The organism is Bradyrhizobium sp. 76 (genome assembly GCF_023073025.1).
GTDB lineage: Bacteria > Pseudomonadota > Alphaproteobacteria > Rhizobiales > Xanthobacteraceae > Bradyrhizobium.
Genome location: NZ_JADPIS010000102.1, coordinates 477,501 through 522,236, shown reverse-complemented (window position 1 = coordinate 522,236; position 44,736 = coordinate 477,501). Strand labels below are relative to the sequence as shown.

Genomic DNA, 44,736 nt, shown 5'->3' with positions numbered 1-44,736 from the left:
CAATGCGTCGCTCAAGGATGCGACCAACAAGGCCCTGACCGCGGCGGCCGCGCTCGGCGCGGACGTCGAGGTTCTGGTGGCCGGCGAGAACGCCAAGGCTGCAGCGGACGCGGCCGCAAAGCTTGCCGGTGTGAAGAAGGTGCTGCTCGCCGACGGCGCGCTCTACGCGCACGATCTGGCCGAGCCGCTGGCCGCGCTGATCGTCTCGCTGGCACCGTCCTATGACGCCATCGTCGCGCCCGCGACCTCGCGCTTCAAGAACGTGATGCCGCGCGTCGCGGCCCTGCTCGACGTCATGCAGGTCTCGGAAATCACCAAGGTGGTCGCTCCCGACACCTATGAGCGTCCGATCTACGCCGGCAACGCCATCCAGACGGTGAAGTCGAAGGACGCCAAGAAGGTCATCACGGTGCGCACCTCCACCTTCGCCGCAGCAGGTGAAGGCGGCAGCGCGTCGGTCGAGAGCGTCGCGGCGGCGGCCGATCCGGGCCTGTCGTCCTTTGTCGGCGAGGAAGTCGCAAAGAGCGACCGTCCCGAACTGACCTCGGCCAAGATCATCGTGTCTGGTGGCCGCGCCATGCAGAGCCGCGAGAATTTCGCAAAGTACATCGAGCCGCTCGCCGACAAGCTTGGCGCCGGCGTCGGCGCTTCGCGGGCGGCGGTGGATGCGGGCTATGCGCCGAACGACTGGCAGGTCGGCCAGACCGGCAAGGTCGTGGCCCCCGAGCTCTATGTCGCAGTCGGCATTTCCGGCGCGATCCAGCATCTGGCCGGCATGAAGGACTCCAAGGTGATCGTCGCGATCAACAAGGACGAGGACGCGCCGATCTTCCAGGTCGCTGATTACGGCCTGGTCGCCGACCTCTACCAGGCGGTTCCGGAGCTGACGGCCGAACTCGGCAAGCTCGGCAAGTAAAACGCGCTAAAACACCGGCCGGAGCTATAAACTCCGGCCGGTGTTGCTTTTTGAGGCGTTTTCTTGGCGCGGGACACGCCTTCGAAGCGATCCAATCTAGGTTTCGAGGCCGGGTTCTGATTAAATCAGACCTCCCGGCTCAGGGGGATAGGCAGGCGCGGTTGATAGCGCGCCGTTCCGGTGGATGACATTATGGCGGCAGTAATCAAGAAGGTCGGCGTGATCGGCGCGGGGCAGATGGGCAATGGCATCGCACATGTCGCTGCGCTGGCCGGCTTCGACGTGGTGCTCAACGACATTTCGACCGACCGCCTCAAGTCAGGCATGGCTACGATCAACGGCAACCTGACGCGCCAGGTCTCCAAGAAGGCCGTTAGCGAGGACGACAAAGCCAAGGCGATGGCGCGTATCGTGGCCGGCGAGAAGCTGGACGACCTCGCGGACTGCGATCTCGTGATCGAGACCGCGGTCGAGAAGGAAGAGGTCAAGCGCAAGATTTTCCACGATCTCTGCGCGGTGTTGAAGCCGGAGGCGATCGTTGCCTCCGATACCTCCTCGATCTCGATCACGCGGCTCGCCGCCGCCACCGACCGGCCCGAACGCTTCATCGGCATTCACTTCATGAATCCGGTGCCGTTGATGGAGCTGGTGGAGCTGATCCGCGGCATCGCCACCGACGACCAGACCTTCGAGGCGTCAAAGGAATTCGTCGGCAAGCTCGGCAAGCAGGTCGCGGTCTCCGAGGATTTCCCGGCCTTCATCGTCAACCGCATCCTGCTGCCGATGATCAACGAGGCGATTTACACGCTGTATGAAGGCGTGGGCAATGTCGAGGCGATCGACGCGGCGATGAAGCTCGGGGCGCACCATCCGATGGGCCCGCTGGAGCTCGCCGATTTCATCGGCCTCGATACCTGCCTGTCGATCATGCAAGTGCTGCATGAGGGCCTCGCCGACTCCAAGTACCGCCCGTGCCCGCTGCTGGTGAAATACGTCGAGGCGGGCTGGCTCGGTCGCAAGACCCAGCGCGGTTTTTACGACTACCGCGGCGCCAAGCCGGTTCCGACGAGATAAGCCGGTCTCGCGCCCCGGCTCTGCGTCGCGTCATTGCATGGCGCGCCGCGTCCGGAACACGGACAAAGCCCCACCTAGGGCGTTTCGTGGCAATTCATGTCCCGTTAACCGCTCGCGTCTAGGTTACGGCCGGTACGAGGGTTTGCGTAATGGACATGATGGCGATGGTCAGCAGCATGCTGGCCTCTCAGCAAGGCGCGCTGCAGTCGAATATCTCGGCGACGCTGATGAAGCAGAACGCGGACGCGGAGAAATCCACAGTCCTGACGCTGCTCGGCGCCGGACAGCCCTCGCTTGCCAATGTCGGCGCCGGCGTCGGCAGCAGCCTCAACGTCACCGCCTAACATCATCGCTTAGAACGACGCGGCGGCTTTGCCCGCCGCAGCCCGGATCAGCTTGAGCGCATCTTCGCTCGCCCATTCCGCCGGCCCCGCGATCGTCGCGATCTCGCAGCCTTGGGGATCGACCAGCACCGAGGTGGGCATGCCTAACGCCCGTCCTATCGCCTTAAGATCTTGAAAAACTTTGGCTTTCTGATCATTGAAATAACCGAGCCTGATAAGATTGGCCTCTTTCAGGAACGTCTTGGGCTTCTCGGGGTCGCGGGTGTCGATATTGATCGCCACCACCTCGAAATTCGGGCCCGAAAGCTTGCCCTGGAGCTCGTCCAGCGCCGGCATTTCCTTGCGGCAGGGCACGCACCAAGTGGCCCAGAGATTCACCAGCAGCGTCTTGCCGCGGAAATCCGACAGCTTCTTCGGCCTGCCGTCGGCGTCCTCGAAGGCCAGGTCCGGCAGCTTCAGCGGTGCGGTCGCCATGGTCAGCGCCGCCACCTCGCCATGGGCGAGCGGGGCGATCTTCTGTGCCGTGTTCACCGCCGCCCGGCAGGCGGGATCGCCGGATGGGGACCGGCCCAGACCGAGCCCGTACAGCGCGGCAAAGCCAGCCAGGCCCCCGACCACGACGGTAGCGATGACGACGGGGATGCGGCGCGTGGCCGACCGTGCTTTCGTTTGGTCGAGCCTGTCGTTGGGGTCGAGCATATCGTTTGTCATCCGGTCGCAGATATGGCTATCAGAGGCCTCTTAATACGGCTGGCAGCCGTCAGCAAACGTGCGGCGGCGACAGGCAAGGCGTGAGCAGGGGATCATGAGCAACAAGATGTGGGGCGGCCGGTTCTCGGAACGCCCCGACGAGATCATGGAAGAGATCAACGTCTCCATCGACGTCGATCGTCACCTCTTTGCCCAGGACATTGCCGCGTCCAAGGCCCACGCCGCGATGCTGGCCGCACAGGGCATCATCACGGCCTCTGATGCGAAAAATATCGGCAGGGGTCTAGACACGATTTTGTCAGAGATCGGCAAGGGCGGCTTCGAATTCAAGCGCGCGCTCGAGGACATTCACATGAATGTCGAGAGCCGCCTGTCCGAGCTGATTGGCCCTGCCGCCGGCCGCTTGCACACCGCGCGCTCGCGCAACGACCAGGTCGCGACCGATTTTCGTCTCTACGTCCGCGATGTCCTCGATGAGACCGACGCCGCGCTCGCCGCATTCCAGCGGGCGCTGGTCGAGCGCGCGCTGGAGCATGCCGGGACGGTCATGCCCGGCTTCACGCACCTGCAGACCGCGCAGCCGGTGACCTTCGGCCACCATCTGCTCGCCTATGTCGAGATGGCCGCGCGCGATCGCGGCCGTTTCCAGGACGCGCGCAAGCGGCTGAACGAATCCCCGCTCGGAGCTGCAGCGCTCGCCGGTACCTCGTTCCCGATCGATCGTCACGCCACGGCGAAGGCGCTCGGTTTTGATCGTCCGATGGCCAACTCGCTCGATGCGGTTTCCGATCGCGACTTCGTGCTGGAGACGCTGTCGGCGGCCTCGATCTGCGCCGTGCACATGTCGCGCTTCGCCGAGGAGATCGTGATCTGGACCTCCCCGCTGGTCGGCATGATCCGCCTCAGCGACAAGTTCACCACGGGATCCTCGATCATGCCGCAGAAGCGCAATCCTGACGCCGCCGAGCTGGTGCGCGCCAAGACCGGCCGCGTGATCGGCGCGCTCAATGGGTTGCTAATCGTGATGAAGGGCCTGCCGCTCGCCTATCAAAAGGACATGCAGGAAGACAAGCAGGGCGCGATGGAAGGCTTCGCCGCGCTGTCGCTCGCGATCCGCGCCATGACCGGCATGGTCCGGGATCTCGTACCTGATGAAGCGAAGATGAAGCTTGCTGCAGGCGAGGGCTACGCCACCGCGACCGATCTTGCCGACTGGCTGGTGCGGACGTTAAAGATGCCGTTCCGCGAGGCCCATCACGTCACCGGCCGCATCGTCGCGAAAGCGGCCGAGGGCGGCGTGGCGCTGCACGAGCTCCCGCTCAAGGAGATGCAGGCGATCGAGCCGAAGGTTACGAAAGACGTGCTTGGCGTGCTCTCGGTCGAATCGTCGGTCAAGAGCCGGACCAGCTTCGGCGGCACCGCGCCGAAGAACGTGGCGGCGCAGGCCAAGGCCTGGCTGAGGCGGCTGGAAAAAGAGCGAAAATTGGGCTGAGGGCAAAATTTCGCTTATGTTTCATGATCATCCGGGTCTCGCCAGAGCGCGCCAATCTCTGTATGGTGCGCCGCGCGTAGTGGGGATTTCGTCGTGACGTCAAAGTTTCGCCCGGCCGGCTCGGGGTGGGCCATCATTGTCTTGAGCCTGACGGCGCTCGCGCTTGCCGGCTGTGGCCGCAAGGGCCCGCTGGATCTGCCGCCGACTGCTTCGAGCGCGTCCACAGCCAACGTCGCACCGCCGACCGACACCGAGGCCGAAGCCCAGAGGACGCCGAGCGTGTTCAATCCCACCTATGGCGCGGACGCCGCACCGGCGGCGACCAAGGGCAGGAAGAAACCGTTTATCCTCGACCCGCTGCTGGACGAAAGACCCAGCCGATAGGCTGGGGCAACTGAGCCAACGCCATGAACCATTTTGACTATCGCAACGGCGTGCTGCACGCCGAGGCAGTGAACCTGTCCGAGCTGGCTGCAACCGTCGGCACGCCGTTCTATTGCTATTCGACCGCAACGCTCGAGCGGCACTATCGCGTTTTCACCGACGCTTTCGCCGGCGAGAAGGTGCTGGTCTGCTACGCCATGAAGGCGAATTCCAACCAGTCGGTGCTGCGCACGCTGGCCAGGCTCGGGGCCGGCGCGGACGTGGTCTCCGGCGGCGAATTGAAGCGCGCGCTGGCCGCCGGCATTCCGGCAAACAAGATCCTGTTCTCCGGCGTCGGCAAGACGGAAGACGAGCTGCGAGCGGCGCTGGCCGCCGACATTCTCTGCCTCAACGTCGAATCCGAGCCCGAGCTCGAGTTGCTGTCGCGCCTTGCGACCGAGACGGGCAAGACCGCGCGGATCTCGATCCGTGTCAATCCCGACGTCGATGCCGGCACCCACGCAAAGATCTCGACCGGCAAGTCCGAGAACAAGTTCGGCATCCCGATCGCGCATGCCCGCGAGGTCTATGCCCGGGCCGCGAAGCTGCCGGGCATCGAGGTCACAGGCACCGACGTGCATATCGGCAGCCAGATCACCGACCTGTCCAAGATGGAGATCGCGTTCCGCATCCTCTCCGAATTCGTGCAGACGCTGCGTGCCGACGGCCACAACATCTCGCATGTCGATTTCGGCGGCGGCCTCGGCATTCCCTATTACATGGACCGCGAGGCGCCGCCTGCGCCAGACGCCTATGCCGCGATGGTCAAGCGCGTCAGCCACAATCTCGGCTGCACGCTGATGTTCGAGCCGGGGCGCATGATCGTCGGCAATGCCGGCATCCTGGTCGCCAAGGTGATCTATGTGAAGCACGGTGACGGCAAGAATTTCGTCATCATCGACGCCGCCATGAACGATCTGATCCGTCCGACGCTGTACGAGGCCCATCACGACATTCTGCCGGTGACACAGCCTGCGAAGGGGGCCGCGACCATGATGGCCGACGTCGTCGGCCCGGTCTGCGAGACCGGCGACTACCTCGCGCTGGATCGCACGCTGCCGACGCCAAAGCCCGGCGACCTCATCGCCATCATGACCGCCGGCGCCTATGGCGCAGTGCAGGCCGGCACCTACAATACGAGGCCGCTGGTGCCCGAAGTGCTGGTGAAGGGCGACCAGTACGCCGTCGTGCGTCCGCGCATCGAGGTCGAGCAATTGATCGCGATGGATACGCCGGCGCCGTGGCTGTGAGGCTGTGATTGTTCACGATGAGCGCAGCTACCGCTGCGCCCATCGCTGCATTGACCCCTACTTCTTGAACCGGTCCTTGATTGCGGCGAGGCCGGAATCATAGACGCCGCCGAGGGCATCGACCGCTTCCTTCTCTCGCCCCGGGTCGGGCGTGTAGATGCCGGTCCATGTCACCACCGACGCGCCTTCACCCTTTGCCGTGACCTTGATGGTCGACTTATACTGGCTCACCGGCAGTGGGCTCGACAGGAACGCGTAGGAATAGCTGTAGTCTTTGTCGTTCCGCGCAGTCTGCGTCTCCACGAACGAAGCCTTGCCGTCCCTGGTGACGAGCGTGCGGGTTGGCGGCGACTTGCCGTCCACAATGCACTGCCCCACCGGCGGCAGCCAATCCTTGATCGCGCAGAACGGCCCGATAACGGACCACACCTCGGCCGCAGCGCTGCTGACCTCGATGCTCCTCGTCAGATTGGCAGCGGACGCCGGCATGACGCCGACGCCCAGGCCGAGGGTGCAAATCGCGGCGCTGCGAACCGAAACGAGCAATCTGGAAGCCGCTGAATCGTATTTCTTCATGGTAATCTCCTGTGTCCGGCGGGCCATGATTGCGGCGGCCGGCTTGCCAATGCCGGTCGAATAGACGCTCACCACGGTCCGCGGCCAGTTCAGAGAATGAATCGCTGCTGATACAGAAACTGAACTAGGAAGCCGCGCGCCGCGGCCCTAAGGTTGCGCCTTCGCTTGTCACGGAGGCCCGCATGACCATTGGCAGCTACAGGCAGTTCTGTCCGGTCGCGATGGCGGCCGAGATATTATGCACGCGCTGGACCGTCGTGCTCCTTCGCGAACTCATTGCCGGATCGACGCGCTTCAACGAGCTGCGCCGCGGCGTTCCGCGGATGTCGCCTGCCTTGCTCTCGCAACGTCTCAAGGAGCTCGAAGCCGCCGGCATCGTTACGCGGCGGGCATCGGCTTCCGAGCGCGGTATCACCGAATATCTGCTGACCACAGCCGGACGCGAACTCGGCCCAATCGTGGAGGCGTTCGGCATCTGGGGCCAGCGCCGTATCGAGTCGGATCTGTCGCTTCAGCATCTCGATGTCCAGCTGTTGATGTGGGACATGCGGCGGAATTTGAACACGACGCCGATGCCGACCCGCCGCAGTGTGCTGCAGTTCGCGTATCCGGAATTGCCTTCGACGCAGCGATTGTGGTGGCTGATCGTCGATCCCGACGACAGTGTCGACCTCTGCTCGATTGATCCCGGTTTCGATGTTGACCTTTACGTGTCGGTTGATCTGCGCACCATGACGGCGATCTGGATGGGACTCGATACCGTGCGCGCGGCCGTCGCAAGCCGGCGGATGCTGCTCACCGGCGACCGGCAGCTTGCCGCGGCCATGCAAAGCTGGCTGGGCCTCAGCCCGTTCGCCAAGGAACGCAAGCTGGCGAGCTGATCCAGGGCGGCGCAATTCAGTATTTGTATCGCCCCGCTACAGTTCCCGTACTGGCGAGCCCCGGCCGTGTTCTGGCACCCAAGTGATGCCCGCCCCTATCAACGCGGAGCTGAACTCGAGCCAGGAGACGCGGCATGACAGCCTATCTGATCGCAGACATCAAAGTGACCGACGGAAAATGGGTGCCGGACTATGCGGCCTCCGTTCACGACCTCGTGCACAAGCACGGCGGCAAGTACCTCTCGCGCAGCGGCAACGTGAAGACGCTGGAAGGTGCCCCTCTCGACACCTCGCTGATCGCGATCATGTCGTTTCCGACGGTGAAGGCAGCAGAGTCCTTCGTCACTGATCCCGCCTACAGCCGCTTCGCGGCAGCGCGCAGGGGCGGCAGCGAGAGCCGCTTCCAGTTGATCGACGATACCGACTTGGCCGGCACGATCCCCTATCTCGCCAAGGCTTGAACTGCGTCTTCGTCAAAAACTCGGCGCGCAGGCGCAGACCTGCCCGGCCAACACAGGAGATTGGAATGAACGATTCACTCGCCGGCGCCGGCTTGCTTCGCATGCTTTTCGTAGCTTGCAGCGTAGCCTTCCTCCTCGGACTTTCCGGCGTCGCGTCGGCCCGGGTCACACGGTGCGACATTACGTGGGTCAGCTGCAACAACACCTCTGCGAAATGCTCGAGCGAGAGACGATGCATGCGCAGGTGCGACGAGAAGTATATCAAATGCAGCGGGGGCTCGGCCTCCTTGCAACTGGAGCAGCCGATCGACCTTCTGGAACTTGGCAGACGCCGCTCGTAGCAGATCGATCCAAGGAGGACAGCGTAGCGCCGGTCGCCGGCGCTGCGCTTTCGTGTTGGGGCTAGCTGGGTGGCCTGCCGCCAACCACAACGCCCGCCTTCTTCTCGATCGGCTTGATCGCCACGGTGAAATCGGACTCGGCGCCTTCCGCGCTGATGACCGTCTCCCACAACCGGCCGACCGCATCCGCGACCTCCATCGACAGGCCGAGCTGCTTCATTTCCTCCAGCGCCAGCCGCACGTCCTTCACCATCAGTCCCGTGGCGAAGCCGAAGTCGAAGCTGCGCGGCAGCACCGAGCGCGGAAACTTGTCGCGGCTCGCGGTGTTCATGCCGGAGCCGGCATTGATGACGTCGATCATCACGGCGGGATCGAGCCCGGCTTTGACGCCCATCACCACCGCTTCCGAGGTCGCCACGATCGCGGTGGCCGACAAGAAGTTGTTTGCGAGCTTCATGGTCTGCGCCGCGCCGGGCTTCTCGCCGATGAAGAACACTTTTCCGATGATGTCGAGCGCGGGCTTGAGCAGCTCGAACTCGGTCTTTGGCCCCGAGACCATCACCGCCAGCGTGCCCTTCTCCGCGCCGCCGACGCCGCCGGAGACGGGGCAGTCGATCTGCACGATGTCATGCTTGGCGAGCAGGCTGTGAATCTTAACCGCCATCGCGGAGCCGACCGTGGAGAGGTCGATGAAGCGCTTGACGCGGCTCCCCTCGATCACGCCGTTCGGCCCCGTCGCAACCGCGAGCGAAGCCTGCAGCGAGGGCAGGCTCGCCATGACCGTCTCGACCTGGTCGGCGACCTCCTTCGGCGACGTCGCTGCAGTGGCGCCGCGCGCCACCAGCTTGTCGACGACCTCCCGGCGCGTGTCGAACACGACGAGCCGGTTGCCGGCCTCGATCAGCCGCCGCGCCATCGGGAAACCCATGTTTCCGAGGCCGATGAATCCGATGTCCATGGTGTTTCCTTGTGTTTGTTATTCGTCGTTGTACCGCGACCCACGGGCCACACACTCGCTGTCGTCCTGGCGAAGGCCCGGACCCATTACCCCGGCTGCGGTCGCTACGCGTAACCTTTGCATCACATCCAACGGTGGCTATGGGTCCTGGCTTTCGCCAGGACGACGGTGGGGAGGGACGATGCGCCCCTCCTCACTTCGATGCCGCCCCCTCACGCCTTGCCGTCGATCTCCGCGAACACCTCGCGCGCGATCCGAAAACTGTCGACCGCGGCCGGCATGCCACCATAGATTGCGACCTGCATCAGGATCTCGCGGATCTCGTCGCGGCTGACGCCGTTGGTGAGTGCGCCCTTCAGATGCGCGCGGAATTCGTGCTGACGATTGAGGATCGCGATCATCGCGATGTTGAGCATGCTGCGGGTCTTGCGCGGCAGCTCCTCGCGGCCCCACACCGTGCCCCAGCAATATTCGTTGAGCATCTCCTGGAACGGACGGTTGAAATCGTCGACGCTCTTCAGAGCGTTGTTGACATAGGCCTCGCCGAGCACCGCTTTGCGGACTTCCAGGCCCTTGTCGTGCATCTTCTTGTCCATGGCGTTTCCTTCTTTTTCCTTGGATGGCGGCGCGGAAATTACGGGGTTGCGGCGGGCCAGTCACGTCCTCGTGTTATGCGGGAAAAGGGGTGTCTCCCGTACAGGAACGGATGCCTCAGTGCTGCCGTTGTGGTACGCTTCTCTACCGGGCAACCTGGAGAGTTGATTGAACGGCGTCACCCCCGACCCGTCAGACCCGATCCGCGATGGCGACGCTCTGTCGCGGCTGAAGCTGGCGCAAGCCCTGCAACGGGCCACTTATGCCATCGCGTGGGAGCGTGCCTGGCCAAATTTGGCGCGGCTTCTTACCGTCGTCGGTCTGTTCCTGGTGGTGTCCTGGGCCGGCCTCTGGCTGGCGCTGCCGTCCATTGCCCGCGCCATCGGTCTTGTCGTTTTCGCCGGCGTTGCGATTGCCGTCCTGTTCCCATTGAGTCGCTTCCGCTGGCCGAGCCGCGAGGAGGCTCTGGCTCGGCTCGACCGCGGCTCTGGCATCCGTCATCGGCCGGCCACCACGCTGACGGACACGCTGAGCTCACAGGACCCGGTTGCGCAGGCCTTGTGGCGGGCGCAGCGCGAGCGCACGCTGGCTTCCATCAAGCGCATCCGCGCCGGTCTGCCGCAGCCCCGGCTCGCTCTGCATGACCCCTGGGCGTTGCGCGCGCTGGTCATGGTGATGCTGGTTGCGACCTTCTTCGCCGCTGGCGACGAGCGCGCGATGCGGCTCGGGGCTGCCTTCCACTGGAACGGCGTGCTGGCGCCGACGAATGTTCGCGTCGATGCCTGGGTCACGCCACCGCTCTACACCGGCAAGCCGCCAATCATCCTGTCGGCGGCGAACAAGGAGGCCGCGGCGCTGCCGGCCAGCGGGCCGCTTGCCGTTCCCGCAGGCTCGACCCTGATCGTGCGCTCGTCCGGCGGCAGCCTTGATGTTGTCGTCTCCGGCGGCCTCAAGGAAGTCGCGCCCACCGAAGCCGCGCCCAAGGGTACCAACGAGAAGCATTTTGCCATCAGCGGCGACGGCACCGCGCATGTCCGCGCTCCCTCCGGCCAGCCGCAATGGGTGTTTGCGGCAACGCCAGACCGTGCGCCGACGATCGCACTGGCCAAGGATCCCGAGCGCCAGGCCCGTGGCGGACTCCAGCTCACTTACAAGGTCGAGGACGATTACGGCGTCACTGGAGCCGACGCGCAAATCGGCCTGCGTACCGTCGATGCCAAGGATGGCGTCAAGGATGGCGTCAAGGAGGCCGCCGCGCGGCCGCTATTCCAGCCTCCGCAATTCCCGCTCGTGCTGCCGAATGCGCGTACCCGAAACGGCGTCGGTCAGACGGTGAAGGACCTCAGCGAGGATCCCTATGCCGGCGCCGACGTCACGCTGACCCTCACCGCCAAGGACGAGGCGGGCAACGAGGCCAGGAGCGAGCCCTTCAACATGCGTTTGCCCGAGCGACTGTTCACCAACTCGCTCGCGCGCGCGCTGGTCGAGCAGCGCCGCATCCTCGCGCTCGACGCCAACAAGAACTCGGATGTCTACGCCGCGCTCGACGCGCTGATGATCGCACCCGAATTGTTCACGCCGGATGCGGGCTGCTATCTCGGCCTGCGCAGCCTGGCGCTGCAGCTGGAAGCCGCCCGCACCGACGACGCGATGCGCGATGTGGTGAAAAGCATGTGGGCGTTCGCGGTCACCATCGAGGACGACGGTGTCGCCGGCAGCGTCAACACCGCGCTGCGTTCGGCCCAGGACGCGCTCAAGCGGGCGCTGGAACGCGGCGCCAGCGAGGACGAGATCAAGGCGCTGACGCAAAAGCTTCGCGAGGCGATGGCCGGCAAGGTGCGCGATCTCGCCCGGCGCGCCGAGCAGAATCCGCTTGGACCCCGGCAGCCTTTCCCGGCAGAGGTTCAGCTCATCCTCGACAAGTCAGTCGAGCTGAAACAAAAGACCCAGAACGCCACGCCCGAGCAGCTCGAAGAGCTGGCGAAGCAGCAGGACGCATTGCGCGAGCAGCTTCAGGCCTATCGCAAGTCGGCGAACAACCGGGCGAAGGCGGGTAACGACGGGGCCAACCAGTCGACGCGAGACCGTAAATGCGGAAGCTAGCACGCGTGCCAGTCTTGAAGGCGATCTCGATCGCTTGCCTCGCCTTCCTGTTGGGAGGCGTCTCGCCCGTGGCTGCCCAGCAGGATCAGGATGTTGATGCTCTGCTCGATGGCGCTGAAAAGGCGATGCAGGATTCCGGCGACAGTCTCAGGCAGAAGGAATCCGGCAAGAGCCTGAACAATCAATCCGATGCGATTCAGAAGCTCGAGGACTACAAGCGCGCGACGGAAAAGAGCCAATCCTCCAATCGCGATCGTTCCGTCATCACGCAGCGCGACCTGGACGAATTGCTGAAGCAAATCGAGAAGGCCGCGCGCGAAGGCAATAAAGAAGCGGCCCAGCGCATGCTCGAGCAGCTCGCGCAGATCATGGAAAATCTCCAGATGGCGCAGCCCGGGCAATCCGGCGACAGCGACATGGAGCAGGCGCTCAACGAGCTCAGCGACATGATCCGCAAGCAGCAGCAATTGCGCGACAAGACTTTCAAGCAGGGGCAGGATTCCCGGCGTGAGCGCTCGCGCGGCAAGCAGCAGGGCGACCAGTCGATGTCGGACCTCCAGCAGGATCAGCAGTCGCTGCGCGACCGGCTGAAGAAGCTCCAGGACGAACTCGCCAAGCGCGGCCTCACCCAGAAGGGGCAAAAGGGCCAGAAGAGCCAGGGCCAGAAGGGGCAAAAGGGTCAGCAGGGCGAGCAGGGACAGCCGGGCCAGGATGGCGATCAGGACGGTGACCAGGGCGATGACGACGGCAGTCTGGACGCCGCCGACGGGGCCATGGGCGATGCCGGCTCGCAGCTCGGCGAAGGCAATTCGGACGGTGCCGTGGACGCGCAAGGGAAAGCGCTCGAGGCCTTGCGCAAGGGCGCGCAGAAGATGGCCGAGGCGATGCAGCAGGGCGATGGCGACGGGCAGGGCGATGGTCCCGGCAACCGGCCCGGCCGTCAGCAGAGCGGCGGCAATCAGACCGATCCGCTCGGTCGCCCCCTTCACGGCCGCGATCTGAGCGACGACTACACGGTCAAGATCCCCGGCGAGATCGACGCCCAGCGCGTCCGCCGCATCCTCGAGGAGCTCCGCCGCCGCTTGGGGGACAGCTCGCGCCCGCAGATCGAGCTCGACTACATCGAGCGGCTGCTGAAGGATTTTTGAGTTCTCTGTCATCGCCCGGCTTGACCGGCGATCCAGTACTCCGAGACGGTTGTGATTCAATCGAGAGGCCGCGGCGTACTGGATGCCCCGGTCAAGCCGGGGCATGACAGCGGAATACGTGGCGCCCCGACGCCGCTATCCCTTCTTCGCCGCCAGCGCATCCGCCACTGCCGTGCGGATGTCGGCGACCGAGAACGGCTTGGTCACGACGTCATGCACCAGCGCATTGAGGTTCGAGGCGCGCTCGCGCTGGTCGGCAAAGCCGGTCATCAGCAAAATGGTCAAATCGGGGAAATCGCGTGCGACGGAAAGCGCCAGCGCGATGCCGTCCATCACCGGCATCTGGATGTCGGTGAGCAGCAGGTCGAACCCGCCGTCCGCGCGCGTGAGGATTTCCAGCGCCTCGGCGCCGTCTTGCGCAGTGACGGTCTCGTGGCCGTCCATGGCGATGGCGCGCGCCACCAGCTGGCGCATCGAATCCTCGTCGTCGGCAATCAGGATTTTGGACATGAGACCAACCTTGGGATCAATCTCGCGACCAACTTTGCCTGCGAGACCTGCGAAATCGATTATACGCTGCCACCGGCGATGTCGCGCCGGTTGAAGAAGCGAACGTCGATATTGCGGCCCTCCGGCGGCGGCGAGGCCAAACGCGAGCGGAAGAAGGCGCGCTCGCCGGGCTGTAGCACGGTCTGTTCTAGGACGGCGTTCCAAGCGTAGATTTCCGCGCCTTGCGCGTCGCGCACCGCGAAGCGCAGCCGGGGAATGTCGAGCGGCTTCTTGCCCTGGCCCACGATCACGCCCTCGATCACCAGCACCTGCTTACCGTCCACGGTCTCGCTGGAGAGCTTGACGTCCTTGAAGGCCAGTGCGCGCAGGTTAACTTCGAGGCCGACCATCCTGTAGAAGGCGGCCGTCTGCGGCAGCAGCCGCACCATATCGCCGCGCCAGATCACCAACGCCAGCACCAGCGCGCCCATGGCGGCGCAGGCGGTCGGCAGGCCGAAATGGGATTTTCGCGGGGCCGCCGTGGCCACCGGGCGGCGCACTCGGGCGCCGCGGCGACTGCCGAACAGGCCACGGAACCAGGACTGGTGCTGCTCGCCGACGACTTCCTCCTCGACGGACCGGGCGGCCGCGGACCATTCGTCCTCGGTGTCGGTGGCTTCCTGGTCCGGCCAGTCGCTGGCGATCGAGGGGCTGTCAACGACAGGCGCGTCATCGGCGCCGTCGTCCTGGGCATAGGAGTTCCACTGCTCGGCGAGATCGGACTGGTCGTCGGCCCGGCTGGCCGCGGCCATGGCCGGGACAGATGCCTCCTCGATGGCATCCTCGGCATGGGCGACCCAGGTTTCCTTGCAACGGGAACAGCGCACGGTCCGGCCATTCGCCCCAAGGCTCGCGGGCTTGATGGCGTAGGATGTCGTACAATGAGGGCAAACGATATGCATGGACGAGCCTTGATGCATGGCCAAGTCGTGACGGTGACACGGTCGCGGAGAACCGAGCGGGAAAGATGCTACCAATTATGCTACAGGACGACCGTTAACGAACCGGAAACCATAACGGCCGCAAAACCCGCTGATCGCGTGTGGCGGAGCACAGCCGTGCGGCCCGCGGCCTCTCTCGAACGGAGCTGAGCTTGGTTCGGTTCGAAAATGTCGGATTGCGTTACGGCCTGGGGCCCGAGGTCCTGCGCGACCTCAACTTCCAGATTCCGGCGCATTCCTTCCAATTTCTCACCGGCCCGTCCGGCGCCGGTAAGACCTCATTGCTGCGCCTGTTGTTCCTGTCGCATCGCCCGACGCGCGGCCTCGTCAATTTGTTCGGTCACGACATCTCGCAACTGGGTAAGGACGAGATCGCAGACTTGCGCAAGCGCATCGGCATCGTGCTCCAGGATTTCCGCCTGCTTGACCACATGACCACCTATGAGAACGTCGCGCTGCCGTTCCGCGTCATGGGCCGCAGCGAATCGAGCTACCGCAAGGAGGTCATCGATCTGCTGAAATGGGTCGGGCTCGGCGAACGCATAGACGCGCTGCCGCCGATCCTGTCCGGCGGCGAGAAGCAGCGCGCGGCAATCGCGCGCGCGGTGATCTCGCGGCCGCAGCTGCTACTGGCCGACGAGCCGACCGGCAGCGTCGATCCGACGCTTGGCCGCCGCCTGCTGCGGCTGTTCATCGAGCTCAACAAGTCAGGCACCGCCGTCATCATCGCCACCCACGATATCGCCCTGATGGACCAGTACGAGGCGCGACGCTTCGTGCTGCACCAGGGACGGCTGCACGTCTATGAGTAGGCCCGACGAGCGCGGCGTGCTGGTCGATCTCGGGCAGGAGGGGCCGCCGCTTCCGGCCCGGGCGCGCAACATGTCGCCGATCGTGCCGCGCGCCTCGATCCACGGCCGCGCGCTCGTCGCCGTCGTCGCCATCATGACCTTCCTGGCCTCGATGACGACCGGCACGGTGCTGCTGGTGAGCGCCTCCGCCGCCGAATGGCAGTCGGATGTCGCGAGCGAGATCACCATCCAGGTCCGCCCGCAGACGGGCCGCGATCTCGAACGCGACACCGCGGCGGTGACCGAGGCCATGCGCGCGCAAGCCGGCATCGTCGAGGTCAAGCCGTTCACGAAGGACGAGAGCGGCAAGCTGCTCGAGCCCTGGCTCGGCACCGGGCTGTCGATGGACGATCTGCCGGTGCCGCGCATGATCATCGCGCGCGTGCAGCCCGGCACGGCGCTTGATCTCGGCGCTCTGCGCGCCCGCGTGACCCAGGTGGCGCCAAGCGCCAGCGTCGACGATCACCGCGCCTGGATCGAGCGCATGCGCTCGATGACCAACGCCACCGTGCTCGCCGGGCTCGGTATTCTCGCGCTTGTCATCGTCGCCACCATCATCTCGGTGTCGTTCGCGACCCGGGGCGCCATGGCGGCGAACCGTCCGATCGTCGAGGTGCTGCATTTCGTCGGCGCCGGCGACCGCTATATCGCCAACCGCTTCCTGCGTCATTTCCTCAGGCTGGGGTTGGAGGGCGGCGTGATCGGCGGCGGCGCCGCCATGCTGGTGTTCGGCTTCTCCGAGTCGATTGCAGGCTGGTTTTCCGGCACCCCCGTCGGCGACCAGTTCGCCGCGCTGCTCGGCACCTTCTCGCTGCGGCCGTCCGGCTACATCGTGCTCGCGGTGCAGGCCGTGCTGATCGGCGCCATCACCGCGGTCGCCTCGCGCCAGACGCTGTTCGCGACGCTGAATGATGTCGATTGAGGCCGACAAACCGGACTCCACTTCGCCTCAAAACGTCCTAAAATCAACTCTGGGAAGGGATCACCGACATCACATGACCGCGCCGACCGACGATCGATCGCCGAAACTGCCGCGCGGCTGGCTGCGCGCGGCCGTGATGTCGGCGATTGCGCTCGCCTTCGTCGGCGTGGCGGTGGGCTTCATCGCGTTTCTGTCGCAATTGCGCGGCGCCGAGATCGCGCCGGACCGCAAGGCGGACGGCATCGTGGTGCTGACCGGCGGCTCCTCGCGGGTGTCGGATGCGATGGAGCTGCTCGCTGCCGGCTACGGCAGGAGGCTCCTGATCTCCGGCGTGCACCCGACCTCGACGGCGAGCGACATCTCCCGGACGTTGCCGGAGAACCAGTCCTTCATGCGTTGCTGCGTCGATCTCGACCGCACCGCGGTCTCGACCCGCGGCAATGCCGCGGAGGCGCGGCGCTGGGCCGCGGGACGCGGCTTCAAATCGCTGATCGTGGTCACCTCGAACTATCACATGCCGCGCGCGCTGGTGGAATTCTCGCATGCGATGCCGGAGACGACACTGATCCCGTTCGTGGTGGTCGGCGACAAATGGCGCGAGGAGCCGTGGTGGACCTCGTCGTCCACCTTGCGGCTGCTGCTGTCGGAATATGTCAAGTACATCGCGGCCGAGCTCAGGGTGCGGCTGGAGGATTTCGGGATTGACCTTTCGCCCGAGATGTCGGAGCAGCCTTCCGGGCTGCAGCCGAAGCGGCCCGCCACCGCACAGGCCAATTGATCGGCAACTGATCGGCATTGATCGGATCCTCGATGTTCTTGATTTTCCTGCGATCGCTCGTCTTCAACGTGCTGTTCTACACCGTGCTGGTGTGCCTCGCGATCGTGGCGCTGCCGACCTTCGCGTTGCCGCCGCGCGCCATGCTCACGGTCGCGCAATGGTGGGCGAAGGCGACGCTGTTCCTGATGCGGGCGGTCTGCAACATCAAGGTGGAATTCCGCGGCCTCGACAAGATTCCGACGGGACCATTGGTCGTCGTGGCGAAGCACCAGTCATTCTGGGAGACGTTCGTCTTGCCGGGCTTCTTCGACCGTCCGATTTTCATCCTCAAGCGTCAACTCATGCAGATCCCGGTGTTCGGTCAGTTCCTGGTCAAGACCGGGATGATCGCGATCGACCGCAATGCCGGCGTCAAAGCGCTTTTGGACATGACGCGGCGGGCGCGGGAGGCGGTGCGCAGCGGCGGGCAGCTCGTGATCTTTCCCGAAGGCACGCGCCGCGCCCCGGGCGCGCCACCGGACTACAAAAGCGGCTTCGCGCAGATCTATTCGTCCTGCGGCGCGCCGTGCCTGCCGATCGCGCTCAATTCCGGCCTGTTCTGGCCGCGCCGCACCTTCATGCGCTATCCCGGCACGCTGGTGGTGGAGTTCCTCGATCCGCTGCCGCCGGGCTTGCCCAAGGACGAGTTTCTCTCCCGCGTGCAAACGGCGATCGAAGACGCGACCGGCCGCTTGGTCGAAGCGGGTCGCAAGGAGCAGGAGCAGCTGATCGGCTCGGCGCCGAGCTATGCGCCGTTGGAGAACTAGCGGTTTTCCCGATTGTCCACCGGAGCCGGGGCGTGCGGAGAATGCGCATCCCCATGCAGCATCATGGCAAGCAGATGCAGCTGCGCGTCGCGAAAGCCTTCGGCCTCGATCGCCTTCACCGTCGCGGTCACGTAGTCGCGGTTGGCGCCGGACTGGCCGTGGCCCTGGAGCACGTGGCGATGCTGGTCGGTGAGCGACAGCCGGCCGGCATATTGCACATGGCCGCGATCGACGACATAGGCGAGCGCGGAGACGCGCTGCCGCGCATCGTTCTCCAGCCACACCGAGCGCATGACTTCGCGATAGACCGACGTCACCTGCTCGCGCGCGCGCAAATAGGCCACGACGTCGGCGCGGTTCTTTTCGGCGACGCGGAAGGCGATGCCGCGGCAGGCGCCGCCGCGGTCGAGGCCGAGCACCAGACCCGGCTTCTCCGGCGTGCCACGGTGCACGAAGGAATAGACGCAGAGTGCGCGGTGCTCGCCGACCAGCCGCGCGGGGACGCGCTCCTCGAATTCGAAACCCGGCCGCCACATCAGCGAGCCGTAGCCGAACACCCAGAGGTCGCCTTTGGCTGTGGTGACGGAGGGGAGGGTGATTTCCGACATTTCGGGCACGGCTACCAGAACCGCGCTCCCAAGCGAAGCGAATTCTCCGCCTTTCGAAGCACGCCAACCTCGCTTACATTTGACAAAATCAGGGGTCAAAGGGTCGCCGCATGTCCGATATGACCATTGCCGCACGCCGGCGCTCCCGCTGGGGCCTTTTCATCGCCCCTGTCATCCTCCTGATCCTCGCGGTGGCGTGGAGCGGCTTCTGGTTCTATGCGGCGTCGCAGGCCGAAATCGCCGCCGATGCCTGGCGCGCGCAGGAGGCCAAATCCGGCCGCGTCTATGATTGCGCCAAGCGCTCGATCGCGGGCTTCCCCTTCCGCTTCGAGGTCCAGTGTTCGGGCGCCAGCGTCGCCCTGGTGTCGCAGAACGCCAGCAAGACGCCGTTCACGGCGAAGCTCGACAACATCCTGGTCGTCGCCCAGGTCTACGATCCCAAGCGCGTCATCGCCGAATTCACCGCACCCGCGACGGTCACTGACGGCGTCACGCAGAGCACCTTCGTGGTGAACTGGAGCAAGGGGCGCAGCAGCGTGGTCGGCCTGCCCGCCGTGCCGGAGCGCGCCTCCATCGTGTTCGAGGAGCCGACGGTCAATCGTGTCGACGGCAGCGTGCAGGTGCCGCTCGCGCGCGCGAAACAGGTCGAGCTGCATGGACGCCTCGCGGATGGATCGCCGTCCGATCATCCCGTGATCGAGACCGTGCTCCAGATCGCGCAGGGCAGTATCCAGGGCGTTCATCCGCTGCTCGCCGAGCCGTTCGAGGCCGACACGCGGGCGAAGATCACCGGACTGTCCGACCTCACGCCAAAGCCGTGGCCGCAGCGCTTCCGCGAGATCCAGGCCGCCGGCGGCCATATCGAGATCGTACAGTCCCGGATCCAGCGGGGCGAGATGATCGCGGTTGCGGCCGGCACGCTCGGGCTCTCGGCCAACGGCCGTCTCGATGGCGAATTGCAGATGACGGTGACGGGCCTCGAGCGCGTGATCCCCGCGCTCGGCATCGAGAAGATGCTGGAGGAGGGGGTGCCTCAGGCGACCCTCGATCGCGTCGCGCCGGGCGTGAAGTCGCAGGACCTCAACAATCTGTTCGGTGCGCTCGACCGCGCCGTTCCCGGCCTCGGCAAGGTCATCAAGCAGAACGCCAATGCCGGCGTGGCCGCCGGCATCAATTCGATCGGCACCGAGAGCGCGCTGGAAGGCAAGAAAGCTCGCAGCTTCCCGCTGAAGTTCGTCGACGGCGCCGTGCTGCTCGGCCCGGTCAAGGTCGGCCAGATCCCGCCGCTGTATTAGGTCGTGAATTCATAAATCTGCCGGGCGGACAGCTTGGTCCGCCTGACGCGTTTGAAGCTGTGAACAGATGGCTTCCGAGGAGCTTCTTGTTAGCGCTGGTGATGCAACCCGCGAGGTCCTCTCCGGCGTCGGGCGAGGAGTGTGTCAGTTGCGGCTGGACAGGTAGCGTTCTGCCGCCCTATTGAAGGCCAACTGACGGCTCTAAAGTCGCGCCCAAATTATCTGGGGTTCGGGGGAAACAATGCACGCGTTGAATTGTCTCGTCGCAGCATCGCTGCTCGTCGCCTCGCTTCAGACCGCAACCGCCAGGGATAACGAACATTGGGTGGTGTCCTGGACGGGCGCGGTTCAGGGCCCATACCCCGTCGGCAATCCGTCTGCCCAGCCGGAACAGAAATTCGCGTTTCCCGAGCCTGCGGCCGGTGCGCGGGACCAGACCTTTCGCCTGATCGTTCGGCCGGATATCTGGGGTCGTCAGGCCCGCATTCGGCTCAGCAACGCCTTTGGCACCAAACCCGTCACGTTTGACGGCGTTTACGTCGGCCTGCAATCGGGTAGTGCCGCGTTGATCCGCGGCTCCAACACTCCCATTACGTTCGCCGGCACGCCTTCCGTTACGGTGTCGCCGGGAAATTCGGTCTGGAGCGATGCGATCGCGCTGCCGTTTGCAAAGCGGCCCGATGACCTCGCCGGCCGCCGGCTTGCGGTCAGTTTTCATGTTGCCGGCCAGAGCGGTCCGATGACCTGGCACGCCAAAGCGCTGACCACTTCCTATGTCAGTGCGCCGGGCGCCGGCGCGAAGGGCGCCCTCGAAGACGAGGCTTCCTTCCCCTATGCGACTGCGTCGTGGTTCTTTCTCGATGCGATCGAGATGACTGCGCCTGCCGATGCCTTCGCCATCATGGCGTTTGGGGATTCGATTACCGACGGGACCGCCTCAACCATGAACGGCGACGATCGCTGGCCCAACGTGCTGTCGCGTCGCCTGAAGGCGGTCTACGGCAACAAGGTCGCCGTCGTGAATGGCGGCATCGGTGGCAACCAAATCGCAGGCCCCGCCGAATATGGTCCCGACAAACCGTACGCGGGTGGCCCCGCTTCGGGCCAGCGGCTCGATCGCGACGTGCTGACGCTGTCCGGCACATCCAGCCTGATCTGGCTGGAAGGCATCAACGATTTCAGCAAGAACGGAAATTTCACGGCCGACCAGGTCATTGCCGCGATGAAGGACGGCGTCGCGAGGCTACGTGCGAAATGGCCGCAAGCCCGGATCATTGGCGCCACCGTCGTTTCGGCATTAGGCAGCAGCAGCGCGGCACATGGTTTTCCCGAGCAGGATGACAAGCGCAAGGCGCTCAACGTATTCATCCGTAGCTCGGGGACATTCGACGGTGTGGTCGATTTCGATCGGGCAACGCTCGATCCGGCCTCGGGTGGCCTCAAGCCGGAGTTCGTTCCCGAAAGCACGACGGGCGGCGCCGGCGACAAGCTTCATCCCAACCGCACCGGATATCTGGCGATGGGACAGGCCATCGACCTCGATCTGTTCAAGCCGGGAAAGATTGGTCGCAGCGCGAAGCAGTAGGGTGAATTCAGAGTCGCCTCTCTCCGTTCGTCGCCCTCAGCTGTCGTAACTCCCTCCATGCGGTTACGAGCTGAACTCACGACCGCTTCGCCGGATCGTGATGACCCGCCGGGAATGCGAAGCCGCAAACTCCGCTCTCTCTCCATGTCGGCCGCACGATGATGCGGTCGCCCCAGGCAGGAGAGATAATCATGATCAAGTCCAAACTGTTCGTTGCCGTCGTCGCCATCTCGGCCGCGATCGCGACGCCCGCCTTCGCGCAGTGGCAATGGCAGTCGCAGGAGCCGGCCGCATACGCCTCGATGTATCCGAATGGTGATCGCAACATCTCGAATCCCACGACGCGGGAGACGATGGCATTCGTCCCCTCGCCGAAATCACCGCGCCCAACGGTGATGCGCGCGACCAAGGGCAAATAGCCGCCGTCCCACCACTTGCCCGTCGCGAACTGGGCCCGGTCATGTCCCGGCCGGGCCCAATGCGCGTTGCCTTGAACGTGGCTTTAGACAATCGCGCGTGCGGATCGGCAGCCAACGAAAAATATTCCGAACAGGATCGTCAGGAAAACGTGATGCAGAAGATGCACGGCGCCGCGAATAATCGCAGCCGCATTCAAATCACTCCACACCAGGGAAGCATGCATGCGCCGGAGACGGCGCGCGGAATCCAATCCACTTCCCAAATGGAGGAAGCTTCAAGTGCGGATCATCAATTGCGGACTGATGCTGGGTATTCTCGCTGCCTGTTCCGGGCAGGCGCGTGCCGACGACAATGTCACAACCGAAATCCAGTCGCTGAAGGCCAAGCTGAAGGAGCTGCAGCAACGCGTGGACTCGGAGGCGCGCAAGACGCGGCAGGTTGAAGCGCAAGCGAAGGCCGTTCAGTTGCCGGCAAGTTACAAGGCGCTCGCCGCCGATCCATGTGCGGCCGGCAAGGTCTGCTACAAGGGCGTGACGTTGACCTTCGGTGGCTGGGTCGATCTCACCGGCATCTACCGCTCACGCAATCTCGCCTCCGATACCGGCTCGGTCTACAACTTCATCCCCTATCAGCAGAGCCGCAACTTCAACATTCCGGAAACACGCTTCTCCGCGCGGCAGAGCAGGTTCTCGGTGCTGGCCGAGGGCAATGCCGATGCCGACACGCACCTCGCGGGCTATGGCGAGATCGATTTCGAAGGTGCGGCTCAGACGGCGAGTTCGGTTGCGACCAACTCGTTCAATCCGCGCATGCGGCAGCTCAGCCTCGAGGTCGACCGCAGCGATCTCGGTCTACATTTCCTCGCCGGGCAATCCTGGTCGCTGAACGCGCCGACCAAGTCGGGCATCGATCCTCGTGGCGTCGACGCGCCCGGCGTGATCGACTTCGAATCCGTTCCGGGATTTCTTGCGGCACGGCAGCCCGGACTGCGCGTCTGGCAGGACATCGGACCGGAGTTCAAGCTGGCTGCCTCGGTCGAGAATGCCCAGACCGCGTTCTTCGGCGGGAATGTCCCGGCCGTCGGCACACCCGCCATCGGACCACAGGGCGTGCTGAACCCGAACCTTCAGGTCAACCTGACCGGTCCCGGCGGCAGCTTCTTCAACAACCTCAACAATGTCAGTCTGAATCAGGTGCCCGACATCACCGTCAAGGCAGCGTGGGACCCACGGCTCGGGCCCACCAAGCTGCATGTCGAGGCGTGGGCGCTCTACCGCCAGCTGTTCGATCGCTTCAACAACGCCAACCACACCTACGACACCGGAAGCTTCGGTGGACACATCTTCGCCGAGCTGATTCCGAAAACCCTCGATCTTCAGCTCTATGGCTCGCACGGCGTGCTCGGCCGTTTCACGGCAACGCCGTTCCCCGACGCGGCGGTGGCGCAGGACGGCACCATCCTCCCGCTGACGATCACGGCGGCCGCCGTCGGCCTGATCTGGCACGCGACGCCCAGCCTCGATGTCTACTCCTATGCAGGCCTCGAAAAGGCCAAGGCGAATTTCGCCAATGTTGGAACGGTGCCGTTCGGCTACGGCAATCCGCTCTACAACAACACCGGCTGCTTCACCGAAAACTCGCCGGCCGCGACCTGCAACGGCAACACCAGGGAGGTCCGGCAGATCACGACCGGGATCTACGACACCATCTACCAGGGCAGTTTCGGTACGCTGAAAGCCGGCCTGCAGTATTCCCACACGCAACGGTTCGCGTTCGCGGGCGTCGGCGGCGCTCCGAGGACGGACGACAACGTCGTCATGACGCAGATCCGGTACTATCCGTTCTAATCACGGAGCCACGCGGGCTCGTAGCCTGGATGGAGCGAAGCGCAATCCGGGAATCCTGTCTCAAGCGACGGAGGTCCCGGATTACGCTTGCGCTCCATCCGGGCTACTTCAGTGCTACGGCTTGTTGCCGAGCTGCGCGTGCGGCCGGCCGAAGTCGGGCGCGGCCGAGTCCTGGCCGATTTCGACGATGCCGCGGCGGATGGCGCGGGTGCGGGTGAAGTGGTCGAACAGTGCCTCGCCGTCGCCGCGGCGGATCGCGCGGGTGAGCTTTGCCAGATCCTCGGTGAAGGTGCCGAGCATCTCCAGCACGGCTTCCTTGTTGGCGAGGAAGACGTCGCGCCACATCGTCGGATCGGATGCCGCGATGCGCGTGAAGTCGCGAAAGCCGCCGGCGGAGAACTTGATGACCTCGGACTCCGTCACCTGCGCCAGCTCGTCGGCGGTGCCGACGATGGTGTAGGCGATCAGATGCGGCAGATGGCTGGTGATCGCGAGCACGAGATCATGATGATCCGGCGTCATGATTTCGACCTTGGCGCCCATCGCCGCCCAGAACGCACGCAGGCGATCGGTGGCAGCCGCATCAACGCCCTCCGGCGGGGTGAGGATGCACCAGCGGTTGATGAAGAGCTCGGCGAAGCCGGAATCGGGGCCCGAATGCTCGGTGCCTGCGACGGGATGCGCTGGCACGAAATGGATGCCTTTCGGTAGATGCGGCGCCATATCCCTGACGATGGCGCCCTTGACCGAGCCGACGTCGGAGATGATCGCGCCGGGCTTGAGATGCGGGGCGATCTCCTGCGCCACCGGGCCGCAGGCGCCGACGGGAATGCAGAGGATAACGAGATCGGCGTCCTTCACGGCTTCTGCATTGGTCGCCACGACCTGATCGACGATGCCGAGCTCCATCACGCGTGCGCGCGTCTTCTCCGAGCGCGCGGTGGTGACGATCTCGGAAGCCAGGCCCTGGAGCTTCGCGGCGCGCGCGATCGAGCCGCCGATCAGGCCGAAGCCGATCAGCGCGACGCGCTGGAAGTGCGGGGTCGCGCTCATCGTCCGGCCATGAAGTCGCGCAGGCCCTCGAAGACGAGGCGGTTGGCCTCCTCGGTGCCAATGGTCATGCGCAGCGAATGCGGCAGGCCGTAGTTCTTCAAGCCGCGCAGCACCAGCCCGCGCCTGGTGAGGAAGGCGTCGGCTGCGTCCGAGGTCTTGCCCTCGGTGGGGAAGTGGATCAGCACGAAATTGGCGACGCTCGGCGTCACCTTCAGCCCGAGCTTGCCGATCTCCTCGGTCAGCCAGTTGCGCCAGGTCTCGGTGAACTGCTTCGACATCGCCTGGTGCGCGGTGTCCTCGATCGCGGCAACGGCGGCGTACATGGCCGGCGTCGATACGTTGAAGGGACCGCGGATGCGGTTGACCGCATCGATGATGTGCTCGGGGCCGAACATCCAGCCGATGCGCAGCGCGGCGAGGCCGTGGATCTTGGAGAAGGTGTGCGTCACCACCGTGTTCTCGGTGGTCGCGACCAGCTCGATCCCCATCTCGTAATCGTTGCGCGAGACGTAGTCGCAATAGGCTGCGTCCAGCACCAGCAGCACGTGCGAGGGCAGGCCAGCGCGCAAGCGCTTGACCTCGTCGAACGGCACATAGGTGCCGGTCGGGTTGTTGGGGTTGGCGAGCCAGACCAGCTTTGTCTTCGGCGTCACCGCCTTGAGGATAGCGTCGACATCGCAGGTGAGGTTCTTCTCGGCCGCGATGACATTCTTTGCGCCGACCGCCATGGTCGCGATCGGGTAGACCAGGAAGCCGTGCGTGGTCGAGATCGCCTCGTCACCGTGGCTGAGATAGGTGTGGGCGAGCAGGTTGAGGATCTCGTCCGAGCCGGCGCCGCAGATGATGCGGTTGGGATCGAGCCCGAAGGTGCGCCCGATCGCTTCGCGCAGCACGCGCGAAGTCCCTTCCGGATAGTCTTCCAGATGATCCGCCACGTTCTTGAACGCCTCGATCGCCTTCGGCGAGGGCCCGAACGGCGTCTCGTTGGCCGAGAGCTTGAACACCTTGCGGCCGGGCTCCGCCACTGGAGTCTTGCCGGGCGTGTAGGGCGCAATATCGAGAATGCCGGGATTCGGCACGGGGCGGGACATCTTCAACTCCGGACTGGCTTAAGCGGTTCGCGACTTACGATTTCGACCCGGTCGGGGGCACCGTATAGCGCGTTGCGTGGCTGCCGACGAGGGCCGTGGAGCGCACCGAGGCCCCCGCTTCGATCAGGGCAGCCTTGATCTTGTCGATGCTGCTTGTCGCGGTGACCGAGACCAGCAGCGCGGCACCGTCGAAGGCGGTGTCGGGCACCGCCACGATTTCGGCGAGCGGCGACAGGGCGCGCGCGACCTCCGCATTCCACCCAGAGACGCGGACGCTGAAGGTCTCGACCTCCGTCACCAGGGCGCTGTCGGCGACGCGCGAGACCGCGAACACGGGCAACGCCGCCGGATGGTCGGCGCGCTCGACAAAGGGCAGCCGCGCGATGATCTTTGGCGCGCCGGCTTCTTCCAGCGACAGCCACCACGGCGTGCGGCTCGAAGTCGCCGAGACCAGCGCCAGATCGCCCTTGGACTTCGCGACGGCCTCGACCGCCGCCTGCGCGCTGAAATGCGCGACGTAAGGCACCGTGAAGCCGAAATGGAATCGCGCGGAATCGCGCATGGCCGGCTCGCTTGCCGAGATGTCGGCGTGCACCGAGAACGGGGCCTGGACATAAGTGAACGTCGCGATGATGACGCGCCAGATGCTCTCGACCGTATCGAGCGGCAGGATGCCGCGATGACGCTGCACGAGGTCGCGCATCATGGAGGCCTCGCGTGCCGGGCGGAACGCCGAGCCGACCTCCTGGGTCTGCTTCACCTGGATCAGGCGGTCGATGATGTCGCCGCGTTGCATCAGCAGGCGATGCATGCCTTCGTCGATCGCGTCGATCTCCTTGCGCAATTCCTGGAGCGATGGTGGCGCGGGCGGACGATGGGACATGTCTGACAGGTGCTGTTGAGAGGCGTTCCAATGCGGATCAGTCGAGCCGTCACCGCTGTGATGGATATCCTGATTAGGCAGTCGGGGCTGCGAAAGCAAAGAGAAATGCAAAGGGAAATCGGGCCCTTTCCGCCCGTGGCGCGACAGGCGAATTTGGCTGATCCGGGCCGTGACTTGACGAAAACCGTCCAAGACGGTAGTTTTTACCCGTTCCGTGGTCATTTGAGCCGGCCGGCTTGCAGCCACGTTAAAAAACTCGCTAAACAGGCCGGGGACGCTTTCGATCCCGGCCGAACCTATCGTTCAGGCCGGGTTTTTCATGGCCTGATGTCAATGCGGTCACCACGACGACCGCAAAAGAGGTCGATGGTCAGATGGTTGGCGTCCAGTCAATTCCGAGTCCCGCGATCACCGCCGACGAGCGGTCGCACGAGGTGGATCATCCGAGTTCGCACGTCGCGCAGTTTGGCTTGGAACAGCCGCTGCGGCTCGATTGCGGTGTCGATCTCAGCCCGTTCCAGATCGCCTACCAGACCTATGGCGAGCTGAATGCCGATCGCTCCAACGCGATCCTGATCTGCCATGCGCTGACCGGCGACCAGCACGTCGCCAATGTGCACCCTGTCACCGGCAAACCCGGCTGGTGGGAGACTTTGGTCGGCTCGGGCCGACCGCTCGATCCCAGCGAGTATTTTATCATCTGCTCAAACGTGATCGGCGGCTGCATGGGCTCGACCGGTCCGGCTTCGATCAATCCGGCGACCGGCAAGGTTTGGGGCCTCGATTTCCCCGTCATCACCATCCCCGACATGGTGCGCGCGCAGGCGATGCTGATCGACCGGCTCGGCATCGACACGCTGTTCGCAGTCGTCGGCGGCTCGATGGGCGGCATGCAAGTGCTGCAATGGACGGCGGCGTATCCGAGCCGGGTGTTCTCCGCGCTGGCGATCGCCTGCTCGACACGACATTCGGCGCAGAACATCGCGTTCCACGAGCTTGGCCGCCAGGCGGTGATGGCCGATCCCGACTGGCACCATGGCGGCTATGCCGATCAAGGTATCCATCCGCATCGTGGGCTCGCTGTCGCCCGGATGGCGGCGCACATCACCTATCTCTCCGACGCCGCGCTGCATCGCAAATTCGGACGGCGGATGCAGGACCGCGAGCTGCCGACCTTCTCGTTCGACGCCGACTTCCAGGTCGAGTCCTACCTGCGCTACCAGGGCTCGTCCTTTGTCGAACGCTTCGATGCCAACTCCTATCTCTATCTGACCCGCGCGATGGATTATTTCGACATCGCCGGCGACCATGGCGGCGTGCTGGCGAAGGCGTTCGCGGGAATCCAGACCCGGTTCTGCGTGGTCTCCTTCACCAGCGACTGGCTGTTCCCGACCTCGGAATCGCGCGCACTGGTGCACGCGTTGAATGCGTCAAGCGCGCGGGTGTCGTTCGCCGAGATCGAGACCGATCGCGGTCACGACGCGTTCCTCCTCGACGTGCCCGAGTTCTTCGACATCGGCCGTGCGTTCCTGCAGTCGGCAGGCAAGGCGCGCGGGCTCACCGCCAAGAAAGCTTAAAGGACGGCTAGTCATGTCTGTACAGGAAGCGCTGCCGCTGGGCGGCCTTGCGACCGGGCAGCCCGGTGATTTTCGCGCCGACCATGTGCTGGTGGCCGAGATGGTCAAGCCGGGCTCCAAAGTGCTCGACGTCGGGTGTGGCGAGGGCGACCTGCTCCAGCTGCTGGAAACCCGCGGCATCGACGGCCGCGGCATCGAGCTGTCGCGCGAGGGCGTCAACCGCTGCGTCGCCAAGGGTCTTGCGGTGGTGCAGGGCGATGCCGACACCGACCTCGTGAATTATCCGGATGACGCCTTTGACTACGTGATCCTGTCGCAAACCTTGCAGGCGACGCGGCAGCCCAAGGTCGTGCTCGAGAATCTCTTGCGCATCGGCCGCCGCGCCATCGTGTCGTTCCCGAATTTCGGCTTCTGGAAGATGCGGCTCCAGCTCCTGATCGGCGGCCACATGCCGCGCACGGAGAACCTGCCGGCAAGCTGGTATGACACCGCCAACATCCATTTCTGCACCATCAAGGATTTCGTCGAGCTCTGCGATGCGATCGACGTCAAGATGGAACGTGCCGAGGCGCTCGACCTCTACGGCCGTCCGCTACGGCTGCGGATGCCCTGGTGGGTGTGGAATCTGTTCGGCGAGCAGGGCGTGTTCTTGCTGACTAGGGGCGGCAGGAAGTAGGCCCCGCCCGTAGCGTGTGGTGACGCCTTCGCGCTAATGAGCCGCCAGCGACCTAGGATCGCGCGCCGCCCATCGCCCCGCTTCCACCAGCGTGACGAACCGTTCCACCGTTTCGTTGAACAGCGCAGGCTCTTCGAGATTGAGCACGTGGCCTGACTTCGGAAACATGGCGAGCCCTGCCGCAGGCAGATGCTTCTTCAGGAACAGGCTTGCGCCCACGCACGGATCGTCCTCGTCGCCGCAGATGATGAGTGCCGGCGTCGTGGCCGCTCTGATCGCGTCCGTCATCGTAAAGATCGAGGGACGGCCGGCCTGGAAGCCGCGCATCGTCCGCGCCGATCCCTTGGCGTCGTGCCGCGCCAGGGCGGCGTAGAAATCGGCGTGGCCGCGCGGGTCCTTCACCAGGAAGGGGAATCCGGCTCGGCGCCTCGCGCGTGACTTTTGCGACTTCGGCTGAGCCGAGCATCTCGAACTGCTCCGCGTTGGTGCGGCACTGCTTGCGCCAGGCGTCGAGGTTGTCGATCTCCGAGCCCGAGCCGACGCCGACGAGGGTCATCGACAGTGCACGTTGGGGCGCGTCGAGCCCGATCTGGAGAGACGAATAGGCACCCATCGAGAGGCCGACGAAGTGCGCGCGATCGATCTTCAGATGATCGAGCACCGCGAGCGCATCGGTGTAGAAATGCGTGTAGCCGTAGACGTCGCCATCAGGCACGTCCGATGGCGTGTAGCCGCGCGCCGAATAGGTGATGCAGCGATGGCCGCGCGAAAAGTAGCGCATCTGCGGCTCCCAATTGGTGTAGTCGGCCGCGAATTCGTGCAGAAAAATAATCGGCGTGCCGGTGCCTGCTTCTTCGAAATAGAGGCGACAATTGTCCTTCGTGAGGGCGTGAGGCATCCGGTTTTCTCCCTGAGGTGGCTGCGGCATTGGAATGCCGTCCTGCGGTGAGCGCATACGACCCTAACACTTATTAATCATCGTCGAAAATCTCCGCGACCGCGTCTTGTTCTCGCCACATCAGGATACTGATACAGCCCGCGGATGTCGGCCACCGCACGGGCCGATTGGGAAGTGGGGGTGTCAACGAAGGATGAAGAATGTTCGAGTTGTTTGCGTCTCGCCTGTCGCGCTGTGTCGTCGCGCTGGCTGTTTTCTTCGCGGCGGTCGCCGCCTTCACTTCCCCGGCGTCAGCACGACCTCATCGTCATAGCGCAGAGCGCCACGCTTACGCGCATCACGCCAGCAGACATCATCATTACCGGCATGCACGCAGCTCGCGCTTCGATCGCGGCGCGGCGCAATTGCAGGCGAGCGGCTTCAGCAACACCTTCGCCAGCTATGACCCGAACGCCAATATCGGCGGCATCGCCATGAGCGGCAGCGGTGGAATGGCCATGAGGGGCAACGCAGGAATGGTTACCAGCGATAGCGGTGGGATGATCACGCGCGCCAGCCGTCGAATCGCCACGAGGCGTGGCGGTGGGATGGCCACTAACGCGAATGACGGCGGCGTGGCCCATAGCGCCACGGGCAGCGGCGGCTTCGGTGGCGGATCGGGCCTCGTGTCCGAGGCGCGCCGCTATGTCGGCGGCAATCCGACCGGCCGCGGCAGCCTGTGGTGCGCGCGGTTCATGAACATGGTGCTTGAGAAGACCGGTCACCGTGGCACCGGCTCCGATATGGCGAATTCGTTCGCCCATTACGGGACGCGCGTCTCCGGTCCGCAGGTCGGCGCCATCGCAGTGATGTCGCGCGGCGGCCGGGGCGGCCATGTCGGCATCATCACCGGCGTCGACGCGCAGGGTAATCCGATCATGATCTCCGGCAACAACGGCAACCGCGTTCGCGAAGCACCGGTCTCGCGCGGCCGGATCTATGCGTATGTGATGCCGAACTGACGGCCGTCATTGCGAGGAGCGGAGCGACAAAGCAATCCAGACCGTCTCCGCGGGCGCATGCCTGGATTGTGTCGCTTCGCTCGCAATGACGGGCGGCGCCAGCGCGCCGCGTCACACCAGCTTCGGCTCTTCCAACGCAACCGCGTCGCCCACGCCGATGTCGCCGTCGGCGATCACCTCGGCATAGATGCCGCAGTCCATGTGGCCGAGATTGCTCGAGAGCGTGGTCGGGATTTCGAGATCGCGCCTGGCGGTCTCGGGGTCGACATTGGTGGCCGGGCAGCGCTTGATGCGCTTGACCACTTGCAGCCGGGCCTGTCCGATCGCGAGCGTCTGGCCGACAAGGTCGAGCTCGGACCAGGCCGGCCAGCCCTTCACGTAGAGATTGGCGCGGAAGCGCAGCGGGTGGACGGCGGCGCCGCCGAGCATGGTCTCGAGCGCGCGGACGCTGTCGAGATTGATGATGGACACGACCTTGCGGGCGACGTCGGAAAAGCTGTGGTTGCGGCCGGACAGGATCTTGGGCGGACCTTTCAGCTCCGGCTGAAAGTTCTGGCCGAAGTAGTCCTCGATGGCGGCGCGCCCGGCGGCGGTCTCGAGATCGCCGCTGGCGACGATCTGGCCGTCCTTGCGGATGGTCAGGCGGTTGGTCGCGTCCTCGAACCGGCTGTCGAGCGAAGCCAGCCGCTCATTGCGCGCCAGCATCAGGAACTGGATCTTCGGCTTCCACTGCGGCTGCTCCGGATCGAAGCCGCTGGGGCCGTTCTCGATGGCGTAGCGGCGGTCGGCGGGCAGGGTCTGGCCGGCTCGCAGGGAGACGCGGGGCAGGGGCTCCGGCGTCAAGCCCTTGATCGGATAACGGTAGAGGCCGGTGATCTCGGCGGTCTGGCTGGCTGTCATTGCGCTAGGGGTCATGCCGCTACTTAGGGGATTCGGCCCATCGGCGCCAAGCGGGTGGATCCGCGCACGAAATTGTGAACTCGCCTCTTCCGGTCGGAGGCCTCGCTTCCCACATCTGGGTCAGGCCGGCGCCAGCGCCGGCTGATAACGACCGTTGCCGGTTGAGAAACGTCAATGCGGTCATCGGAAACCCAATGAAGATGCCGTTTGGAGTGCCTTAGAGGGCTCCAGGGGCAGGCCGAGGGAAAGACCACGATATGAATATCGAAAAATATACCGAACGCTCCAGGGGCTTCGTCCAGTCCGCGCAGTCGCTTGCGGTGCGCGAAGGGCACCAGCAGTTTTCGACCCTGCACGTCCTGAAAGTGCTGCTGGACGACAATGAAGGCCTCGCTGCCGGCCTGATCGACCGTGCCGGCGGCAATTCCCGCGCAATCCTGAAAGCGACCGAGGACGCCCTGAACAAGGTACCGAAGGTCTCCGGCGGCGGCGCCGGCCAGATCTATCTGGCGCCTGAGCTCGCCCGCACCTTCGACGCCGCCGAAAAGGCCGGCGAGAAGGCCGGCGACAGCTTTGTCACGGTCGAGCGGCTGCTGCTCGGCCTCGCGCTGGAGAAGACCAGCGAGGCGGGCGCGATCCTGGCCAAGGGCGGCGTCACCCCGCAAAACCTCAACGCGGCGATCGAGGCGCTGCGCAAGGGCAGGACCGCGGACTCCGCCACGGCAGAGAACGCGTATGACGCGCTGAAGAAATATGCCCGCGACCTCACGCAGGCGGCGCGCGATGGCAAGCTCGATCCGGTCATCGGCCGCGACGAGGAGATCCGCCGCACGATCCAGGTGCTGTCGCGTCGGACCAAGAACAATCCCGTCCTGATCGGCGAACCCGGCGTTGGCAAGACCGCCATCGCCGAGGGCCTGGCGCTGCGCATCGTCAACGGCGACGTGCCGGAGAGCCTGAAGGACAAGAAGCTGCTGTCGCTCGACCTCGGCTCGCTGATTGCAGGTGCAAAATATCGCGGCGAGTTCGAGGAGCGGCTGAAGGCCGTGCTGCAGGAGGTGACCGGGAGCGAGGGCAATTTCGTCTTGTTCATCGATGAGATGCACACGCTGATCGGCGCCGGCAAGGGCGATGGCGCAATGGACGCGTCCAACCTGCTCAAGCCTGCGCTCGCCCGCGGCGAGTTGCACTGCATCGGCGCCACCACGCTCGACGAGTACCAGAAGCACGTCGAAAAGGACGCGGCGCTGGCGCGGCGTTTCCAGCCGATCTTCGTCAGCGAGCCCTCGGTCGAGGACACGATCTCGATCCTGCGCGGGCTGAAGGACAAGTACGAGCAGCACCATGGCGTGCGGATCACCGATTCCGCGCTGGTCGCCGCCACGACGCTGTCCAACCGCTACATCACCGACCGCTTCCTGCCGGACAAGGCCATCGACCTCATGGACGAGGCGGCCGCGCGGCTCAAGATGCAGGTCGACTCCAAGCCGGAAGAGCTGGATTCGATGGATCGGGAAATCATCCGGCTGAAGATCGAACAAGAAGCATTGAAGAAAGAGAGCGATGCCGGTTCGAAGAGCCGCCTGCAGACCCTGGAGAAGGAGCTGGCCGATCTCGAGGAGAAGTCCGCGGCGCTCACCGCACGCTGGAGCGCGGAGAAGAACAAGCTCTCCGACGCCCAGAAGCTGAAGGCCGAGCTCGACGGCTTACGGGTCGAACTCGCCAACGCGCAGCGGCGCGGTGAATTCCAGAAGGCCGGCGAGCTGGCCTATGGCCGGATCCCCGAACTCGAAAAGCAGCTTGCAGACATCGAGGCCAAGGAGAACTCCGGCGAGATGATGGAGGAGGCGGTCACCGCCAACCACATCGCGCAGGTGGTCTCGCGCTGGACCGGCGTGCCCGTCGACAAGATGCTGGAAGGCGAGAAGGACAAGCTCCTGCGGATGGAGGACTCGCTCGGCAAGCGCGTCGTCGGCCAGGCCGAAGCCGTGCATGCGGTCGCGACCGCCGTGCGCCGTTCGCGCGCAGGGCTGCAGGACCCGAACCGGCCGACCGGCTCGTTCATGTTCCTGGGGCCCACCGGTGTCGGCAAGACCGAGCTGACGAAAGCGCTCGCCGAGTATCTGTTCAACGACGAGACCGCGATGGTTCGCCTCGACATGTCCGAGTACATGGAGAAGCACTCGGTCTCGCGGCTGATCGGCGCGCCTCCGGGCTATGTCGGTTATGACGAGGGCGGTGCGCTCACCGAAGCGGTGCGGCGCCGGCCCTACCAGGTCGTGCTGTTCGACGAGATCGAGAAGGCGCATCCCGACGTGTTCAACGTGCTGTTGCAGGTGCTCGACGACGGCCGCCTCACCGACGGCCAGGGCCGCACCGTCGACTTCCGCAACACGCTGATCATCATGACCTCGAACCTCGGTTCGGAGTTCCTGGTGAACCAGCCGGAGGGCGAGGACACCTCGGCCGTGCGCGAGCAGGTGATGGGAATGGTGCGGTCGCACTTCAGGCCAGAGTTCTTGAACCGCGTCGACGAGATCATCCTGTTCCACCGCTTGCAGCGGAGCGAGATGGGCTGGATCGTCGAATTCCAGTTCGCGCGGCTGCAGAAGCTTTTGACGGATCGCAAGATCGTGCTGACACTCGATGTTGCCGGCCGCGACTGGCTCGCCGCCAAGGGCTGGGATCCGGCCTACGGCGCACGGCCGCTCAAGCGCGTGATCCAGCGTCACGTCCAGGATCCGCTCGCCGAGATGATCCTGGCCGGCGACGTCAAGGACGGCGACAGCGTTGCGATCTCCTCCGAGGGCAACGTGCTGACCTTCAACGGCAAGGCACCGCAGACCGCGGAGATCGCCCAGTTTGAGGCGCCGGTGTCGAAACGCAAGCTGAACTGAGCGTAAGGAAAGGCTCCGAATCTGACAAAACCTCCCCGCGATGCGGGGAGGTTTTTTTGTACCGGTAATGCGCGGAATTTGCTTCGGGCGACGAGCAATCAAGGGGCGCGCCGTGTGCGTGACAAATATCACAATCTCTGGCTGCGTCGTTGCGGCGCACGCAGGGGCCGTGTGTTATAAATGGGACACGCTCTACGCTTTCTCTGAGAGCGTGTATGAATCCTCTTGAACAATTTGATCGAGACTCGCCACAATCCCCCAGCAGATATTTAATGGGATTATGGCGAAGCACGGCGTACGCCGGATATTGCTCGCGCGAGAGTGTGCTTTGGTTCAAGGGCAGCTCGTCGCCATAGCCCGAAAGAAATGTTTTGGGGGCGTGCGATGCGAATTGGCTTGCTGCGATTGATCATATGCGCCTTCGCGGGGTTGGTTGTGTCGGCTTGCGATCCTGTTACCGAACGGGGCTACATAACCGAGGGGGCCGGCGCCAATCTCTATTCGCCTGATGCAGCGAGGCAGGCACAGCTACTAAATGAATAGATTCAGTTCATCTGCAGTCAGGCCGGCCAGAATTGTGGAGGCGACTGGAGAGGTTTCGTCCAAGCTGGCATGAATGACATCGATCAGCGGTGCGATGGATTTTTGTTGTGGATCGACGCGAAACGCCGCGATCGCGAGCCGGTGCTGGCTGAAATATCGGCGATCAACACCGCTGTGCATGCGGTCATGACGGTGACAGGATCGAATCCTGGCGCGCTTAATATCGTAACTGCCGCTTTCGGGCTTGCGAGCGCAAGCTACGCAAATTGGAATTCACGGCTGCTGATCGCGGTAAACCAGTCGACGATCCAGCAAGTGGTCTATGATTCCCAGGGCGAGTATCGGAAGAAGATTCAGGGCTGGACGGTGCCGGATCAGCCGACGGCGATCTATTTGCTGCGCAATTATCTCCGCCTGTGCATGCCCACCACTATCGAGGCAACCATCAACATCACGACGACGCTCGTTCACAGCGACGCCCCGGCGGCGGCGCAGAAGGGAGTTGTCGTTAGCAACATGACAGCGCCGAGCGCGACTGTCCCGAAAGCAACCCGAATTTCCTCGACTTTCGTGACCGATAGCGCGTCCGTTATTCTTCAGAAGTTCATCGATCCCAACGGAACGGGCGATCGTGATCCCGATCGAGTGAACCAGCTTGCGCCGTTGTTGGCGCAAATCACCGACCCTGCGACTGGTCAGCCGTTGCGTACGCCACGCGATCTCACGCGGTTCTTGCAGAGCAAGGAATTGGCCACTCAACGGCAGAACGTCGTTGGGCAGCTCAAGGCGGCCGGGAAGTTGTAGGTCACATTTCGAGGGCAATGAAATGAGTTTAGAAATTCAGGTTATGAACGAGGTTCCAGAAGACAGCCTCAAGGCAATCGTCAAGAGTTTTGCACAAGACGGTGCCAAGATCGTTACGGCTATCAATGATTCCAAAGGCAAGTTTTCGGTCGAAGCCACCTTCATTGATCCCGGTCCGCAAACGAGCATCATCATAAGCGGCAAGATGTCGACCTTCGGAGGTCCGCAGGATATGGGGGTTGGCGCGAACGAGGGGCTGGCAATTTACGATGCCTCGAACGCTGGCACGGCACCTGCAGGACTTTTCCTCGACGCGCAACCGCAGGGCACGACCGGACTCGCGCGGCGCCTCAACCCGGCCTTCAACTATCTTGCATGCCGCTGGGATTATTCAACTACTCCGCAAGACTTCCTGCGCGGGGCTACGGTCACAGTGTCTGCAAACGGGAAGTCGGTCACGGCAAGTCCGGCGGATTGGGGACCCAACGTTGCAACAGGCCGCATTGCTGATCTTTCGCCCGGCCTGGCGCACGCGCTCCACCTGGACACGGATGACAACTGCACGCTGCGAATTCCGATGCCGGCGGGAGCACAAATAGCGGCGCCCGCGACGTCGCCGGCACTTCCAATCGACATCAGAGCCGTCAGTGCTGCAATCCTGCCCGCGAACATGGCTCACAGCCTAGCCGTTGTGACCGCCTATGGAGATACGCTATATTGGGTGATCAACCTTGTCGGTTCAGACGATGGGGGTCAAAGCCTGTTGCGGAGCGTTGGCGGAGCGGCTGCCCAAGCGATCCTCAACAATACCGTCGTTCTTCCGGTCCAGTCGGGACCCGATATTCCGGATGCTGTGGCGGGCGAACTGAACAAGGCCGTGCGTAAGGATCCGTCAATTATCTCGGGGCCTCCGGGTACGGCGCCTGCGACCAGTAGCGAAGCACGGGCTAAAATGTTCGCGGCGACGCGGGCGTTCGTCGGCCACAGCACGCGCAATGTGCCGGGCACGCAGAATGGCAATCTGGCCTGTGCCTGGGCTGTGAATGAGGTTGCACGTATTGCTCTCGGCAAGCCCATTTCCACCGAACGACATGGTGACAACGGGTTGGGCACCGATGGGTTGTTCGAAGCGCTGAAAGCTGGCCATACCCGGCTGAAGTCAAAAAAAGACGCTCGGGCAGGGGATGTGATCATCGCTCCCACCATCGGCGTAAACCACGGACATACCGGCATCGTCGGCGAGACGAATGGCAGTGTCGATGCCACACAGATATTTTCGAACAGCTCAGGTCACGCCGCGTTCGCACAGAACTTCAGCATTGGATCGTTTCAGCAGCACTACGAGGCAAACGGATTGGAAGTGCTGTTCTTCTCGTTGAAGCCCGCGGCTTTCGTTTGATCTTGGATGACACCTTTGTTGATGTCGTTTGCGACGGTGCCCGTCATCAGCTCGGCTGGCGTGCCTGATGGCGTCTTGCTCCCAGGACCGTTGCCAGCTTCACTCTGCTGGCTTGACGAAGGCGATCGACGCCAGCCTGGGATGCATCTCGTGGGCGCGGCCAGGTCGGCTCGAGAGAGCCGACCGCCCCTCAAGAAATTACCGGTTCGTCACTTGCACGGACCACCCCTTGCGTCCGTCATCCGGCCGATGGCGCCGGCGCGGCCGCCCATCATACCCTCGAGCCGGTTGTGCTCCTTCTCGAATATGGCGACCATTGGGGCTTTCAACGTTGACGACCTTATCGCGTGAGAGGCGACCTCTTGAGTTGTCCTCCGCCGATCGGCTTCCCGTCACCGGGAAGCCGCGTACCGGTCCATCGCGTCGCTAGGTCTGCCGGCGGCCGCTACTTCTTCACCACCTTGTAGATCGCATTCTCGACATCCGAGCTGAAGTAGATCACGCCGCTCGCCCCGACCGCGACGCCCGTCGGAATATGGGTCGGCAGTCCTCCCGGCGCACCCACGAGGCCGATCGGGAGATTGGCCGCGATCTCGGTGATCGTGCCATTCTCCGGCGCGATCTCAATCAGCCGCTTCGCTCCGACTTCCGCCACGATCAGCTTGCCGTCGCTGGCGCGTGCGATGCCTTCGGGCACTTTGAGGTCCTTGGCGATGACCGTCTTTTCGCCGTTGCTCTCGATCATCGAGACGACGCCGGAAAAGGCTTCGGTGACATAGACCTCGCTGCGCGATCCTGCGACGAGCCCGACCGGGCCCTCCAGGCCGCCGATCAGTGTGGTGCGGTCCTTGCCGTGCTCGCCGCTGACGCGGACCAGTGATTTGGTGCCGAGCTCGGCGACCAGAATGCTGCCGTCCGCGAGCACGAGCGCGTCGTGCGGCGCCTTGAAGCCGTGCAGCATGTCGCGGGTGGCGCCGGTCTTGCCGTCGATCACCTGCACCGTGCCGGTGAACCAGCTCGACAGGACCACGTCGTTGCCCTTCGCCGTCGCGCTCATCGGATATTCGAGCGTGACGCCGGCGGCGTGCATGCGCGCCTTCTCGGTGACCTCGCCGGTCGCACCGTCCACCGTGCGATAGGCGAACACGTCGGCGACGTGGATCGTGTCCTTGCCGTTCTCCGACGTGACGCCGATGCCGCCGGGCAAAGCGAGCTTGCCGATGATGACCTGCCGCGCCTGGCCGGTCGCCGGATCGACCTCCTGGATGCCGTTGTCGGCCATGTTGGAGACGTAGATGCGGTCCTTGTCGTCGATCGCGAGATTGTCCAGCGATGGCTTCGATTGCGCGACCATGGTCTTGGCGCCCGACTTGGTATCGACCCGAACGAGCTGGCCGAGCGCGGTGTCGACCACCCAGAGATTGCCCTTGAAATCGAAGTTCACCGCGGCCGGGACCTTGAAGCCATCGGCGACGACTGTCAGCTCGGCCTTGTCGACGTCGATCTTTGCGACCTGTCCCTTGAACCAGAGCGGACCGTAGAGCTTGTCGTCGGGACCGAACTCGAAGCCGTTGAGGCCGCCCATCTTCTCCATGATCTGGCGCGGCGGTTTGACGCCCTCGACGTCGATCTCATAGAGCGTGTCGCCGAGGAAGACGGTGGTGGCGTACAGCCTGCCGTCCTTGCGGAAGGCGAGCGAGTTGATGCCGGGAAGGCCGGAAGCGAGCTTCTTGATCGGGCCGTCGCCCTTGCGCGAGTAGAGATCGCCGGCCAGGAAGCCGGTCCAGGCCATGGTGCCGTCGGGCGCGAATGCGATGTCGTCGGCCATTCCGACCGGAGCTGGGATTGCAACCTTGGCGGTACCGCCGGCGATGTCGACCTCGTAGAGCGCCGCGCCCGCGACGCTGCCGGCAAACAGATGGCCGGCCTTGTCGATCGCAAGCCCGTGCACGCCGTGGAACGCCGAGCCGGGGACGAGCTTGGTGACCTCCCAGTTTTCGGCCGAAACACTGGTGGCGGAGACAATCGCAGCAACGAAGGCTGCGCAGGCGAGCCTGTTCTTCATGGCGAGACCTCCCGTTCTTTGGAAAGTATTCGCTCCTCATGCCGCTTTGGCAAACGAAACTTGACGTTGTGATGCCGCCAGGCGAGCTCGGCGCGACAACGTCAAAACCGGATCGTGTTTGAAGATGATCGGCCGATCTCGGCCGGTCGCCGGCTTTTACCTGTTGGTGACCTGCAACGGACCGCCGGTTGCGTCCGACATCCGGGCGATGGCGCCGGCGCGGCCGCTCATCATGCCGTCGAGCCGGTCGCGCTCCTTCTCGAAGCCGGCCAGCATCGGGCCTTCCAGCGAGCGGCCGCGCGGCAGTTTCACACGGAGCGGATCGACGAAGCGGCCGTTGACCAGGATTTCGTAGTGGACGTGCGGGCCGGTCGACGCGCCGGTCGAACCGACGAAGCCGATCACCTGGCCCTGCCGCACCTTCTTGCCGGGCTCCATGCCCTTGGCGAAGGCCGACATATGGCCATAGGCGGTCTCGTAGCCGTTGTTATGCTTGATGCGGATGTATTTACCGTAGCCGCCTTCGGGGCCGGCCTTCTCGATCACGCCGTTGCCGGAGGCGAAGATCGGCGTGCCATAGGAGGTCGCCCAGTCGACGCCGGTATGCATCTTCACGTAGCCGAGGATGGGGTGACGTCGGCCGCCGAAGCCGGAGCGCATGATGGCGTTGTTGACAGGCTTGCGCACCAGGAACTTCTTCGCGCTCTTGCCGGTCTCGTCATAGTAGTCGACGACGCCGTCGTCGGGGCTCTGGTATCGGTAGTATTTCTTGGTCTCGCCGCCGAGCGTCAGCGAAGCGAACAGCACGTCGTTCTTTTCGCTCGCGGTCACGCCTTCGTCTTCGCCGGCGTAGAACACGTCGAATGAATCGCCCGGCGCCACCTTGCGCTGGAAATCGACGTCGTAGGAATAGATCTTGATCATGTCGTCGATGACGGGCATCGGCACTTTGTTGCGCATCGCGGTCTCGTAGATGCTCTGGTAGAGCCGCACGCCCGTGCCGTCGTCGTCGTCATCGTCGTCGCTGTTGGCGTTCGCCGCCGCGTCGGCGACGGTGTTCATGCTGGAGACGTCGACCGCGACGTATTTGCCGAGATCGGACAGCGCCGCGATCGCCTCGACCATGGTCTCGTTGGCGATGACGACGCGGTAGGGCTGCAGACGGGCGCCGGGGCTTGCGGGCGCCATCAGGATGCGCAGCTTCTCGCCTTCCTTCAGGCCGCCGTCGCGGCCACGCGGACCGAGCGTCGCGGTGATCGCCTTGATCTCCTCGGCCGTGGCGCCGAGATCGCGCAGCACGCCGGCGACGCTGTCGCCCTTCTTGACCACGTGGACGCGTTCGCCGTTGGGATTGCCGCCGGTGATCTGTTCCTTGGTCTTCGGCAGCAGCGTGACATTTTCCGGCACCACGCGCGTCTCGAAGCCGGCATAGGGATCGGACGGCGACACTTCGGTGGCGTAGGCGCTTCTGATGTCGGACGGGCCGGTCGCGCCGGAGACGTCGGCCGCAGCATTGGAGAGTGCGGCGTAGCGCACCCCGCCATTGCCGCGCCAGTTCGCGGCATCACGGACCCGCATCAGGATGTCGTCGAGCGCCACCACTGCGGAAATCTTGGCTTTCGGCAGCACCTGGGAGAGGTCCTTGGTGACGAACGAGACCTCGGCGTCGGGTTCGACGGCTTCCGGATTGTTGGGATCCTCGGATGCCGCCTTCGGATCGGAGCCGACATCGGTGAGAAGGCGCTGGGCGTTGAATGGCGGGATCTTCGCCGACAGGTCGCTCGTCGTCATCGACAGATTGCCGGCAATCCTGATGAAGGGACGCACCCGCATCACGTCGCGGTTGCCGACGCGGGCGACGGTCGAGACGCGCACGATGTTGCGCGAGGCCGTGGATTCGTTCGGCGGCGGCAGGCGGTCGCTCTTGTGCAGCGTGGCGGCGCGGTCGGCTGCGCCGAATGCGCCGCGCAGCGCGCCTTCGACGCGCTCCGGCACCTTGGCGAAGGTCATCTCACCGTCGAGCGAAGCGAAAACGGCGCCGCCGATCAGGGCTGCGCCGCAAAGTCCGGTTAGAATCGTCCCGCTGAACCATTGCACCGAGACGCGGCGGCGATCGATGACGGCGGCTTCGGAACCATCGACGGACAGCGGCGGCTCGTGGCCGAGATCGATGATCCCGGTCTCACGCCCGTAAGCGCCGCGTGACGTCCTGTGGTTCAACCCAAGTCCCCCAATCAACGACCCGAGAGCCCGATTTCGAGCAGCCCCGTTCTGAGCAGCCCTAGTTTCGAGCCCCTCCTTACGCCGCCCCCTTCGGGGCGTCTCCGGAAAAGGCAAGCCGCATAGGCGTCCGCGGTCAGAAGGCCCAGATGACGGACCGGCCGAAATTACGAACAGCTAAGCGGAAAAAGATCTCTCGATGTGTCTCGAATGTCTGAAGAAGGCCGCTTCATCGGATGATCGCCTTCCTCTGACCCCACACAAACCGCCGGCAGCCCCCACTGGCATCCCTGCGATTCAAGCTTTGTCTGTACCAGAACGCCGGGGGATTGTGGCTCAAGTACGGCGCCTAATATGGAAAAGTTTCCCGAACGACTGGGCGCCGAGGGCCTTCCAGGGGCGGGGGCTCCCAGCCGCGTTCAAGGCGCCTCCATGCCGCCTCCGGACCCCCCTCGGGCCCAAACTTTTTTTGAGTTTTTTCTCCGCGCTGGCCCGATCCGGCCGCTCGGCGACTTTCTAACCTGCTGTAAATACGTGGATTTTTCGAACAATCCACCGTGCGACGATTTTCTGACAATGGTCGTTGACAACCCCGATGGGTGGGGCCTATAACCCGACCACTGAGCGCGGCGCCGCCGGGTCACTGACCAAGGCGAGCGAACGCGCCACTGATGCTCCTCACCTTGTTGAGTGACACAACAGTCGACGTAAGTCGATTGGAGTTCATCCATCGTCGGTAAGGGTGTCGGAACCCTTCCTCTCTGGAAGGTTGGGGCCTCCTGGTCCCGGGCTGTTTGACAAGTGAAGATGAAGAAAGAGAAACGTGGACGGCGGAGTCCTTGCGCCTCTCGGATACTGAAGAGCTTCGGCTTTTGAGTTCTGAGAGGGGACGAAAGACTTCGGCGGTACACGTTTTAAGGTTACACCATCGTTGCCAGCGATGTGAATCGCGGGCAGCTCATCGACTTCGGTCGATGGAAAAATGGTGGGACCTCGTCAAAACGTTGTGATCAGCCGGTTCAAAGTTCAAGTCCAACTTGAGAGTTTGATCCTGGCTCAGAGCGAACGCTGGCGGCAGGCTTAACACATGCAAGTCGAGCGGGCGTAGCAATACGTCAGCGGCAGACGGGTGAGTAACGCGTGGGAACATACCTTTTGGTTCGGAACAACACAGGGAAACTTGTGCTAATACCGGATAAGCCCTTACGGGGAAAGATTTATCGCCGAAAGATTGGCCCGCGTCTGATTAGCTAGTTGGTGAGGTAATGGCTCACCAAGGCGACGATCAGTAGCTGGTCTGAGAGGATGATCAGCCACATTGGGACTGAGACACGGCCCAAACTCCTACGGGAGGCAGCAGTGGGGAATATTGGACAATGGGCGCAAGCCTGATCCAGCCATGCCGCGTGAGTGATGAAGGCCCTAGGGTTGTAAAGCTCTTTTGTGCGGGAAGATAATGACGGTACCGCAAGAATAAGCCCCGGCTAACTTCGTGCCAGCAGCCGCGGTAATACGAAGGGGGCTAGCGTTGCTCGGAATCACTGGGCGTAAAGGGTGCGTAGGCGGGTCTTTAAGTCAGGGGTGAAATCCTGGAGCTCAACTCCAGAACTGCCTTTGATACTGAGGATCTTGAGTTCGGGAGAGGTGAGTGGAACTGCGAGTGTAGAGGTGAAATTCGTAGATATTCGCAAGAACACCAGTGGCGAAGGCGGCTCACTGGCCCGATACTGACGCTGAGGCACGAAAGCGTGGGGAGCAAACAGGATTAGATACCCTGGTAGTCCACGCCGTAAACGATGAATGCCAGCCGTTAGTGGGTTTACTCACTAGTGGCGCAGCTAACGCTTTAAGCATTCCGCCTGGGGAGTACGGTCGCAAGATTAAAACTCAAAGGAATTGACGGGGGCCCGCACAAGCGGTGGAGCATGTGGTTTAATTCGACGCAACGCGCAGAACCTTACCAGCCCTTGACATGTCCAGGACCGGTCGCAGAGATGTGACCTTCTCTTCGGAGCCTGGAACACAGGTGCTGCATGGCTGTCGTCAGCTCGTGTCGTGAGATGTTGGGTTAAGTCCCGCAACGAGCGCAACCCCCGTCCTTAGTTGCTACCATTTAGTTGAGCACTCTAAGGAGACTGCCGGTGATAAGCCGCGAGGAAGGTGGGGATGACGTCAAGTCCTCATGGCCCTTACGGGCTGGGCTACACACGTGCTACAATGGCGGTGACAATGGGACGCTAAGGGGCAACCCTTCGCAAATCTCAAAAAGCCGTCTCAGTTCGGATTGGGCTCTGCAACTCGAGCCCATGAAGTTGGAATCGCTAGTAATCGTGGATCAGCACGCCACGGTGAATACGTTCCCGGGCCTTGTACACACCGCCCGTCACACCATGGGAGTTGGTTTTACCTGAAGACGGTGCGCTAACCAGCAATGGAGGCAGCCGGCCACGGTAGGGTCAGCGACTGGGGTGAAGTCGTAACAAGGTAGCCGTAGGGGAACCTGCGGCTGGATCACCTCCTTTCTAAGGATGGTTCTTCAGAAGCTTGCTTCTATCGAACCGTTTTAGAAACATCAGTGGCCAACGGTCGTCAGGATCGTTGAGCTGCATTGGCGGGATTTCGCCGTCTTCGTTTCTCTTTCTTCGCGGACGAACACGCGCTGGGGCTGCAACCTTGCAGAATCCCTGGTCCTTGACTGGATATGCGTTAGGGGCTTGTAGCTCAGTTGGTTAGAGCGCGCGCTTGATAAGCGTGAGGTCGGAAGTTCAAGTCTTCCCAGGCCCACCACACTCATCGAGTGAGCATTCGTCTTCTGGTTACGGGGCCATAGCTCAGCTGGGAGAGCGCGTGCTTTG

The 44,736-nt window shown here is 63.8% G+C and carries 38 protein-coding genes, 2 tRNA genes, 1 rRNA gene and 1 riboswitch (1 of these 42 cut by a window edge); of the genes, 27 read left to right on the top strand and 14 right to left on the bottom strand.

The genetic code is table 11. The features are described from left to right. From IVB48_RS26405 to IVB48_RS26395, 3 genes are all read left to right on the top strand, one after another. Positions 1-916, top strand: a 916-nt coding sequence (locus IVB48_RS26405; protein WP_247404351.1) for an FAD-binding protein, incomplete at its 5' end; no start/stop codon positions are given. Positions 917-1,108: 192 nt separating this feature from the next. Next, positions 1,109-1,990 (top strand): 3-hydroxybutyryl-CoA dehydrogenase, encoded by an 882-nt coding sequence (locus IVB48_RS26400; RefSeq protein ID WP_007597339.1) that lies wholly within the window; start codon positions 1,109-1,111, stop codon positions 1,988-1,990. 149 nt (positions 1,991-2,139) lie between these two features. Beyond that, complete coding sequence (locus tag IVB48_RS26395) at positions 2,140-2,334, top strand: hypothetical protein (protein WP_247357793.1); 195 nt, start codon at positions 2,140-2,142, stop codon at positions 2,332-2,334. 9 nt (positions 2,335-2,343) lie between these two features. Here IVB48_RS26395 and IVB48_RS26390 read toward each other — a convergent pair whose 3' ends face one another. Next, positions 2,344-3,033: a TlpA disulfide reductase family protein gene (locus IVB48_RS26390; protein ID WP_247404348.1), complete on the bottom strand. Its 690-nt coding sequence runs from the start codon at positions 3,031-3,033 to the stop codon at positions 2,344-2,346. Positions 3,034-3,139: 106 nt separating this feature from the next. Between IVB48_RS26390 and argH the strand changes: the two genes are divergently transcribed. The 3 genes from argH to lysA all read left to right on the top strand — a co-directional run bounded on the left by argH (position 3,140) and on the right by lysA (position 6,210). After that, a complete protein-coding gene (argH, locus tag IVB48_RS26385; protein ID WP_247285813.1) occupies positions 3,140-4,537 on the top strand; it encodes an argininosuccinate lyase in 1,398 nt (465 codons plus the stop codon). A 93-nt stretch (positions 4,538-4,630) separates the two neighbouring features. Next, complete coding sequence (locus tag IVB48_RS26380) at positions 4,631-4,921, top strand: lipoprotein (protein ID WP_247285814.1); 291 nt, start codon at positions 4,631-4,633, stop codon at positions 4,919-4,921. A 23-nt stretch (positions 4,922-4,944) separates the two neighbouring features. Continuing rightward, complete coding sequence (lysA, locus tag IVB48_RS26375; protein WP_247404345.1) at positions 4,945-6,210, top strand: diaminopimelate decarboxylase; 1,266 nt, start codon at positions 4,945-4,947, stop codon at positions 6,208-6,210. 57 nt (positions 6,211-6,267) lie between these two features. Here the strand turns inward: lysA and IVB48_RS26370 are convergent, their stop codons facing one another. Continuing rightward, positions 6,268-6,786, bottom strand: a complete 519-nt coding sequence (locus tag IVB48_RS26370) for an SRPBCC family protein (RefSeq protein WP_027514154.1) — start codon at positions 6,784-6,786, stop codon at positions 6,268-6,270. 182 nt (positions 6,787-6,968) lie between these two features. Here IVB48_RS26370 and IVB48_RS26365 point away from each other — a divergent pair, with 182 nt between their 5' ends. Further along, the gene (locus tag IVB48_RS26365; protein ID WP_027565615.1) at positions 6,969-7,667 is read left to right on the top strand and encodes a helix-turn-helix domain-containing protein; all 699 of its coding nucleotides are present in this window, start codon (positions 6,969-6,971) and stop codon (positions 7,665-7,667) included. Between the two features lie 134 nt (positions 7,668-7,801). Beyond that, positions 7,802-8,128, top strand: a complete 327-nt coding sequence (locus IVB48_RS26360) for a DUF1330 domain-containing protein (protein WP_027565614.1) — start codon at positions 7,802-7,804, stop codon at positions 8,126-8,128. 402 nt (positions 8,129-8,530) lie between these two features. On the opposite strand, the gene IVB48_RS26355 is transcribed toward IVB48_RS26360, so the two are convergent. Next, a complete protein-coding gene (locus tag IVB48_RS26355) occupies positions 8,531-9,427 on the bottom strand; it encodes an NAD(P)-dependent oxidoreductase (protein ID WP_247404342.1) in 897 nt (298 codons plus the stop codon). 212 nt (positions 9,428-9,639) lie between these two features. Then, a complete protein-coding gene (locus tag IVB48_RS26350) occupies positions 9,640-10,023 on the bottom strand; it encodes a carboxymuconolactone decarboxylase family protein (protein WP_027514149.1) in 384 nt (127 codons plus the stop codon). A gap of 166 nt (positions 10,024-10,189) precedes the next feature. Between IVB48_RS26350 and IVB48_RS26345 the strand changes: the two genes are divergently transcribed. Together IVB48_RS26345 and IVB48_RS26340 are read left to right on the top strand one after the other, a co-directional pair. Continuing rightward, positions 10,190-12,124 (top strand): TIGR02302 family protein, encoded by a 1,935-nt coding sequence (locus IVB48_RS26345; RefSeq protein ID WP_247404340.1) that lies wholly within the window; start codon positions 10,190-10,192, stop codon positions 12,122-12,124. Next, positions 12,112-13,272 (top strand): DUF4175 family protein, encoded by a 1,161-nt coding sequence (locus IVB48_RS26340; RefSeq protein ID WP_007597314.1) that lies wholly within the window; start codon positions 12,112-12,114, stop codon positions 13,270-13,272. Before IVB48_RS26345 ends, IVB48_RS26340 begins: the two co-directional genes overlap by 13 nt. 135 nt (positions 13,273-13,407) lie before the next feature. Here the strand turns inward: IVB48_RS26340 and IVB48_RS26335 are convergent, their stop codons facing one another. Together IVB48_RS26335 and IVB48_RS26330 are read right to left on the bottom strand one after the other, a co-directional pair. Continuing rightward, the gene (locus IVB48_RS26335) at positions 13,408-13,782 is read right to left on the bottom strand and encodes a response regulator (protein ID WP_027565610.1); all 375 of its coding nucleotides are present in this window, start codon (positions 13,780-13,782) and stop codon (positions 13,408-13,410) included. Positions 13,783-13,841: 59 nt separating this feature from the next. Beyond that, positions 13,842-14,723, bottom strand: coding sequence for an MJ0042-type zinc finger domain-containing protein (locus IVB48_RS26330; protein WP_247404337.1), 882 nt, complete (start codon positions 14,721-14,723; stop codon positions 13,842-13,844). Positions 14,724-14,914: 191 nt separating this feature from the next. Here IVB48_RS26330 and ftsE point away from each other — a divergent pair, with 191 nt between their 5' ends. From ftsE to IVB48_RS26310, 4 genes are all read left to right on the top strand, one after another. Beyond that, positions 14,915-15,574, top strand: a complete 660-nt coding sequence (ftsE, locus tag IVB48_RS26325; protein ID WP_247404334.1) for a cell division ATP-binding protein FtsE — start codon at positions 14,915-14,917, stop codon at positions 15,572-15,574. After that, positions 15,567-16,535, top strand: a complete 969-nt coding sequence (locus IVB48_RS26320; protein ID WP_027514144.1) for an ABC transporter permease — start codon at positions 15,567-15,569, stop codon at positions 16,533-16,535. The genes ftsE and IVB48_RS26320 overlap by 8 nt, the downstream gene beginning before the upstream one ends. A 73-nt stretch (positions 16,536-16,608) precedes the next feature. After that, entirely contained in the window at positions 16,609-17,313 is a 705-nt protein-coding gene (locus tag IVB48_RS26315; RefSeq protein ID WP_247404331.1) for a YdcF family protein, read from the top strand. Positions 17,314-17,345: 32 nt separating this feature from the next. Beyond that, entirely contained in the window at positions 17,346-18,119 is a 774-nt protein-coding gene (locus IVB48_RS26310; RefSeq protein ID WP_027565607.1) for a lysophospholipid acyltransferase family protein, read from the top strand. Here IVB48_RS26310 and IVB48_RS26305 read toward each other — a convergent pair. Next, positions 18,116-18,727 carry a gamma-glutamylcyclotransferase gene (locus IVB48_RS26305; protein WP_247404328.1) on the bottom strand — a complete coding sequence of 204 codons (612 nt, stop codon included), beginning with the start codon at positions 18,725-18,727 and terminating at the stop codon, positions 18,116-18,118. The genes IVB48_RS26310 and IVB48_RS26305 overlap by 4 nt on opposite strands. Positions 18,728-18,837: 110 nt before the next feature. Between IVB48_RS26305 and IVB48_RS26300 the strand changes: the two genes are divergently transcribed. From IVB48_RS26300 to IVB48_RS26285, 4 genes are all read left to right on the top strand, one after another. Beyond that, the gene (locus IVB48_RS26300) at positions 18,838-20,022 is read left to right on the top strand and encodes a DUF2125 domain-containing protein (protein WP_247404325.1); all 1,185 of its coding nucleotides are present in this window, start codon (positions 18,838-18,840) and stop codon (positions 20,020-20,022) included. Between the two features lie 241 nt (positions 20,023-20,263). Then, entirely contained in the window at positions 20,264-21,607 is a 1,344-nt protein-coding gene (locus IVB48_RS26295) for a GDSL-type esterase/lipase family protein (protein WP_247404322.1), read from the top strand. 191 nt (positions 21,608-21,798) lie between these two features. Further along, complete coding sequence (locus IVB48_RS26290; protein WP_027565603.1) at positions 21,799-22,026, top strand: hypothetical protein; 228 nt, start codon at positions 21,799-21,801, stop codon at positions 22,024-22,026. Between the two features lie 279 nt (positions 22,027-22,305). Then, positions 22,306-23,874 (top strand): hypothetical protein, encoded by a 1,569-nt coding sequence (locus IVB48_RS26285; RefSeq protein WP_247404319.1) that lies wholly within the window; start codon positions 22,306-22,308, stop codon positions 23,872-23,874. A 114-nt stretch (positions 23,875-23,988) separates the two neighbouring features. Here the strand turns inward: IVB48_RS26285 and IVB48_RS26280 are convergent, their stop codons facing one another. From IVB48_RS26280 to IVB48_RS26270, 3 genes are read right to left on the bottom strand one after another with little or no spacing between them, the layout of a single operon-like run. Beyond that, positions 23,989-24,927, bottom strand: a complete 939-nt coding sequence (locus IVB48_RS26280) for a prephenate/arogenate dehydrogenase family protein (RefSeq protein ID WP_027565601.1) — start codon at positions 24,925-24,927, stop codon at positions 23,989-23,991. Further along, complete coding sequence (gene hisC / locus IVB48_RS26275; protein WP_247404316.1) at positions 24,924-26,018, bottom strand: histidinol-phosphate transaminase; 1,095 nt, start codon at positions 26,016-26,018, stop codon at positions 24,924-24,926. The genes IVB48_RS26280 and hisC overlap by 4 nt, the downstream gene beginning before the upstream one ends. Positions 26,019-26,052: 34 nt before the next feature. Next, complete coding sequence (locus IVB48_RS26270) at positions 26,053-26,901, bottom strand: chorismate mutase (RefSeq protein ID WP_247404314.1); 849 nt, start codon at positions 26,899-26,901, stop codon at positions 26,053-26,055. A gap of 204 nt (positions 26,902-27,105) precedes the next feature. Further along, a riboswitch (SAM riboswitch) is annotated at positions 27,106-27,185 on the top strand. A gap of 90 nt (positions 27,186-27,275) precedes the next feature. Between IVB48_RS26270 and IVB48_RS26265 the strand changes: the two genes are divergently transcribed. Further along, complete coding sequence (locus tag IVB48_RS26265) at positions 27,276-28,478, top strand: homoserine O-acetyltransferase (protein WP_027565598.1); 1,203 nt, start codon at positions 27,276-27,278, stop codon at positions 28,476-28,478. A 13-nt stretch (positions 28,479-28,491) separates the two neighbouring features. Further along, a complete protein-coding gene (gene metW, locus IVB48_RS26260) occupies positions 28,492-29,154 on the top strand; it encodes a methionine biosynthesis protein MetW (protein ID WP_007597293.1) in 663 nt (220 codons plus the stop codon). Between the two features lie 52 nt (positions 29,155-29,206). Here the strand turns inward: metW and IVB48_RS26255 are convergent, their stop codons facing one another. Next, the gene (locus tag IVB48_RS26255; protein ID WP_346659015.1) at positions 29,207-30,052 is read right to left on the bottom strand and encodes an alpha/beta hydrolase; all 846 of its coding nucleotides are present in this window, start codon (positions 30,050-30,052) and stop codon (positions 29,207-29,209) included. 200 nt (positions 30,053-30,252) lie between these two features. Here IVB48_RS26255 and IVB48_RS26250 point away from each other — a divergent pair, with 200 nt between their 5' ends. Next, positions 30,253-31,053 (top strand): TIGR02594 family protein, encoded by an 801-nt coding sequence (locus IVB48_RS26250; protein WP_247404311.1) that lies wholly within the window; start codon positions 30,253-30,255, stop codon positions 31,051-31,053. Between the two features lie 111 nt (positions 31,054-31,164). Here the strand turns inward: IVB48_RS26250 and IVB48_RS26245 are convergent, their stop codons facing one another. Beyond that, positions 31,165-31,953 (bottom strand): MOSC domain-containing protein, encoded by a 789-nt coding sequence (locus IVB48_RS26245; RefSeq protein WP_247404308.1) that lies wholly within the window; start codon positions 31,951-31,953, stop codon positions 31,165-31,167. A gap of 257 nt (positions 31,954-32,210) precedes the next feature. Here IVB48_RS26245 and clpB point away from each other — a divergent pair, with 257 nt between their 5' ends. From clpB to IVB48_RS26230, 3 genes are all read left to right on the top strand, one after another. Beyond that, positions 32,211-34,850, top strand: coding sequence for an ATP-dependent chaperone ClpB (clpB, locus tag IVB48_RS26240; protein WP_247404305.1), 2,640 nt, complete (start codon positions 32,211-32,213; stop codon positions 34,848-34,850). Positions 34,851-35,462: 612 nt separating this feature from the next. Then, positions 35,463-36,197: a hypothetical protein gene (locus IVB48_RS26235; RefSeq protein ID WP_247404303.1), complete on the top strand. Its 735-nt coding sequence runs from the start codon at positions 35,463-35,465 to the stop codon at positions 36,195-36,197. A gap of 22 nt (positions 36,198-36,219) precedes the next feature. After that, complete coding sequence (locus IVB48_RS26230) at positions 36,220-37,596, top strand: septal ring lytic transglycosylase RlpA family protein (protein WP_247404300.1); 1,377 nt, start codon at positions 36,220-36,222, stop codon at positions 37,594-37,596. Between the two features lie 445 nt (positions 37,597-38,041). Here the strand turns inward: IVB48_RS26230 and IVB48_RS26225 are convergent, their stop codons facing one another. Further along, positions 38,042-39,661 carry a hypothetical protein gene (locus IVB48_RS26225; RefSeq protein ID WP_247404297.1) on the bottom strand — a complete coding sequence of 540 codons (1,620 nt, stop codon included), beginning with the start codon at positions 39,659-39,661 and terminating at the stop codon, positions 38,042-38,044. Between the two features lie 156 nt (positions 39,662-39,817). Next, complete coding sequence (locus IVB48_RS26220; protein ID WP_027565592.1) at positions 39,818-41,881, bottom strand: M23 family metallopeptidase; 2,064 nt, start codon at positions 41,879-41,881, stop codon at positions 39,818-39,820. A 1,033-nt stretch (positions 41,882-42,914) separates the two neighbouring features. Between IVB48_RS26220 and IVB48_RS26215 the strand changes: the two genes are divergently transcribed. The 3 genes from IVB48_RS26215 to IVB48_RS26205 all read left to right on the top strand — a co-directional run. Then, positions 42,915-44,403: ribosomal RNA gene (locus tag IVB48_RS26215) — 16S ribosomal RNA — on the top strand. Between the two features lie 188 nt (positions 44,404-44,591). After that, positions 44,592-44,668 (top strand) — tRNA-Ile (locus IVB48_RS26210). Positions 44,669-44,701: 33 nt separating this feature from the next. Beyond that, a tRNA-Ala gene (locus IVB48_RS26205) sits at positions 44,702-44,736 on the top strand (it continues 41 nt past the right edge of the window).

Excerpts from the sequence above, each read along its gene's own strand:
- IVB48_RS26265 (WP_027565598.1), top strand. The coding sequence starts at position 27,276 with ATGGTTGGCGTCCAGTCAATTCCGAGTCCCGCGATCACCGCCGACGAG.
- IVB48_RS26230 (WP_247404300.1), top strand. The coding sequence starts at position 36,220 with ATGAGTTTAGAAATTCAGGTTATGAACGAGGTTCCAGAAGACAGCCTC.
- IVB48_RS26305 (WP_247404328.1), bottom strand. The coding sequence starts at position 18,727 with ATGTCGGAAATCACCCTCCCCTCCGTCACCACAGCCAAAGGCGACCTC.
- IVB48_RS26255 (WP_346659015.1), bottom strand. The coding sequence starts at position 30,052 with ATGCCTCACGCCCTCACGAAGGACAATTGTCGCCTCTATTTCGAAGAA.
- IVB48_RS26280 (WP_027565601.1), bottom strand. The coding sequence starts at position 24,927 with ATGAGCGCGACCCCGCACTTCCAGCGCGTCGCGCTGATCGGCTTCGGC.
- IVB48_RS26300 (WP_247404325.1), top strand. The coding sequence starts at position 18,838 with ATGTCCGATATGACCATTGCCGCACGCCGGCGCTCCCGCTGGGGCCTT.
- IVB48_RS26320 (WP_027514144.1), top strand. The coding sequence starts at position 15,567 with ATGAGTAGGCCCGACGAGCGCGGCGTGCTGGTCGATCTCGGGCAGGAG.
- IVB48_RS26365 (WP_027565615.1), top strand. The coding sequence starts at position 6,969 with ATGACCATTGGCAGCTACAGGCAGTTCTGTCCGGTCGCGATGGCGGCC.
- IVB48_RS26330 (WP_247404337.1), bottom strand. The coding sequence starts at position 14,723 with ATGCATATCGTTTGCCCTCATTGTACGACATCCTACGCCATCAAGCCC.
- IVB48_RS26315 (WP_247404331.1), top strand. The coding sequence starts at position 16,609 with ATGACCGCGCCGACCGACGATCGATCGCCGAAACTGCCGCGCGGCTGG.
- IVB48_RS26340 (WP_007597314.1), top strand. The coding sequence starts at position 12,112 with ATGCGGAAGCTAGCACGCGTGCCAGTCTTGAAGGCGATCTCGATCGCT.
- IVB48_RS26350 (WP_027514149.1), bottom strand. The coding sequence starts at position 10,023 with ATGGACAAGAAGATGCACGACAAGGGCCTGGAAGTCCGCAAAGCGGTG.
- IVB48_RS26235 (WP_247404303.1), top strand. The coding sequence starts at position 35,463 with ATGAATGACATCGATCAGCGGTGCGATGGATTTTTGTTGTGGATCGAC.
- hisC (WP_247404316.1), bottom strand. The coding sequence starts at position 26,018 with ATGTCCCGCCCCGTGCCGAATCCCGGCATTCTCGATATTGCGCCCTAC.
- IVB48_RS26355 (WP_247404342.1), bottom strand. The coding sequence starts at position 9,427 with ATGGACATCGGATTCATCGGCCTCGGAAACATGGGTTTCCCGATGGCG.
- IVB48_RS26335 (WP_027565610.1), bottom strand. The coding sequence starts at position 13,782 with ATGTCCAAAATCCTGATTGCCGACGACGAGGATTCGATGCGCCAGCTG.
- IVB48_RS26360 (WP_027565614.1), top strand. The coding sequence starts at position 7,802 with ATGACAGCCTATCTGATCGCAGACATCAAAGTGACCGACGGAAAATGG.
- IVB48_RS26310 (WP_027565607.1), top strand. The coding sequence starts at position 17,346 with ATGTTCTTGATTTTCCTGCGATCGCTCGTCTTCAACGTGCTGTTCTAC.
- IVB48_RS26370 (WP_027514154.1), bottom strand. The coding sequence starts at position 6,786 with ATGAAGAAATACGATTCAGCGGCTTCCAGATTGCTCGTTTCGGTTCGC.
- metW (WP_007597293.1), top strand. The coding sequence starts at position 28,492 with ATGTCTGTACAGGAAGCGCTGCCGCTGGGCGGCCTTGCGACCGGGCAG.
- IVB48_RS26270 (WP_247404314.1), bottom strand. The coding sequence starts at position 26,901 with ATGTCCCATCGTCCGCCCGCGCCACCATCGCTCCAGGAATTGCGCAAG.
- IVB48_RS26245 (WP_247404308.1), bottom strand. The coding sequence starts at position 31,953 with ATGACAGCCAGCCAGACCGCCGAGATCACCGGCCTCTACCGTTATCCG.
- clpB (WP_247404305.1), top strand. The coding sequence starts at position 32,211 with ATGAATATCGAAAAATATACCGAACGCTCCAGGGGCTTCGTCCAGTCC.
- IVB48_RS26400 (WP_007597339.1), top strand. The coding sequence starts at position 1,109 with ATGGCGGCAGTAATCAAGAAGGTCGGCGTGATCGGCGCGGGGCAGATG.
- argH (WP_247285813.1), top strand. The coding sequence starts at position 3,140 with ATGAGCAACAAGATGTGGGGCGGCCGGTTCTCGGAACGCCCCGACGAG.
- IVB48_RS26225 (WP_247404297.1), bottom strand. The coding sequence starts at position 39,661 with ATGAAGAACAGGCTCGCCTGCGCAGCCTTCGTTGCTGCGATTGTCTCC.
- IVB48_RS26250 (WP_247404311.1), top strand. The coding sequence starts at position 30,253 with ATGTTCGAGTTGTTTGCGTCTCGCCTGTCGCGCTGTGTCGTCGCGCTG.
- IVB48_RS26390 (WP_247404348.1), bottom strand. The coding sequence starts at position 3,033 with ATGCTCGACCCCAACGACAGGCTCGACCAAACGAAAGCACGGTCGGCC.
- lysA (WP_247404345.1), top strand. The coding sequence starts at position 4,945 with ATGAACCATTTTGACTATCGCAACGGCGTGCTGCACGCCGAGGCAGTG.
- IVB48_RS26295 (WP_247404322.1), top strand. The coding sequence starts at position 20,264 with ATGCACGCGTTGAATTGTCTCGTCGCAGCATCGCTGCTCGTCGCCTCG.
- IVB48_RS26395 (WP_247357793.1), top strand. The coding sequence starts at position 2,140 with ATGGACATGATGGCGATGGTCAGCAGCATGCTGGCCTCTCAGCAAGGC.
- IVB48_RS26290 (WP_027565603.1), top strand. The coding sequence starts at position 21,799 with ATGATCAAGTCCAAACTGTTCGTTGCCGTCGTCGCCATCTCGGCCGCG.